This window comes from Rhodovulum sp. BSW8 (genome assembly GCF_003314725.1).
Classification (GTDB): Bacteria; Pseudomonadota; Alphaproteobacteria; order Rhodobacterales; family Rhodobacteraceae; genus Rhodovulum; species Rhodovulum visakhapatnamense.
The window spans coordinates 111,001-166,279 of record NZ_QNVX01000036.1; the positions used below are offsets into that span (position 1 = coordinate 111,001).

Below are 55,279 nucleotides of genomic sequence, written 5' to 3' on the forward strand. Positions count from 1 at the left end.
GATCGCCTCGTCGAGGTCGTGCTTTTCGGCGGTGAGGCTGTCATGTTCTTCCTGCACCGCGCGGGCATCCTCCTCGGCGCGCAGGTTGACCGCGCCCAGCGCCTCGCGCTGGCGCTTGAGCCGGGTCACCTCATGCTCGATCGCTTCGGCCGACGCCATCCGGTCGGGGTCGTCGCCGAGCTTGTCCAGCAGGTCGGCGGGCGTCGTATCCAGCTCTTCGGCGATGCGGGCGCTGGCCTGGGCCACGGTTTCGCGCGCGGCCTCGGCGCGGGCTTCGGTGGCGGCGCGGGCCTCGCGGGCCTCGCCCGCCCGGCGCTCGGCCTCGCGGGCGGCATGGTCGGCCTCGCGGGCCCGGGTCTCGGCCGCGGCCAGCGCTTCGGCGGCGGCGGCGCGCCGGGTTTCGGCGGTCTCGATCTGCCCGGCCAGATCCTCGCGGCGTTCGGCGATTTCCTCGGGCAGGGCGGCGGCGCGGTCGAGCTCCTCTTCGGACGCGGCCTTGCGGCTTTCCAGCTCGGCGACGCGGGTTCCTGCGGTGTCGAGCCGCTGGCGCCAGGTCTGGGCCTCGCGGACGATCTGGGCCAGCCGCTTGGTGCGTGCCTCGCCGTCGCGTTTCAGCTCGTCATGGGCGGCGCGGCGGGCGATCATCGTCATCCGCGCGGCCTCGACCGTGGTGCGCACGTCCTCAAGCCGTGCCCGCGCCGCGTCGAGATCGCCCAGCGAGGACAGTTGCCCCTCGGCCTCGCTCAGCCGAAGACGCGCGCCGGTCGCCTCGTCCTCGTGGCGCAGCACCGCCATCCGCGCGGTTTCAAGCCGGCTCTCGGCCATCTGGCGGTCGGCCTCTGCCCGCGACAGGGCGCGGCCCAGATCGGCCAGCGCACGGTCGGCCTCGCGCCTCGCCTCGCGGGCGGCACGATCGGCCTCGGTCGCGGCCTGCAGCTCGCGCGACAGCGCCTCATGCGCCTCGGACGCGGTCCCGGCCCGGATCTCGGCCTCGTCCAGATCGCGGCGCAGATCGGCCAGCCGGTTCAGCTGTTGCAACCGGAGCGCTGCGGCGCTGGGCGCATCGGCGGCAGCGGCGCGGAACCCGTCCCAGCGCCAGAGATCGCCCGCCGGGCTGACCAGCCGCTGGCCGGGGCCGAGCGCCGGTTGCAACCGCGCCCCGGTCTCGGCATCGGGCACCAGCCCGATCTGGCCGATCCGGCGGATCAGCGCCTCGGGCACCGCGACATGGGCCGACAGCGGCGCGGTGCCTTCGGGCAGCGGCGGTTCCGACGGGTAGGGCGGCAGCGCGAGCCAGCCCGAAGCCGCGCCGTCTTGCACCACCGGCGCGCGCAGATCGTCGGCCAGCGCCGCGCCCAGCGCCTTTTCATAGCCCTTGTCGACGCCCAGCAGGTCGAGGATCTGGCCGCCCTCGGCGGTGTCGCGCTCGACCAGCCGCGCCAGCGCCGCGACCTCGGCCCTCAGCGCCCCGGCCTCGCCTTCGCCCGAGGATTTCTGCGCCCGCGCCTCGGCCTCGCGGGACTGGATCTCGGCCCGGGCCTCGTCGGTCGCGATCAGTCGCGCCTCGGCCTCTTCGGCCCTGTCCTGGGCCGCGTCCTGCCGGGCGGCGGCCTCGTCCATCGCGGCACGGGCGGCGGCAAGGTTCGCCTCGGCGGCAGTGACGGTCGCGCGCGCCTTGGCGGCCTCGTCCTCGTTGCGTTGCAGCGTGCGGGCCGCGTCCTCGCGCAGGCGCTGGGCCGACTGATGACGCGCGACCAGCCGGGCCATGTCCTCGGTCATCTGGCTTTGCGCCTCTTCGCGGTCGCGCAGGACCTCGGCGGCGGCATGGGCGGCCTCGGCGGCCTCGTCGAGCGCGGCGTCATGGCCCTCATGCTCGGCCGACAGTTCGGCGGCCTCGGTCTCGAGCCGCTCCAGCGTCTCCCCCGCGTCGCGGTTCAGCGCTGCCTCGCGCTCGATGTCGCGGGTCATCTGGTCGATCCGGCCAGTCAGGGTCTGGATCGCCTGGCGCGCGCGCTCGTCCTCCTGCACCAGCGCGTCGCGCTGGACGCTCAGGCGCTGCAGCACGGCGGCGGCAATGGCCTCTTCCTCGCGAAGCGCGGGCAGGGCGGTGTCGGCCTCGGCACGCAGCCGGTCGGCCTCGCGCGCGGCGGTCTCGGCGCGCCCGGCCTCGCGGGTGCGTTCGGTCAGCGCGGCTTCGGCGGCGGCGCGGGCGGTATCGGCCTCCTGCCAGCGGCGGAACAGCAGCGTCCCCTCGGCCCGGCGCAGCTCTTCGGCGATGGCGCGGTAGCGCGCGGCCTGTTTCGCCTGCCGCGCCAGCTGCGCCAGCTGCTGGGCCAGCTGTTCCAGCACGTCGTCGACCCGGGCAAGGTTCTGTTCGGCCGCGTTCAGCCGCAGTTCCGCCTCGTGGCGGCGCTGGTACAGCCCGGCGATCCCGGCCGCGTCCTCGAGGATGCGGCGCCGGGCGCGCGGCTTGGCGTTGATCAGTTCGGAAATCTGGCCTTGCCGCACAAGCGCGGGCGAGGTCGCGCCGGTCGAAGCATCGGCGAACAGCATCTGCACGTCGCGCGCGCGCACATCCTTGCCGTTCAGCTTGTAGGCCGAGCCCGCGTCGCGGGTGATTCGGCGGATCACGTCCAGCATGTCGCTGTCGTTGAAACCCGCGGGCGCCAGCCGGTCGGCATTGTCGATCTGCAGGCTGACCTCGGCGAAGTTGCGCGCCGAGCGGGTCGAGGTGCCCGCGAAGATCACGTCTTCCATGCCGCCGCCGCGCATCGCGGTCGGACGGTTCTCGCCCATCACCCAGCGCAGCGCCTCAAGCAGGTTCGACTTGCCGCAGCCGTTCGGCCCGACGACGCCGGTCAGGCCGTCGGCGATCACCAGATCGGTCGGATCGACGAAGCTCTTGAAGCCGTTCAGCCTGAGCCGGGTGAAACGCAAACGGGGTCTCCTGATTCCGTGTGGTTCTGCGATCCTTCGGGCAAGGCCCGGACCTGTCAAGCGCGGCGCCCTTCATATCGGTGCGATGCCGGGGTTTTCCACAAGATATTGCGCAAACGGGTCCGCGTGCGGTGCCCGCGCCAACCTGCTCTGGTCCCCGGGGTGGCGTGAATATCCCTTTCCGGAGCGCCCGTCCGGTCCTAGAACGGATCCATGCCGGTTTCGCTTGTTTCTCTCACCGATCTTGCGGCGCTCGATTTCGACGAGATCCTCGACGTGCGCTCGCCGGCCGAATATGCCGAGGACCACATTCCCGGCGCGATTTCCCTGCCGGTCCTGTCGAACGAGGAACGCGCGCGGGTCGGCACGATCTACACGAGGCAAAGCCCGTTTCTGGCCCGCAAGATCGGCGCCGCCATCGTCGCGCGGAACGCCGCGATGCATATCGAGACCGCGCTGGCCGACAAGCCCAAAGGGTATCGCCCGCTGGTCTATTGCTGGCGCGGCGGGCAGAGGTCGGGAGCTTTCGCGCTGATCCTCAGCCAGATCGGCTGGCGCGCCGAGACCATCGAGGGCGGCTGGCGCAGCTATCGCCGTCTGGTGCAGGAGGCGCTTTACGGCAGCCCCTGGCCTGCGCCGGTGGTGCTGCTCGACGGCAATACCGGCACCGCCAAGACCGAAATCCTGGGCCTGCTCAGGGCGGCCGGGGGGCAGGTGCTGGATCTGGAGGGGCTCGCCAACCATCGCGGCTCGCTCTTCGGGGCGATGCCGGGCGGGCAACCCGCGCAGAAGGGGTTCGAGACGGCGCTGGCGATGGCCCGCGCCGCGCTCGATCCGCTGCGCCCCGTGGTGATCGAGGCGGAATCGAGCAGGATCGGCCATCTCAACCTGCCCCGGGGATTGTGGGAGGCGATGAAGGCCGCGCCCCGGCTGGAACTGTCGGTGCCGCTGGCGGCGCGCGCGGCCTATCTGGCGCGGCGCTATCGCGATGTGACCGACGACCCGGCGCGGCTTCTGGCCACCATCGACGGGCTGGCGCCCCAGCATCCGCGCGCCCGGATCGAGGCCTGGCGCGCGCTGGCCGCCGAGGGCGCGTTCGAGGCATTGGCGGCCGGGCTGATGGCCGACCATTACGACCCGCGCTATGGCCGCCAGCGGGCGCGGTTCGAGGACAGGCCGACCCGCCGCGTGACGCTGGACGGGCTCGATCCGGGCGCGCTGGCGTCGTCGCTGCCCGGGCTGATGGCCGAAATCGATGCGCTGGCGCGGCTTTAGGCGTCAGGCTCCCGGCAGGTCGTGGAACTGCGCCATGAACCTGCGGTCGATGCGGTCCTTCCAGCGCCAGACCCAGCGTCCCTCGATGCGCACCGGCCAGCGGTCGGCGGCCGCGCGTTTCTCGCCCATCGAGATGAGTTTCAGATAGTCCTTTTGCGGGCGATAGGCGCTCAGCGACCGCCCCGTCAGCACGGCGATCAGGTTTTCGCGCAGCACCGGCGCCTCGCGCACCGCGAAGACGCCAGCCTTGGGCCGGGGCGCGTGGGACAGATGCGCGCAGTCGCCGGCCGCGAAAACGGCCGGGTCCGAAACCGCGCGCAGGGTCTCGTCGACCGTCACGAAGCCGTCGGTCAGGTGCAGCCCGGTGCCCGCCAGCCAGCCCTGCGGGCGCGTGCCCGCCGCGCCGATCACAAGGGCGGCCGGGATCGTCTCGCCGCTGTCCAGCACCACGCCCGCAGCCTCGATCCGGGCGATCCGGACGCCGGTGCGCAGGGCAATCCCCAGCTGCGGGATCCGGTCGGTCAGCGCCGCGCGCGCGCCCTTTCGCACGTCGCGCAGGATCTCGCGGCCCGCGTCCAGCAGCGCGATCTCGGGGGCGCACCCGGCCCGGGCCAGCCGGTGCTGCGCGGCCAGCGCCAGTTCGACCCCGGCGACGCCCGCGCCGATCACGGCGATGCGGGGCGCGGCCCGGCCGCTGGCGGCCTCGGTGGCGAAGGTCTGCCACCGTGCGGCGAAGGCGGTCAGCGGCTTGGCGGGCACCGCATTGGCGGCAAATCCCGGCAGGCCGGGCAGGTCCGAGGCGATGCCGATATCGAGCGAGGCGATGTCATAGGGGATCGGCGCCTGCCCCGCGACATGGACCCGCCGCGCCGCCCGGTCGAGCCCTTCGGCGCGGCCCCGGATCAGCCTGGCGCCCGCCGCGCGCGCCAGCCGCGCAAGGTCGATCTGCAACTGGTCGAGCCGGTAATGGCCCGCGACGAAGCCCGGCAACATGCCTGAATAGGCCGCCCTCGGCTCGGGGTCGATCAGCGTCAGCCGGAGGCCCGTCGCCGGGCGGTCCGCCAGCGCGCGCAGCACCAGCGCATGGGTGTGGCCGCCGCCGATCAGGACGAGATGCGGGTTCATTCCCTAGTAGCCTGTCATTTCCAGATATCCCGCGCCCGGATGGCTGCCGGTCGCGGTGACGGGCCCTTCCCAATAGGGCACGCGGGTGTCGTTCCAGGCCTGCGGCTGCAGCGCGGCAATCGCGATGTCCAGATCGCGGGCGGGCAGGCGGACGCGCCACGCGGTCGGGATCTCGCGCCCCGCAACGCGGGTGGTGGCGCCGGGGATCATCTCGACCCCGCCCGGGGGCAGTGGCGTGGGCGTGCCGTCCGGGGCGATCCAGGTGCCTGTGCTGTAGTCGCCCTGCGCGCTCCTGAGCCGGAAGACCATCAGCCTGGCGCCGCCGTCGAGATGCAGCGACAGCCAGTCCCAGCCGGTCTGATCCCCGGCCAGCGGCTGGCTGGACCATTCCCGGTCGAGCCAGGCCTGGCCTTCCACCGCCACGCTATGATCGGGAAAGACCAGCGTTCCCTTGGCCTTGTAGAAGGGCTGCGAATAGTAATGGCTGGCCTGCCCGTCCTTGGACTTGACCGAATAGCCCTGCTCGCCCTGCAGGACCAGCGGTCCGGTGGCCACGAGCGCGAGGTCATAGGCGAAGTCGGTGCCGGTCGCGGTGAGGCTGAGCGCGGAAAGCGGATCGGCGCCGGGGGCGGCGGTGCTGGCCATCTGCCAGTCGTCGATCTGGGCCCGGAACGGGGCGAGCGTGACGCCTGCCTGCCCGATCCCGCCGCGCGCCAGCCGTTCGGCGGTGCGGTGGCCCCGGGCCGAGGTCAGGGCGGCATGGGCCATCCAGGCGGTCCGGGTCTGCCAGCCTTGCCCCGGATCGCCCGGTTCCAGCGCATTGCGGAAAAGCGTCCACTGGATGCCGTAATCCTGCCCGTCCGCGCCCTTGAGGTTTGCGGTCACATACCACCATTCGATCCGGAACCCGGGATGGGCGCCGTGATCGACAGGGAACTGCAGCCGGGTGTCGCGGCTGGGCAGCGCGAAGCCGTCCTCGGATGTGCCGAGCCCGGCAAAGCCCTGGGCGAGGGCGGGCAGCGGCAGCAGCAGCAGCGCAAGGAAAAGGGCCTTAACGTTCATCGGCGAAGACCTTCAGCAGATGGACCGGCGCGAGGCGCGACAGCCGCCAGGCGGGCCAGGCGGCGGCCAGCGCCGCCGCGACCAGCGCCAGCGCCCCGAGCCACAGCCAGTCCTTCGGGAACAGATGCATGGGCAGGCGCCAGCCGAAAGCCTCGACATTGATGACGGCCAGCAGCACCCAGGCCAGCAAGAGCCCCACCGGCACCGCCAGCACCATGGTCAGCGCGGCCAGCAAGAGCGCGCGCAACAGTTCGAGCCGCGCCAGCCGCCCCCGGGTCAGCCCCAGCGCCCAGACCGGGGCCAGCTGCGGCAGCCGCATCGTGGACAGCGTCAGCAGGCTCATGAACATGGCAAAGCCAGCGACGCCCATGGTCAGCACGTTCAGCGCGGCGGTGACGGCGAAGGTCCGTTCGAACACCATCAGCGAGATCGTCTTGACCTCCTGCTGCGAGATCATGTGGTCCTGCGGCAGGCGGAATGCGTCCTCGATGGCGTCGCGCAGCGCAGGCACCTTGGCCGGGTCGGTGCGGATCGCATAGCGCAGCCGGTCGATATCGGGATAAAGCGCGACCAGATCGGCGACGCCCAGGATGACCTGACCCCTGGTGTTGCCGTAATCGGCATAGACCCCCACCAAAGGTCGTGTCGCGCCCCCCGGCAGCGGCACCGGATCGCCCAGATGCAGGCCCGCCCGGCGCCAGAGCTGTTCGTTGACGATGGCGCCCTCGCCGCGGGCCAGGGTCTGCCAGACGGTCTGGTCGCCCAACAGCATCGGCCAGTGATCGGGATAGGTGCGGTGATCGGCGACGCCATAGACCTCGCCCGGGCGGCCGAGGATGGTGCCGTCGATCTTCCAGATCGGCAGCAGTGCATCGCTGCGGGGGGCGAGCCAGTCGGCCAGCCGCCGGGCCTCGTCCTCGGTGCGGGCGGTGACGTAAAGCTCGGACGGCAGGCGCTGATCGAGCCAGGCGGTGAAGGCCAGCCGGAAGCTCGACACCATGGTGCCGACCCCGATATTGGCCGACAGCGCCAGCAGCAGCGCCATCAGTGCCAGCGACAGGCCCGGCAATTGCTGGCGGGTGTCGGCCCAGAACCACTGCGCGATGATGCCCTTGGACAGCCGCTCGCCGAGGGCCAGTGCCATGGCCAGCGCTCCGGGCAGCACCAGCGCCGCCGACAGCAGCAGCGCACCCAGCAGAACGAAGCCAGCGACCAGCCCCTCGCCCCACAGCGCGGCGGCCAGGGCGATCAGTGCCAGAAGTCCCGCCAGCCCGGTCTGCCAGCCAAGGCTGCGGGCCGAGGCGCGGGTCCAGGCGCGGGGCTGGGCCGGGGCCAGCACCGGCATCCGCGCCAGGCGCCACAGGCTTTGCGCGGCCGCCGCGCCCGCGCCCGCCAGCGCCATGCCCAGCCCCGCCAGCGCCCATTCCGGGCGCAGCGACAGGCCGCCCGAGACGGTCGCGCCGTAAAGACCGCGCAACGTCGCCGCCACGTTCGGCAACAGCCCCGCCGCGATGCCATAGCCAAGCGCGATGCCTGCGATCCCGGCTACGAGGGCGAACCCCATGATCTCGGCCGCCAGAAGGCCAACGAGGGTTCGCAGCGGCAGCCCGAGCGCGCGCAGCGTGCGGAAGATCGGGCGGCGCTGTTCGAAGGCGAGCCCGATGGCGGAATGCACGATGAACAGCCCCACCGCGAAGGACAGGAAGCCGAAGGCTGTCAGGTTCAGATGAAAGCTGCCGGTCAGCGCGCCCATGTCGGCCTGCTCCACCGGGGTCTGGCGCACGAGGGTTGGCGCGACCTCTGAAAGGGGCCGCTGGCGCAGCGGCTGGTCGGGCGCGACCAGCAGGCGGGTGATCTGGCCCTCGGCGCGCAGCAGGCGCTGGGCCACGCCGATATCGACAAAGAGGATGCCGGGCGCCATGCCCTCGGCCGCAACCAGCGGCGGCAGGCCCTCGGCGCCGATCGGGGTCAGTTCGTCGACTGTCTGGGGGGCGGCGAAGGCCAGTCCCTCGGCCGAGAGGAAATCCGTCGCGCGGTCCTGTCCGGTGACGGCGTCGGGCAGGCTTCCGCTGGGCAGGGTGAAGGGATCGACCCCGAGAATGCGCACCGGCACGCCGCGATGGGACCAGCGGCCTTCCAGCACCGGCGAGACCAGCCAGCCCGCGCGGCGCAGGTCCAGAAACACCTTCTGGTCGAAATTCTGACCGTTGCCCGCGGCGAGACTGTCCAGCCGGTCCTGCGACAGCACCGCCGCCGCCCGGTCATAGCTTTGCCGCGCCTCGGCATTGATCGCCTGCACCCCCGACCAGAGCGCGGTGGCCAGCGCGAGCCCGAGGAAAAGGCCCGCCAGTTGCAACGGATGGCGCCGCCAATGCGACAGAAGCGCGGTGAAGGCTGCGCGGATCATGCCGCGAGCCGCCCGCCCGCAAGATGCACCCGGCGGCCGAGCCTTGCCGCGAGCCGGGGCGAATGGGTCACCATCAGAAGTCCCGCGCCCGCCTCGGTCCCCAGTTCCAGCATCAGGTCCATGACCGCGTCGCCCGTGGCCTCGTCGAGATTGCCGGTGGGCTCGTCAGCCAGCAGGAGCGCGGGCCGGATCGCCAGTGCCCGGCCGATGGCCACGCGCTGCTGCTGGCCGCCCGAAAGCTGTTCGGGATAGCGCGACATCAGCGCCGACAGCCCCAGCCGGCCGGCCAGCGCCGCGATCCAGTCCGGGTCGTGGCGTCCCGCAAGCCGGGCCTGGAAGGCAAGGTTCGCCGCCACGTCGAGCGAGGGGATCAGGTTGAACTGCTGGAAGACCAGCCCCACCGTCTGGCGCCGGAGTGCCGCAAGACGCGGGTCGGGAGCGCCGGTCAGATCCTGCCCCGCGACCTCGATCCGGCCGCTGTCGGCGCGGTCGAGCCCGGCGCACAGGTGCAGAAGCGTGCTTTTGCCGGACCCGGATTCGCCGGTCAGCGCGACCGTCTCGCCGGGGCCTATCGCCAGATCGACGCCGCGCAGCACCTCGACCCGGGTGCCGCCGGTCTCGTAGGCCTTGCCGACGTCGGTAAGTGACAAGATCATGGGCCGCCTCCCGTCTGCTGCGCCTATCTAGCGCGACCGGCGGCCGGGCACACCCCCGTCGGGGCCGGCGGGGTGCCGCACCTGCGGTCTAGTCGAAGACGGTGCCGGGCCGGATGCCGAACCGCTTGAACAGCATCGCGGCCGGGCAGAAGCCGGTGACCGAGGCCTGCATCATGTTCAGCCCGACAAAGGCGGTCAGCAGATACCACCAGGGCGAGGCCCAGGTGCCGAGGGCAAGCGACAGAAGGATCATGAGGCCCGCGAACATCATCACGGCGCGGTCGAGTGTCATTGGCTGGTCTCCCGGATTGGGCCGGAGCCGTTTCGGCCCGAACAGGGAAAGGATACTCTCGCTGGCAAACAAATTCAATAAATAGAATTTGAAATCGACGACCTCAGGCGGGGATTGATCCGGCAGCGGCCGTTTGATAGGGGTACCCCCTATACCTATAAGGACGATCCGATGTCCCATCTTTCCAAGGACAAGCCCAAATTGCTGGCGCGGGTGCGCCGCTTGAAAGGGCAGATCGAGGCCATCGAGCGGGCCATCGAGGCCGAGAAGGACTGCGGCGCGATCCTGCAGCTGGTGGCCTCGGTCCGGGGCGCCACGGCGGGGCTGACCCAGGAACTGATCGAGGACCATCTTCGCCACCATGTCATCCTGATCGAGGACGAGACCGACCGCGAAAAGGGCGGCGCAGAGCTTGCCTCGGTCCTGCGCACCTATCTGAAATAGGCCAGATCATGCACGATCATCCGCACGACCATCACCACGATCACGATCACCATCATGGGCACGGCCACGCTCACGGCTCGGACGCCGGTCTTTGCCATCCGCGCGGTCCGGGCGGGCCGGATCACGTGTTCCTCGGCGCCGACCATGACCGGAACGCGCGGCGCACCTGGCTGGTGATCGGCATCACCGCGACGATGATGGTGATCGAGATCGCGGCGGGCGCGGTCTTCGGGTCGATGGCGCTGCTGGCCGATGGCTGGCACATGGCGACCCATGCCGCGGCGCTGTCGATTGCCGCGGTGTCCTACATGATCGCGCGCCGTCACGCCCATGACCCGCGCTTCACCTTCGGCACCGGCAAGCTGGGCGATCTGGCGGCATTCGGCAGCGCGGTGGTGCTGGGCGTCGTCGCGCTGTTGATCGGCTGGGAAAGCCTGATGCGGCTGGTGAACCCGGTCGGCATTCATTTCGGCGAGGCCATCGCCGTCGCCGTGATCGGGCTGGCGGTCAATGTGGGCAGCGCGGTGCTGCTGCATCAGGGGCCGCACGATCATGGACACGGGCACAGTCACGATCATGGGCACGGCCATGCCCATGAGGTCGATCACAACCTGCGCGCGGCCTATCTGCATGTGCTGGCCGATGCGCTGACCTCGGTGCTGGCCATCGCGGCGCTGGTCGCGGGGCGGGCCTTCGGCTGGGCCTGGCTCGACCCGATCATCGGCATGCTGGGGGCGATCCTGATCGCGCGCTGGTCCTACGGGCTGATGCGCGATGCGGGCGGGGTGCTGGTCGATTTCGTGCCGAGCTCCGAGACCCTGCCCGAGCGGATTCGCGCCGCCATCGAAACCGACGGCGCCCGGGTGGTCGACCTGCATGTCTGGCAGCTTGGCCCGGGGCACCGCGCGGCCATCGTGGCAATTGCCGATGACGCCCCACGTCCGGCCTCGGACTATCGCAAGCGGCTGGCCCATCTGCCGCGCCTGTCGCATGTGACCATCGAGGTCGAGACGGCCTGAGCCGCCTCGGCCCCGCTCAGAACGGGAAGAACACAGGGATCACCCCGACTGCCACGACCGCGAAGAGGATGTTCAGCGGCAACCCCACCTTCAGGAAGTCGCGGAAGCGGTAGCCGCCCGCGCCATAGACGAAGGTGTTGGTCTGATAGCCGATGGGGGTGGCGAAACTGGCCGAGGCCGCGAACATCACCGCCATGATGAAGGGCCGCGGATCGACGCCCAGCTGGGTTGCAAGCCCGATCACGATGGGTCCGACCAGCACGGCAACGGCGTTGTTGCTGATCATCTCGGTCAGGGCGCTGGTCAGCACATAGACGGCCGCCAGGATCGCCAGCGGCCCGAATCCGCCCATCAAGCCCACGACCCAATCGACGATCAGCTTGGCGGCGCCGGTCTCTTCCATCCCCTGGCTCAGTCCCAGCATGCCGAAGATCAGGAACAGGATGCGCCAGTCGATGGCGCTGAACGCCTCTTCGGGATCGACGCAGCGGGTCAGCATCACGACGACCGCGCCGATCACCGCAAGCCCGGCGATGGGCATCACCTCGAAAGCTGCCAGCCCGACGACAGCCGCCATCGTGGCGATGGCGATGGGCGCCCTGGCGCGCCGCATCGGCCGTTCGGAGGGGGCCGAGAGGTTGATCACCCCGCCATCCTCGACCAGCCGGCGCAACCCTTCTGGCGGGCCCTCCAGCAGCAGCGTGTCGGCGAATTGCAGGCGGATGTCGTCGATCCGGTCCGACAGGTTCCGGTCGGCGCGATGCACCGCCATCACATAGACGCCATAGCGCCGCCGCAGCCGCACTTCGGCCAGCGAACGCCCGCGCAGGGTCGAATTCGGGCCGATGCTGGCCTCGAGCGTGACGGTCTGGTCGGCGGTCACCGGCTCGACCCCCCGGTCCGACAGGTCGCGGAACGCCACCTGGCCATTTTCCTTCAGCCCGAGGATCTCGCCGGTTCCGGTCTTCAGGACCAGCCGGTCGCCGGGCTCCAGGATCAGGCCGTCAAGGCTGCGCCGCATCGAGACCTCGCCCCGGATCACGTCGAGGATACGGGTCTCGGCGGTATTGAACGGCAGCTCGTCGAGCCGCTTGCCGACATAGCGCGAGCCGGCCGGGATCAGCAGCCGGGCCAGGAACCGGCGCCGGGTCTCGCGCCCCATCAGATGCGCCAGCGACTGCCGGTCGGGCAGCAGGAAGCGCCCGGCGAAGGTCATGTAGGCCATGCCGACCAGCACGAAGACGAGCCCGGGCAGGGTCATCTCGAACATCGAGATCGGCGGCTGGCCCGCGTCGCGGGCAACGCCGCTCATCAGGATGTTGGTCGAGGTGCCGACAAGGGTCAGGGTGCCGCCGAAGATCGCCGCGAAGGACAGCGGCATCAGCAGCCGCGACGGCGAGACGCCGACGCTGGAGGCGACCGAGATCATCACCGGCGCCAGCAGGATCACCACGGGCGTGTTGTTCATGAAGGCCGAGGCCAGCACCGTCACGGTCATCGTGATCAGAAGCGCGCGCAGGTAGGACCCCCCGGCCCGCGCGGTCATGAACTCGCCCAGCGCGGCCAGCACGCCGGTGCGTTCCAGGGCGGCCGAGATGATGAACATCATCGCAATGGTGATCGGCGCACTGGACCCGAACACCGTCAGAAAGTCGCCGGTCTGGATGATTCCGGTGGCCAGAAGCGCCGCCGAGGCCGCCAGCGCGGTCACCTCGGGCGGGTATATCTCCTTTACGAAACTGAGAAAGACGATGACGAGCAGGGCAAGAACCAGGATCTGGTCAAGCGACATCCGGAGGAACCTTCCGATGGGCGCATCTATTTGTTGAAAATACGATAGGCGAAATCGGGTTTTTGCGGAAGCGGTTCGTTTGATGACGCGGCGGATGAGACGGCGAATTTTCCGGCAAGGCTCTTCCCATGCGGCCCGCTCCTGCCTATAGTGTGACCGAACGGTCGATCAATTTGCGGAAGCGAGTCGGCCGGGGGACAGACGTCTGGGAGGACCGAATGGCCGAAGCCTTCATCTGCGATGCGCTGCGCACGCCCGTCGGGCGCTATGGCGGAGCGTTGTCGGGACTGCGCGCCGACGATCTGGCGGCGGTGCCGATCGCGGCGCTGATGGCGCGGCATCCCGATGTCGACTGGGCCTCGGTCGAGGATGTGATCCTCGGCTGTGCCAACCAGGCGGGCGAGGACAACCGCAATGTGGCGCGGATGGCGGCACTTCTGGCCGGGTTGCCGGTCGAGGTGCCGGGCACCACCGTCAACCGGCTCTGCGGGTCCGGGATGGATGCGGTCGGGCTTGCGGCGCGGACGATCCGCGCGGGCGATGCCGATCTGATGATCGCGGGCGGGGTCGAAAGCATGAGCCGCGCGCCCTTCGTGATGGCCAAGGCCGACACCGCCTTCTCGCGCCGGGCCGAGATCCACGACACCACCATCGGCTGGCGCTTCGTCAACCCGCGCATGGCAGAGGCGCATGGCACCCATTCGATGCCCGAGACCGCCGACAACGTGGCCGCCGACTTCGCCATCTCGCGTGAGGATCAGGACCGTTTCGCCGCCGAAAGCCAGGCGCGCTGGGCGGCGGCGCAGGCGGCGGGCGTCTTCGCCGGGGAAATCGTGCCGGTCGAGCTGCCGCAGCGCAAGGGGCCGCCGCTGCGGGTCGAGATCGACGAACATCCGCGCCCCGGCACCAGCGCCGAAAAGCTCGCGGGGCTGAAAGGGGTCAACGGACCCGGGCTGACGGTCACCGCGGGCAATGCCTCGGGCGTCAATGACGGCGCCGCCGCGCTGATCGTCGCGTCAGAGGCCGCGGCCGTGGCGCAGGGCCTTGCCCCCCGGGCGCGCATCGTCGCCATGGCCGCGGCGGGCGTGCCGCCCCGGATCATGGGCATGGGGCCGGTGCCTGCGACCCGGCGCGTTCTGGAAAAGGCGGGGCTTTCCCTTGCGCAGATGGATGTGATCGAGCTGAACGAAGCCTTTGCCGCGCAGGCGCTGGCGGTGCTGCGGGCGCTTGGCCTGCCCGACGACGCGCCCCATGTGAACCCGAATGGCGGGGCCATCGCCATCGGTCACCCGCTGGGCATGAGCGGCGCGCGGCTGGTCGCGACCGCGGCCAACCAGCTGGCGCGCAGCGGCGGACGTTACGCGCTTTGCACGATGTGCGTTGGTGTGGGCCAGGGCATTGCCCTTATCCTCGAACGCGTCTGATCAGGGAGGACTGCGACGATGTATGCACAGATGGTGACATCCGAGGGCGGCAAGGCCCGGGACGAGATGACCCCCGAGGAACGCGCCTTTCAGGACCGGATCGACCGGGGCGAGCGGATCGAGCCCAAGGACTGGATGCCCGAGGGCTATCGCAAGACGCTGATCCGCCAGATCGGCCAGCACGCCCATTCCGAGGTGGTGGGCCAGCTGCCCGAGGGCAACTGGATCACCCGCGCGCCGACGCTGGAACGCAAGCAGATCCTGCTGGCCAAGGTGCAGGACGAGGCCGGGCACGGGCTTTACCTTTATTCCGCCGCCGAGACGCTGGGGGTCAGCCGGGACGAGCTGACCGGGATGCTTCTGGCCGGGAAGATGAAATATTCCTCGATCTTCAACTATCCGACGCTGACCTGGGCCGATATCGGCGCGGTCGGCTGGCTGGTCGACGGCGCCGCGATCATGAACCAGGTGCCGCTGCAGCGCACCTCCTACGGGCCCTATGCCCGGGCCATGGTGCGGATCTGCAAGGAAGAGAGCTTTCACCAGCGCCAGGGCTATTCGATCATGATGACGATGGCGCGGGGCACGCCCGACCAGAAGGCGATGGCGCAGGATGCGCTGAACCGGTTCTGGTATCCCTCGCTGATGATGTTCGGCCCCTCGGACAAGGACTCGGTCCATTCCGCGCAGTCGATGGCCTGGAAGATCAAGATCAACACCAATGACGAGCTGCGCCAGAAATTCGTCGACCAGACCGTGCCGCAGGCCCGGTTTCTCGGGCTCGAGATCCCCGATCCGGGGCTCGCCTGGAACGAGGAGAAGGGCGGTCACGACTTTTCGCAGCCCGACTGGTCCGAATTCTACGAGGTGCTGAAGGGTAACGGCCCCTGCAATGCCGAACGGATGGAGGCGCGGATCGAGGCCTGGGAGGACGGCGCCTGGGTCCGCGAGGGGCTGATGGCCCATGCCGAAAAGCGCGCTGCCGCCCACGCGGCCGAGTAACCGTTTTCAAGGGAGGAGAACATGTCCAGCGAATGGCCCCTCTGGGAGGTCTTCATCCGCGGTCAGCACGGGCTGAACCACCGCCATGTCGGCAGCCTGCATGCGCCGAGCGCCGAAATGGCGATCCAGAACGCCCGCGACGTCTATACCCGGCGCAACGAGGGCGTGTCGATCTGGGTGGTGCGCTCGAACGACATCGCCGCCTCGGCGCCCTCGGACAAGGGGCCGCTGTTCGAGCCCTCGAACGCCAAGGTCTACCGGCACCCGACCTTCTTCGATATCCCCGACGATGTGGGGCATATGTGATGCCCGCGTTGCCAGAGACGACGATACCGGCCGATGCGGTTCTGTTCGAAACGTTGCTGCGGGTCGGGGACAGTGCGCTGATCCTCGGTCACCGGGTGTCGGAATGGTGCGGCCATGCGCCGACGCTGGAAGAGGACATCGCGCTGGCCAATGTCGCGCTCGACCTGATCGGGCAGGCGAGTTTGTGGCTGGGGCTTGCCGCCGAGATCGAGGGCGCGGGGCGCGACGCCGATGCGCTGGCCTTCCGCCGCGACGCGGGCGGGTTTCGCAACCTGCTGCTGGCCGAACAGCCGAACCGCGACTTCGCCGTCACCGTGATGCGCCAGTTCCTGTTCGATGCCTGGCATGCCGAAATGCTGGCCGGGCTTGCGGTGTCAACCGACCCGCGCGTGGCCGAGATTGCCGCCAAGGCGCAGAAAGAGGTGGCCTATCACCTCGAGCGGTCCGAAACGCTGGTGATCGGGCTTGGCGACGGCACGCCCGAAAGCCATGCCCGGATGCAGGCCGCGCTGACCCGGCTCTGGCCCTTCACCGGCGAGCCGTTCCGGGGCGACGCGACCGATGCCGCCGCCGCGGAGGCCGGGATCGCGCCCGATCCGGCGGCGCTGGAACCGGGCTGGTCGGCGCGGGTCGAGGCGGTGCTGGCCGAGGCGACGCTGACCCTGCCCGACACGGCGCGCTTTCGAAGCGGCGGGCGCAGCGGCGTGCATGGCGAGGCGCTGGGCCTTCTGCTGGCCGAGATGCAGTTCCTGCAACGGGCCTATCCCGATGCCCGCTGGTGACACCGTGGACCGGCCCGCGACCGACCGGGTCTGGGCGTGGCTGGCCGAGCTGCCGGACCCCGAGATCCCGGTCATCAGCCTGACCGATCTGGGCATCGTGCGCGACGTTGCCTGGCAGGGCGACACGCTGGTGGTGACGGTCACGCCGACCTATTCGGGCTGCCCCGCGACCGGGATCATCAGTCTCGACATCGAACGCGCCCTGCGGGAGCGCGGCATCGGCAAGCTGCGGATCGACCGGCAGCTGTCGCCGCCCTGGACGTCGGACTGGCTGGGCCCCGAGGCGCGCGAAAAGCTCAGGACCTTCGGCATCGCGCCGCCGGTGCCGGGCAGCGCCGCAACGCCGGGGGCCGCCCGCGCGCGCAGCCTTGCGGAGGGGCTTTCCGTCGCCTGCCCGCGCTGCGGCTCGGACCGGACCGAACGGCTGAGCCAGTTCGGCTCGACCCCCTGCAAGGCCGCCTGGCGCTGCCGCGACTGCCTTGAACCCTTCGACTATTTCAAATGTATCTGAGAGGGGCGGCCATGGCCCGTTTTCACCCGCTGACCGTTACCGATATCCGCCGCGACACCCGCGATGCCGTGGTCCTGACGCTGGACCCGGCCGAGGCCGACCGCGCCGCCTTTGCCTTCACCCAGGGCCAGTACCTGACCTTCCGCCGGGCCTTCGACGGGGAAGAGCTGCGCCGCTGCTATTCGATCTGTTCGGGGCTCGACGACGGCTGCCTCAGGGTCGGGATCAAGCGGGTCGCGGGCGGCGCCTTCTCGACCTGGGCGAACGAGGCGCTGAAACCCGGCGACGTGCTTGAGGCGATGCCGCCGATGGGCAAGTTCCACGCGCCGCTCGACCCGACTGCCGCGCGCCATTACCTGGCCTTCGCCGCCGGATCGGGCATCACGCCGGTTCTGTCGATCCTTCGCACCGTGCTGAGCCGCGAGCCGGGCGCGCGGGTCACGCTGGTCTATGCCAACCGGCAGGTCAGCTCGATCATGTTCCGCGAAGAGCTGGAGGATCTGAAGAACACCCATCTCGGGCGGCTCGCGGTGATCCATGTGCTGGGCTCGGAAACCCAGGAGATCGACCTGTTCACCGGCCGGATCGACGCGCAGAAGATCGACCGGCTGTTCGCCGGCTGGATCGACGCGGCCTCGGTCGATCTGGCCTTCATCTGCGGCCCGCAGGCGATGATGCTGACGGTGGCCGACGGGCTGCGCCGCCACGGTCTGACCGACGACCGGATCAGGTTCGAGCTGTTCCTGTCGACCCAGCCCGGCCGCGCCCGGCGCCGGGCGGTCTCGGTCGTGCAGGCCGACAGCGCCAATGCGACCGAGACCAGCGTCACGCTGGACGGCACCACCCGCAGCTTCCGCATGCCGAAAACCGGGCAAAGCCTGCTGGAGGCCGCCATCGCCGCCGATCTCGACGCGCCGTTTTCCTGCAAGGCCGGGGTCTGTTCGACCTGCCGGGCCAAGGTTCTGGAGGGCGAGGTCGAGATGCTGACCAACCATGCGCTGGAAGATTACGAGGTCCGCGCGGGCTATGTGCTGACCTGCCAGTGCTACCCGCTGAGCGACCGTCTGGTGGTCAGCTATGACGAGTGAGGACGCCATGACCGAGATCAGCCTCGACGACTACCTCGCCCGGGGCGGCAAGCTGACCGCGCCGACCAACGTGCCCGCGCGCTATCGGGGCGAGCTGTTGCGGCTGATGTCGTCCTTCGTCGACAGCGAACTGGCGGGCTCGGCGGGCTTTGCCGATGCGATCAACCGGGCGCCCGGCATCAGGGAACGGATCGCGGCCAGCCGGATCGTTCTGGAAAAGGCCGATCATGCCGAACGGGTGCTGGACCTGATGTCGGCCTTCGGCACCGACAAGACCCGCTACGAGCAGGCCCATGACTGGGCCGCGCGCGGTCCCCGCGAGGCCCAGATCGGCGCGCACCGGCAGGGCGCCGACATGCGCCTGTCGGTCTTCCATTATCCGCTGCAAGGCTGGGTCGACGCGGTCGCGATGAACGTGCTGATGGGGCTTGCGACCGGGGTGCAGCTGGCCGAACTGGCCCGCGCCTCGTACACGCCCTTCGCCGAGGCGATCCGCGAGATCGCCCCGCGCGAGGCCCGCCATGCCGAGCTTGGCCTTGAGGGGCTGGCGAAACTTGTGGCCGGTCCCGCCGGCCGGGCCGAGGCGCAAGACGCCATCGCCTACTGGATGCCGCGCGTCGCCGCCACCTTCGGGCAGGCGGACTCGCCCCGGTTCGAGACCTTGCGGCGGATGGGGCTGAGACACCGGACGAACGAGGCGCTGCTGGCCGAGTGGCGGGCGCTGGCCGAGGCGGAGCTGTCCCGCCTGAACCTGAACTGACGAAGGAGCACCCCATGGACGGATCGGCGACCATTCCCCGCCGCCTCGAAAGCTATCTCTCGGGCCATTGGCAAGCGGGGGCGGGCGAGGGCGCGACCCTTCTCGACGCCGCAACCGGCCGTCCGGTGGCGCGGATCGGGTCCGAGGGGCTCGATTTCGGCGCGGCGCTGGACTGGGGGCGGCGGACGGGCGGTGCCGCGCTGCGGGCGATGACGATCCACGAACGGGCGCTGATGCTGAAGGCGCTGGGCCTTCGGCTGATGGAGCTGAAGGAAGAGTTCTACGCCGAAAGCCTGCATACCGGCGCCACCCGCGCCGATGGCTGGATCGACATCGAGGGCGGCATCGGCACGCTGCTGACGCTGGCCTCGAAGGCGCGGCGCGAGCTGCCCAATACCCGGGTGCTGACCGAAGGCCCGGTCGAGCCGCTGTCGCGCGACGGCAGCTTTGCGGGCCAGCACATCCTGACCCCGCTGACCGGTATCTCGATCCATATCAACGCCTACAACTTCCCGGTCTGGGGGATGCTGGAAAAGATCGCGCCCTCGCTGATCGCGGGCGTGCCCTGCCTCGTGAAACCCGCCAGCCAGACCGCCTACCTGACCGAACTGGTGGTGCGCCGGATCGTCGAGACCGGGATCCTGCCCGCGGGCGCGCTGCAGCTTGTCGCGGGCTCGGCCGGGGATCTTCTGGACCATGTGACCGGCCAGGATGCGGTGACCTTCACCGGCTCGGCCGCGACCGGGCAGATGCTGAGGCGCCATCCCGCGCTGGTGGCGCAGGCGACCCGATTCACGATGGAGGCCGACAGCCTCAACGCCTCGGTGCTGGGTGCCGATGCGGTGCCGGGCACGCCCGAGTTCGATCTGTTCCTCCGCGAGGTGGCGCGCGAGATGACCGCCAAGGCCGGGCAGAAATGCACCGCCATCCGCCGCGTCCTGGTGCCCGCGGGGCTGGAAGACGCGGTGATCGAGGGGCTGGCCGCGCGCTTTGCCAAAACGCCGGTCGGGCTTCCGGGCGATGCCGAGGTGCGGATGGGGCCGCTGGCCAGCCTCGATCAGCGCGCCGAGGTGCGCGCGCGCATCGCCGAACTGGCCGCCGAGGCCAGAATCGTCTGCGGCGACGCGGAGGCGGTTTCGGTCGTCTCGGGCGATGCCGGGGCCGGGGCCTTCCTCAACCCGGTGCTGCTGCATTGCGCCGACCCGTTCGCGGCCAAGGCCGTTCACGATGTCGAGGCGTTCGGGCCGGTCGCGACGGTGATGCCCTATGGCGATGCCGCCGAGGCGGTGGCGCTTGCGCGGCGCGGCAAGGGATCGCTGGTCGCCTCGGTCTTCACCGACGACCCGGATCTTGCCGCCGAGATGGTGATCGGCATGGCGCCGTTCCACGGCCGGGTGATGATCGGCAACCGGGCCTCGGCCAAAAGCTCGACCGGGCATGGTTCGCCCCTGGCGCCCCTGGTCCATGGCGGACCCGGCCGGGCCGGCGGCGGCGAGGAACTGGGCGGCATGCGCGCGGTCCGGCATTACATGCAGCGGACGGCGGTGCAGGGCGCGCCACGGCTTCTGTCTGCCGTCACCGGCCGCTGGATCGAGGGCGCCGCCGCGCGAACCGGGGCGCATCCGTTCCGCAAGTCGCTGGCCGAACTGCAGATCGGCGATCGGGTCACGACCGCGTCCCGCGAGGTCACGAAGGCCGACGTCGAGCATTTCGCCGAGTTCACCGGCGACACCTTCTACGCCCATATGGACAGCGAGGCCGCCCGCGCGAACCCGTTCTTCGAGGATCGCGTCGCCCATGGCTATCTGATCGCCTCCTTCGCGGCGGGGCTTTTCGTCGACCCCGCGCCGGGGCCGGTCCTGGCCAATTACGGGGTCGACAACCTGCGGTTCCTGACGCCGGTCTATTTCGGCGACAGCCTGAGCGTCTGTCTTACCTGCAAGGAGATCAACCCGCGCGAGACCGCCGAGTATGGCGAGGTCCGCTGGGATTGTCGGGTGACGAACCAGAAGGACGAAACGGTCGCGCTTTACGATGTCCTGACGCTGGTCGCGAACACCTGGCCGCAGGCGGGGGAATGAGGCAGGGGTCGATATTCGAGGTCAAAGAGGGTCATCGAGGCCCTTTGGCACGGTCGAACGTTCGGCCTGAACCCGCCTCTCGACCGCCGCTGCGTCCATAGGGGCAGGACGGTCGGCTTGCGCCAAGGTGGCATTCGCGCATGGCCATAGGAAGACGGGCATCCGCAGCCAGAAGCTTCGGATGCCCGCGGTCGAGGCGTCAACGCGCAACGTGCCGGACAGGCTGCGCAACGGGTGGCGGCGGCCGCCGGTTCACCTGCTTCGCCCGAAGCCGACGCAGGAGCCAAAGGGGGCGTGGTGGATATCGAGGGCCGCTTCCTCCTGTAACGCGCGATCTCTTCCGGGGAGCGCGCCGAAAGTCCCGGTTCGGTCGGCGGCGGCATCGCCTGACAGGGCCGCATCGCCGTCGCCGCGAACGGTCGCACCAAGATGTCCGGCCCAAGGCCACCGCAGGCGAGATGCGGAATGTATCCGACCGGATGGTCCGGACCCCAGGCGGCCTCAGGCCCGACGGGACTTCGCGGGCGATGAGACCGGTCGCGTCCCTGCACGTGTGCCCTATGAGTGGCGATGACGGAGAGTCCCCCGCAAGGTCGCCGTCAGCGCTCCAGCGCGTCGCGCAGGCGGTACCAGGCGATCGCGGCCGCCCCGTAGCTGCGGTGAAACCGGTGAAACGGCAGCGGGTCGATCTTGCGCGAGGGAAGCGGCAATGGGGTACCTCTGGCAAGGTGATCGGCCAGCGCCTTGCCCATTGCGGTGCCAAGGGCCACGCCGCGCCCGTTATAGCCCATCGCCACGATCATGCCCGTGTCCGGCTCGAACAGGCGAACGCGATGGTCGGCGGTCATCCCGACCCGGCCCGACCAGCGATACTCGACCCCGAGACGGGCGGCCTCGGGGAAGAAGGCCCGCAATTCCCGTTCGATAATGCCATAATCCGCCGGGGTCCCCCCATGCGAAAAGCGCCCGCGCCCGCCGATCATCAGGCGGTTGCCGGGACCGATGCGGAAATAGGTGCCGACACGGCGGCTTTCGGACAGGACAGAGCGCCCGGGCAGGATACGCTTGAGCAGATCGGGCGGAAGGGGAGGGGTCGCAATCTGGATGCTGTTGGCTGCAACCAGCGTCGTCTCGATGCGCCGATAGAGGTTCGGCGGCGTATAGGCATTGGTCACCAGAACGACCCGGTCGGCCGTGACCGTCGCGCCCGATTGCGTGCGGGCCTGCCAGCCCGCGTCGGTGCGGCGGATCTCGACGACGCGGCTGTGCGCGAAAAGATCGGCGCCGGTCCGCCGGGCCGCGGCCGCAAGCCCCTGGACATAGTTCAGCGGGTGCACCCGACCCGCCCGCAGGTCGCGCCAGCCGCCGCGGAACCGACGGGTTCCGGTGGCCTCTGCGATGGCCTGCGCATCCAGCCACTCGACCGGGGCGCCGCGCACCTGCCATTGGGCCATCCGGCGTTCCAGCGCAGGCAGGTGACTGTCCTTGAGGCTGGCCTGGATCCAGCCGTCGCGGCTTGCGTCGCAGTCGATGCCGTGGCGGGCGACCAGATCGAAGAGGATATCGGCCGTGCCGCCCGCGAAGGCGGTGGCCGCCGGGCCGAAAAGCGCGTCCAGACCGTCGGGATCGTCCTTCAGGCCCGGAATGACCTGCCCGCCATTGCGCCCCGAGCCGCCATGGCCGGGGGTTTCGGCCTCCAGCAGGGTCACGGCGACGCCCGCCTCGGCCAGATGCAGCGCGGTCGAAAGCCCGGTGAACCCGCCGCCGATGACCAGAACGTCGGTCCGGCGGCTTTCGGCAAGCGCGGACAGGTCGGGGCCGGGGCGGGCCGTCGCGGCCCAGAGCGATTGCGGCTTGTCGGTCATCGGATCACACCGGATGGGTGACGCGCCGCAGGAAATCCTGCGTCCGCGGATGCTGCGGAGAGGTCAGCACATCTGCGGCGGGACCCTGTTCGACGATGCACCCGCCATCGAGAAACAGCACCCGGTCGGCGGCCTCGCGGGCGAACTGGATTTCATGGGTCACGACCAGCATCGTCATGTGTTCATGGGCAAGGTCTGCCATCACCGACAGCACGTCGCCGACCGTTTCGGGATCGAGCGCCGAGGTGGGTTCATCCATCAGGATCGCCCGCGGCCGCATCGCAAGGGCGCGGGCGATGGCCACGCGCTGTTGCTGGCCGCCCGACAGCGAGGCGGGATAGGCGTTCATCTTGTCGGCCAGCCCGACGCGTCTCAGGTGATCCTCGGCCCGGTCGCGGACCTCGGCCTTCGGTTCGCCAAGGACATGCAGGGGCCCCTCCATCACGTTTTCCAGCGCGGTGCGGTGCGGAAACAGGTTGAAGCGCTGAAACACCATCGCCACCTGGGTCCGGATCTGGTGGATCGACGGCGCGTGGGCATCGACCCGGGCGCCTTCGATGGCAATCTCGCCCTGCTGGTAATCCTCAAGCCCGTTCACGCAGCGCAAAAGCGTGGACTTCCCGGACCCCGACGGCCCGATCAGGCAGACGGTTTCGCCCTTGGCCACCTCGGCATCGATCCCCTTCAACACCTCGAGCGAGCCGAAGGACTTGTGCACATCGGTAAAACGGATCATCGGGCCGCTCCCATCCGGCGTTCGACCTGCCGCATCACCATGTTCAGCGGGATCGTCAGGCAGAGATAAAGAGCCGCAACCAGGGTGAAGACGGTCATGTTGTCGAAGGTGGACGAGGCCAGCATCTTGCCCTGCATGGTCAGTTCGGCCACCGAGATCACCGAAACCTGCGAGCTGTCCTTGAGCAGCATCACCATGTTGTTGCCATAGGGCGGCAGGGCGATCCGGATCGCCTGCGGCAGCACCACGCGGCGCATCATCTTGCCGTGGCGCATGCCGATGGACTTCGCGGCCTCGGTCTGGCCCCGGTCCACCGCCTCGATCCCGCCGCGGAAGGTTTCCCCGATATAGCAGGAATAGATCAGCGCCAGACCGATCACCCCGGCCTGAAAGGCGGTCAGATCGATCCCCAGCTCTGGCAGCACGAAGTAGATGTAGAACAGCATCACGAGAATCGGGATGCCGCGCAGGAACTCGACCACGAAGCGCGCGGGTCCCGAGAGATAGCGTCGGCCCGAGGTCCGCAGAATCGCCCAGACCAGCCCCAGCGCCGATGCCAGCACCAGCGCCAGGATCGTGACCGCAACGGTCAGCCAGAGGCCCTGGGTCAGAAGCGGCAGGTAGTCCTGCACCCGGTCAAGAAGTGGCGCCATTCATCTTTCCGTTCGTCTTTCCGTTCAGGGGGGCGGTCTCAGGGGGGGGCTCAGGGGAGGCTCAGGGGGGGGCGGCCCGGACGCGACCGCAGGCGCCCGGGCCGCGCGCCCGTCAGAGGCCGTATTTCGCGAAGATCTCGTCCAGCTTGCCGCTGGCCTGCATCCCGGCAATGGCGGCGTCGACGGCTTTCAGCAGATCGGGATTGTCCTTCGACACGGCCAGCGCCACGTCGCCCTTGCCCATCGGCGTGTAGCCCTCGACCAGATGCACACCAAGACCCGGGTTCTGCGAGACCTGGTAGGCGATGATCGGTTCGTCGCCCACCCCCGCCTTGATCCGGCCCAGCTTCACGTCGCGCATGATGTCGACGAGGCTGTCGTAAAGCTTGACCTCCTTGAAGATCCCCAGCGCCTGCAGCTTGTCGGCGAAGGTCGTGCCGATCTGGGCGCCGATCACCTCGCCCTTCAGATCGTCAAGTTCGTAGGCCGTGCCGTCGCCCGCGGCCACGAACAGCGCGTCGCCATAGCTGTAGACCGGGGTCGAGAAAACGACGACCTCCCGGCGCTTGTCGGTGGCGTACATGCCGGCCGAAATCACGTCGATCTTGCCCGTGGTCAGGGCCGGGATCAGGGCCGAGAACTGGGTGATCTCGAATGCCGCGTTGGCGTTCATTTCCTCGGCGATGGCTTGGGCCAGGTCGACCATCGCCCCGGTCGGCTGTTGCGTCGCGGTGTCGACGAAGGTGAACGGAATGCCTGTCGTGGTCACGCCGACTTTCAGACTGTCGGCTGCCTGCGCGAGGGTTGCGACCATCGCAGCCGCGGCGGCGAGCATCGGAACTTTCAGTTTCATGAACGGATCTCCTGTTGGCGGGCGTCGATGCGCAGCAGATCCGGGCAGGGTGCCCTGCATATCCGTCGCGTCCCGATCTGTTATAATTTCACGCTAGTGAACATTTTCCCCTTTGCAAGAGAAATTTCCGCATGTCTTCACCTGGGCGAAAATGCCGGGCCTTCCCCTGTCTTTTCGCTTGCGGCAGGCAGCATCGAATGCGTAGTTTTGGGTTCACCTGCGTGAAAAAGAAGCGATGACTCGATCCGACCCCAACTTGCCCGACACCGATCCCGCCGGGACCGTCGAAGCGGACCTGTCGCTGGGGCAGGCCGTGCGGCGCGCCCGTCAGGGGCGGGACATGTCGCTGAAGCAGGTCGCGGACGGTGCGGGCATCTCTGTCGGCCTTATGAGCCAGATCGAGCGCGGCATCTCTTCGCCATCGATCCGGGTCCTGCGGGCAATCTGCGGCGTGCTCGACATTCCGGTCCTGTCGCTTTTCGTCTGGGACGACCGCCCGTCCGAGCGCGAGGCCCGAATGATCGTGCGCGCCGACCGTCGTCGCAGCGTCGATTTCGGCGATCGCGGCATGGTGAAATCCTTCCTGACCGCGCACGATTCGGGGGCGCTGCAGGTGATGGATATCGTCCTTCAGCCGGGCGGCGGGTCGGGCGAGGACGCCTATCGTCATGTCGGCGAGGAATGCGGACTCGTTCTTGTCGGAAGTCTGGAGATCTGGATCGACGGCCACGCCTTCCACCTGAACGAAGGCGATTCCTTCCATTTCGAAAGCGTGTTGCCGCACAAGTTCCGCAATCTGTCCGACGGTCGCACGCGCGTGCTCTGGATCACAACGCCGCCCGTCTGGTAGCGCGGCCGCCTCCGGCGTCTGCGGGCAGACGAATGTCATGGTCTGCCCGCCAGATCGCCCGCGCGCGTGCCACATGACCGATCGTCCATCCTGCCTCGGCCGGATGACGGGCCGATGAGCGCCGCTTTTCGGGGCATTCACCGGCAGGATCGCGCGATGCCCTGTCCGCCCCGACATCGGCTCATCGCGTCGGCTCCGATCCTCTGGAGGACCTCAATGGGCCGACGTGCCTGCGGGAACCAGATGCCAGTCCTTGGCCCGCATCTGCGCCTCCCACATGCGGCGGTAGCGGCCCGGGCAGGCCAGAAGCTCGGCATGGCGACCCTGCGCCGTCAGGCGGCCTTCCTCCAGCACCAGAAGCCGATCCGCCCCGGCCACCGTCGACAGCCGGTGCGCGATGACCAGCACCGTCTTGTCGCGGACCAGAGCGTCGATGGCGCGCTGCACCGACAGCTCGCTTTCGGTGTCGAGCGCCGCGGTGGGCTCGTCGAGGATCACGATCGGCGCATCCTTCAGCAGCGCCCGCGCGATCGAGATCCGCTGCCGTTCGCCGCCCGACAGCCGCCCGCCGATATCGCCGAGCGGCGTGTCCCAGCCCTTTGGCAGCCGCTCGATGAACTCGAGGCAATGGGCGGCCTCGGCGGCGGCGCGCAGCTCGGCCTCGGTGGCGTCGGGGCGGGCCATGCGGATATTGGCCGCGACCGTGTCATTGAAGAGATAGACGTCCTGGAACACCACCGAGATCAGACCGGCCAGCCGGTCGGCCGGGATCCGGCGCAGATCGACGCCGCCGATCCGGATCGCGCCCTCTTGCGGGTCGGACTGGCGCATCAGCAGCTTGGTCAGTGTGGTCTTGCCGGACCCCGAGGGTCCCACCAGAGCGGTCAGGCTGCGCGCGGGCAGGCGCAGGCTGATGCCCTTCAGGGCGGGGTCCGGGGCCTGCGCATAGCGGAAGGTGACGGCGTCGAACTCGATATCGAACCGGTCGGGCACTGCGGCGGGGTCGTCCTGGGGCAAGGGCTCGATCCGCATCAGCGCGGCGATCCGGTCCAGGGCGGATTCGATCAGTTCGACCATGGCGGTGTAGAGGATGAAGGTCGACAGCGGTTCCGACAGCCGCGCCACGATCACCAGAAGCCCCGCCAGCGCCGCCAGATCCAGCGCGCCGAAGGCCACCAGCCCGGCACCAAGCGCCAGCACCAGCACCAGCCCCAACTCGACCACCGAGGCGACGAGGATGTTGGGTTTCTCGCCCTTGCGGTGGCCGTAGGCCTGGATCGCCTCGAGCTTTTCGAAGGTCTTGGCCAGCCGCTCGGCCTTCGATCCGGCCTGACGCGCGGCGCGCAGCACCGGCAGGCCCTGGGCGTATTCCAGGACGTCGGCATTGGCCTCCTGATGGGCCTGGGCAAGGATGCGCTTGCCGCGCCCCATCGCCGGGCGGCGCCAGCGGTAAAGCGGCAGGATCGCCGGGAAGACCGTAAGGAAGGCCAGCGCCATGCGCCAGTCGACGGCAAACAGCGCAATCCCGGTGGCAAAGGGGGTCACCACCGCGATGAAGATCAGGTTGAGGATCGTCAGCGTGGTCTGCAGCGTCTCGTCGACCGAGTTCAGCACCATCGAGTTCAGCTCGCCGGTGCGGCTTTCCTGCAGGGTTTCCAGGGGCATCCGGCGAAGCTGGGCGCCGAGCCTGAGGCGCAGGCGGTTGGTCGCGGCCGACATCTGCCCGTCATAGTCGAAGCCCTGGGCGCGCCAGCGCAGGACCGAACTGGCCACCGTCAGCGCGGTGAAGACGGCAAGCCAGACCAGCCCGTCGGTCAGGTCGCGGCGGGAAAAGAGCGCGGTGAAGACCGGCACGATCGCGGCCAGCGCCAGCCCCTGCAGGATCGCGGCGGCCAGAAGGCCCAGGATCGCGCGGCGCAGCCCGGGCGCGGCCTCGGGGCCGACGCCCTCCATCAGCCGCTGCCAGGTGGCAAGCCAGGGGGTCGGGCCTTTTCGGGGGGCGGTGGACGGCGCGCTCATGCCGGGACCTCCTGCGGGGCGCGCTGGCCCAGCGACCAGTGCTGCGCGCGTTCGTAATTGCTCCAGAGCCTTGCATAGAGGCCGCCCCCGGCCACCAGATCGTCATGGCGGCCCTGTTCGGTCAGGCGGCCCCGGTCGAAGACCAGGATCCGGTCGGCATCGCGGATCGTCGGCAGCCGGTGGGCCACCATCAGCACCGTCTTGCCGCGCATCAGCCTGGCCAGCGCGGCGACCAGCGCGGCCTCGTTTTCCGGGTCGGCGAAGGCGGTGGCCTCGTCCAGCACCAGGATGGGGCGGTCCTGCAGGATCGCCCGGGCGATGGTGATCCGCTGGCGCTGGCCGCCCGACAGGAAGCTGCCGCGCTCGCCCGCGGGGGTGTCGTAGCCCTGTGGCAGGTCCATGATGAAGTCGTGCGCCTGGGCGGCGGTCGCGGCGGCGATCACGTCCTCCATCGAGGCCTCGGGCGAGCCCAGCCGGATATTGGCAGCGATGCTGTCGGAAAACAGGAACGTGTCCTGGAAGACGAAGGCCACCTGCCCCATCAGCGTGTCGGCGGTCATCTCGCGCACATCGGCGCCGCCGATCAGAACCCGGCCCGAATTCGCGTCCCAGAACCGCGGGATCAGCCGGGCGACGGTGCTTTTGCCCGCGCCCGAGGGGCCGACCAGGGCGGTGACGGTGCCGGGCGCGGCCTCGAAGGTCACGTCGGTCAGGGCGTCGGACTCGCCCGCGCCATAGCGGAAGGTCACGTTTTCGAAGCGCACGCTGGCGTCCTGCGGGCGGGCCTCGGCCCCGGGGGCGGGCTCGGGCAGGACCGGGGCGGCCATCACCTCGTGGATCCGGGCGATGGACAGCTTCACCTTCTCGTTCATGTGGCGCAGCATCATCATCGGCATCACCGCCTCGGCCATCCCGGTGCACAGAAGCAGCACCGCCAGCCAGCGCAGCGGGTCCAGATCGCCTGCCCAGACCAGCCCGCCGCCCAGCCACAGCACCACCGCCAGCGTCGGCATCGGCGCCAGCACCACCCAGGAGAACCGCGCCGCGAAGCCCGATTCCCGATACCAGCGGGCCAGCACCTGCGCATAGGCGTCGAGCGCGCGCTGATAGCGGCCGAAGATGCCGTGGCCCGCGTCGAAGGTGCGCACCACCGGCATCGCCTGGACGAATTCCACCACCGCCGCGCTGACCCGTTCGCGCGCGTCGTTATAGGCGCGGGCCATCTCGCCCCGGCGCCGCTGGGCCCAGGTCAGCACCCCCATCCCCAGCGCCAGTACCGCCAGCGCCGCCAGCGCCAGCCGCCAGTCAAGCCAGAGCAGCAGCGCGAAGGTCACGAAGGGCGTCACATAGGCGCGGGCGTAAAGCGGCGTGCTGTCGGCGACGAAGACATGCAACGCCTTGACGTCGTCATGGATCACCTTGGTCAGCCCGCCCGCGCCCTCGGTTTCGACATAGCCCAGCGAGACCTGCGCCAGCCGCTGGGCCAGCCCCGTGCGCAGCAGCCGTTCCAGCCGGAAGGCCGCGTAATGGGACTGGTTGAAGGCCCCGAGGCGGCCAAGATAGCCGCCCAGCGTGCAAAGGAATGCCGCCGCCATGAAGCCGCAGGCCAGGGCGCCTTGACCTGCCATCAGCGCCTGCACGGTCAGCGCCAGAAAGCCCAGCGTCGCCAGGCCGAAAAGCGCGGACAGCACCGCCAGCGCCATTCCTGCGCGGATCTGGCCGCGCACCGGGGCCATGATCGCCCAGGCGCCGGGCAGTTTCGGCCCGGGGCGGGCGGTCTTCGGTCCGGTCTTCGGATCAGTCATGGCGCTTTCTCCGTCGGGCAGGCGCGGGCTCCCGTGCCGCGTGCCTGAGGCACCGTGCATGGGGTCTGGCAGAAATTCTGGCGGGATCGGCTGGCGGGCGGGCGCGGCGCGGATCCAGGCGCCGTCTCAGCCCGGTGCTGGCGTGACGATGGGCCGGATCGTGACAGGCTGCGGCGCCGGTTTCAAGCGACAGCGGCACGACTTGATCGCTGCCGCGCCGCCCTGCGGGTGCAGATTGCCGCGGTGCACGGTTCTTCACGCCGTTGTGTTGCCATTTCCTACGCTTTCGGTAAGGTATGGTCGAGTCCGGACCGACCAAGGCGCGTCCGGCCCCGTCCGGTCCGCGCGTCGTCCGGCCGTCGGGATCGAGTGACATTGTTTTTCGATAGCGAGCGGTCTTCGGCCAGCCAGCGAGTCGTTTGGTGAGGACGAAAGATGAGACCGACCCCGTTCGCGGCCCTGTTGGGCCGCACGAGCCCCCTCGCGCTGGCTTGCGCGCTGGCTTTTCCCGCCCAGGCCCAGCAGGTCCCTGGCCTTGAAGGCAGCTATCAGCTGGACCCGATCATCCTGAGCGGCGAAAAGATCGACCGCAGCATCGAGGAAACGGCCTCGTCGGTCAGCGTGCTCACCTCGGCGGATATCGACGACAAGACCGACGCGGCCTCGGTGCAGGATGCGATTTCCGACGTCCCCAACGTCTTTTACACCGCCTCGGGCGGTGCGCCGGTTATCCGCGGTCAGGATGCCCAGGGGCCATCGAACGGCGCGACCACGTTCTTCGGCGGGACCACGCCGCGCGCCTCGATCAATGTCGACGGCCATTACCTCAGCTACAACGAACTGGTCTATGGCATGGCCTCGATCTGGGACGTGGACAGCATCGAGGTGTTCCGAGGTCCGCAGACCTCGTCCCAGGGCGCCAACAGCATCGCGGGTGCAGTCATCGTCAACACCAAGGACCCGACCTTCACCCCCGAAGGCGCGTTCCAGTTGCAATATGGCACCAACAACATGAAACGCGCCTCGGCCGTGGTGTCGGGGCCTCTGTCGGATCAGGTCGCGGCGCGGCTGTCGCTGGATTATTACGGGCGTGACACCTTCATCGACTTCGTCAACCCGGCCTATGACAATGGCGGCAACGACGAGGACATCGAATACAAGAACGCCCGGTTCAAGCTCTTGTGGGCGCCAGCCGAGATCCCGGGCCTCGAGGCCAAGCTGACCTTCTCGCATACCGAAAACTCCGCCCCCACCTGGGAGGCGGCGACCCAGGGCGAGTATGACGATCTGGAAAACAACTGGACCTCGATGCCGACCTGGGAACAGCAGGTCAACACCTGGATCGGCGACATGAGCTATGATTTCGGCAACGGGATCGAGCTGTCGAACCAGCTGCAATATTCCAACATCGATGTCGACCGGCTGTACAATCCGCCTGCCAACGGGTCGGCGTCGATCGACCAGGAAAGCTACACCAACGAAACCCGGCTGACCTTCGGCGACGCGGCCTCGGGCACCAGCGGGGTCTTTGGCCTGTTTCTGGCGCGGACCACCTCGGACGATGTGCTGCACCAGGGCGGTACCTCGATCTTCGACGACGAAAAAACCCAGCTGGGGATCTATGGCGAGGTCAGTCACGACCTGACAGACCGTTGGACCGTGACCGGCGGGCTGCGCTTCCAGCGCGACCACATCACCCGCAGCGGCGTACCGGGGTCTGTCTTTCAGATGCGGGGTCTGGGCGATCTCGACTATGACGAGACCTTCGAGGAGATCCTGCCGAAACTGTCGCTGGCCTACAAGCTGACGCCCGATGTCACCGTCGGTGCGCTGGTGAACAAGGGCTACAACCCCGGCGGCGTCAATCTCAGCATGACGCTGTTCGACTATGTCGAGTTCGAGAAGGAGACCGTCTGGAATTACGAACTTTTCGCCCGGGCGAACCTGCTGGGCGACCGGCTGCTGCTGACCGCGAACCTGTTCTATTCCGATTTCGACAATTCCCAGCGGCTGCTGCCGGACGACTCGCTGGGCGTCGCCAGTTCGGCGGCCATCGTGGTCAATGCCGACGAGGCCCAGTCCTACGGTCTGGAACTGGGGGCCGACTTCAGGGCGACGGACACCCTGCGGCTGAAAGGCGGACTTGGCCTGATGCAAAGCGAGATCGGCGATTTTTCCGGCCCGGGCGGAACGCTTTATACCGACAGCGATTTCAGCTATGCGCCGGGCTACATGGTGACGCTGGGCGCCGACTGGGATTTCGCACCGCGCTGGACGCTTGGGGGCGATGTCCGCTTCATCGACGGTTATTACTCGAACGATGCGGGCGATCCGAACTACAAGGTCGACGACTATGCCGTGGCCAATGCCAGGCTGACCTACCGGATGCGCGAGAATATCGAGCTTCAGGCCTTCGTCACCAACCTCTTCGACGAAAGGACGCCGACCTATCTTTATGCCGACCGGTCCAATGCGGGCGAGATCGCGGCCGCCATGCTGGAGCCCCGCGAATTCGGCATCGGGCTTAGGGTCAGGTTCTGAGCCCGGGGCCGATCCACGGGCTTGCCGCCGGATCCGGTCATGGGAGTCTGGATCCTCGCGGCGGGGCGGGCAGTCCGGCCCGCCCCTTTTTTTCCCGGGGTGTGCCCCGGCCGCGCTTGGCGGGGGCTGAGGCTCAGCGGCCTTGGGCCCAGGTTTCGACCGCATCCAGCATGTGCTCGGCGCTGGCGACGGTGGGGGTCGTCACCTTGGCGGAATCGAGAAACAGGATCCGGCCCTCGCGGGCGGGCTTCAGAAAGCGGTCCCAGCCCGGCAGGATGCGGTCCAGCGCCGCGCGGATCCCGGCCTCGTCCCGGCCCGCGCCGAGATAGCTGTTCATCACCAGCAGAAGATCGGGATCGAGCCGCCCCACCACCTCGGCGCTGAGCGGCACCAGCAGGGTCGAGCCCATCCCGGCCCGGTCGCCCCCGGTGCCGAGATCGAGCCGCTCATAGCCCAGATCCTCGATCGCCTGCACAGCGCCCGACATCTCGCCCACGGCATTGATCTGGTCGGTCAGAAACAGCGCCAGATAGGTGCCCGGCGCGTCGGGCAGCGCCGCGCGCACCGCCTCCACCCGGCCCAGATAGGCGTCCTTGCGCGCCGCGAAGACGTCCTCGCGGCCCAGAAGGCGGGCCAGCGCGGCCTCGGTCCCGAAGCCCCGGACCTTCCCGGTCGAGGCGTTCTGCAGATAGACCGGCGCCACCGAAGACAGCTGGTCGGCCTTGTCGATGTCATGCTCGGTGCCGAGGATCAGATCCGGGTGCAGCATCCGCAGCCGTTCCAGATCGAGATTGCCGAGCGCGCCGACCCCGGGCGGGCGCGGCGCGTCATTTCCCAGCACCTCGCGGTAGAAATCGACCGACATCAGCGTCCCGCCCCCGGCGTCGCGGCCATAGCTGCCCACCGGCGCCACACCGAGATCGGCAATCGGCACGCCCAGCAGCGGCTCGTGCAGCACCACCACCCGTTCGGGGCTGTCGGGGACGGCCACGGAGCGCCCGGTATCGTCGGTCACCATGCGGTCGGCGAGGGCGGCGGCGGGCAGCAGGGCCGCCAGGGTCAGGGCAAGCACGGTACGCATGGCAAGGGCCTTTCGGGTCAGTCGGTGCGCATCGCGGCCAGCAGCCGCAGGCGCAGGGTGAGGATGAAGAGGGGCACACCGATCATGGTCAGGCTCAGCCCGATGGGCAGGGCGATGCCGCCGCCCACGCCGCGGCTGAGCGTGTCGGCAGCGACCACCAGCAGCCCGCCCATCAGCCCCGACAGCACCAGCCGGGCGCGGCCGGTGGACCGGGTCAGCGCCCCCGCCAGATGCGGCGCCATCACGCCGAGGAAGGACAAGGGGCCCACCGCGGTCACCGCGGCCGAGGTCAGCACCACGGCCGCCAGCAGGATCGCCGGGCGCGAGCGCAGCACCGGATCGCCGAGCGACATCGCCATCTCGTCGCCCAGATCCAGCACCCTCAGCGGCCGGCCGAGGATCGCGATGGCGGGCAGGCTCAGCGCGACCCAGGGCCCGAGCGCGGCAATGGCGCCCCAGCTGGCCTGGAACAGCGATCCCGCCAGCCAGTCCGACAGCGCGTAGGAGGTCTCGGGCGGGGCGTAGAGGATCAGGATCGCGGTCAGCGAGGACAGCACCGTCTCGACCGCGATGCCCATCAGGAGGATCGCCATGCCCCCGGCCCGGGCGCCGCCGACCAGCGCGATCAGAAGCCCCGCCACCGCCAGCCCGCCGCCGATCGCGGCTAAGGGGATCAGGCCCAGGGGGGCCGCGGGCAGGAATACCAGCATCAGCACGATCGCCGCCATCGACCCCTGGCTGAGCCCCAGCAGTCCCGGATCGGCCAGCGGGTTGCGGGCAAGCGATTGCAGCGCGGCGCCGACCAGTGCCACGCACCAGCCCGCCAGGAAACCCAGCGCGATCCGCGGCAGCCGGACCTCGAGGATGGCGAAGGCGCCGTCTCCCGAGCCGGTGCCCAGCAAGGTGCCGATCAGCTCGGCCGGGCCGGTGCGGGTGGCGCCCACCCCCAGCGAGATCAGCCCCAGCGCCAGCACCGCCAGCACCAGGCCCAGACCGGCCAGCAAGTTGCCGCGCCGGATCTCCAGACCCGAGGCCAGCCGCAACACCGGGCGCCCGTCGGCGGCGCGCGCGGGTCTCATCGCGCGGCTCCCGCCGGGGCCAGGTAGACCCGCCGGACGATGACCGCGAAGACCAGCCCGCCGACCACGTCGAGGATCAGCCCGGTATGAACGACATGGGGCGCGAAAGCCGTGCGCGCGACCAGATCCGCCCAAAGGCACAGCGCCGCCCCGGTCAGCGCCGCCGCCGGTAACGCGCGCGCCAGCCCCGCGCCCGCGAAGGGGCGCACCATATGCGGCACCACCAGCCCGATGAAGGCCACGGGTCCGCAGACCGCCACCGCCGAACTCGCCCCCAACACGACCGCCGCCAGCGCCAGTCCGCGCACCCGGGGCACGTTGACCCCGGCCGAGGCCGCCTTTTCCCGCCCCAGCGCAATCAGCGTCAGCGGGCGCGCCAGCGCCATCAGCAGTCCGAAGGATGCGGCCCCGATCCACCAGAAATCATAAAGCCGTTCGGCATAGACATGGTTGATGTTGCCGGTGACCCAGCCCAGGAAATCGGTCCGCCGCACCGGGTCGGCCAGCAGGAAGGCATTGGCCATCCCGGTCAGGAACATCGAGACCAGCGCGCCCGCGAGGATCAGCGAAAGCCCTCTGGGATCGCGCGAGAGCCCGGCCAGCCGCGCCACCCACAGCACCGCCAGGAACCCTGCGGTCCCGCCCGCCAGCGCCGCGATTCCCTGGGTCTCGATGCCCAGATCCAGCAGATAGGCCCCGGCCAGCACCGCCAGCGCGGCGCCGGAATTGATCCCCAGCGTCGCGGGCGAGGCCAGCGGGTTGCGCATCAGCGCCTGCAGCACCGTGCCCGAGACCGCCATCACCGCGCCCATATAGATCGCGATCACCGCGCGCGGCAGGCGCTGGAAGGCCACCACCGCGTGGTCGTAGCTTTCCGGGTCGAACCGGATCAGCGCCTCCCAGACCGCCCCCGGCCCGATTCCGCCGGGCCCGGCCGAGAGATTGGCGATGAGGCTCAGCCCCAGGCCCAGCGCCGCCACGGCGAGGACGGGCACGCGCAGGCTCATGCGGTCCGCGCCCGGACCTCGGGCAGGCGCGTCCCGGTGCCCGCCAGACGCGGCAGGCAGACCAGGCGGCCGTCGCGGACGAAGATGTCGGCCTCCAGATCGAAGGTGCGCGAAACGCTGTCGGCATCGACCGTCTGCGCCACCGGGCCTGCCGCCACGACCCGGCCGCCGCGCAGCATCACCACATCGTCGGCATAGGCAGAGGTCAGGTTCATGTCGTGCAGCACCGCGATCACGGTGCGGCCATGGTCGCGGGTCAGGCTGCGGACCAGATCCATCACCGCGTACTGGTATTTGACGTCCAGATGGTTGACCGGCTCGTCCATCAGCACGATTTCGGCATCCTGGGCCAGCACCATCGCGATCCAGGCCCGCTGTTTCTGGCCGCCCGACAGCGCGTTGACCGGGCGGTGGGCCATGTCCGCCAGCCCGACGGTTTCCAGCGCATCGCGAAACAGCGCCCGGTCCCGGTCGGACGGTCCCCCCATCAGAGAATAACGGGCATATCCCGCCAGTTCGACCAGTTCGCCGAGGGTCATGTAATCCGGGCAGCGGTTCTCTTGCGGCAGATAGGCGACACGGCGCGCCAGAGCGCGGCGGGCGAGCGTCCGGATCGGGCGGCCATCCAGCGTGATGGTGCCGCTCTGGACCGGAAGAAATCCCATCACCGCCTTCAGCAGGGTCGATTTCCCGCTGCCATTGGGCCCCACCAACGCCGTGAGACGCCCCGGTGCGAACCGCACGGACAGATCCGCCAGGACCGGGGCCTTGCCATAGGAGACCGCCACTTGATCGAGTTCCAACACCGCCGCGTCGCTCCGTAAGTCGTCCGGGCGACCCTATTTCATAGTAAAACAGTCATCAATTCGAAATGCTGGTCGGGCGGGGCTGTCGACACGGGGCGTTGCCGGGCCAGACGCCGCGAGCGGCGCGACATTCCGGATGATGGGACGGCCGTCCTGTTGATGCCGCAACGGGCATCGGAAAATGGGTCAACGCCGTATTCTTGTGCATTCCGCGGCACGGACGGCGCGATATGGCGACGCGGCGGGTCCGGGCCTTGTCAAATCCGACAATTTCAATCAGCTTTATTTTCGAGGCGGCGTGGGTGGCCAGACCATGAAAGCCGGACCATGAAACCGGAGGAAACCGATGATGACAGACAGAACCGCTAGCCATGGGCCCGCGACCTCGCTCCACCCGGACGATGGGTCCCGGACCGGAGGAGTGTCGGCATGAGCGGCCCGCATTGCGCCCACCAAGGCACGGCGAAGGACGTTCCCGTGGTCCGCGCAGGGTTCGACCGGCTCGAGGAGGGCATGCTGACCGTGGCGCGCCATTTCTTCCAGAGCTTCGCCAAGCCCCAGTCCGAGGGATGGATCCGGGCGCTTGCCGCTGCCGAACAGCGGTTCCGGCCCGGCATGCACGCGGCCAGTGCAGCGGACATGGCGGTGCGCCTGCTGGCCGCCCTGCAAGAGCTTCGCGCCGCGCGCACATCGGGATTTCGCTTTTCCAACCCGGATTGCCCGGGTTGTGCCGCGCGGCTGACCGAGCAGGAACGTCAGTTCATGGACGTGCTCATCGCGCTGCGCCGGGGCAAGCGCAGCAAGGCCCATGCCGCGGCGATGATGCTGTGCGAGGGCAATCCGACCGACAGCTTCCTGCGCGCAATGGCGGATCTTGCCGCCTTGACGATCGTCCGCGCTCCGGCGTGACAGACCGAACCGGGGCGCCCGCCGGTCCGGGCGCCGCAGGATGTGTCCGGTGTCGCGCGGCCCGCAGGACCGGCCGCGTCGGCCGGGGCGCAGTTTCCTTCATTTCGTCAGGATCAGCTTTCCGGTGCGCGTGATACGCAAGCTGTAGGGCATGCCGTCAAGCAGGATGACCGCGGTCGTGCCGCCGCCGGTCAGAAGGCGCGCGTCGTGGACGCGGCCCGTCCGCGCCTCCGCACCGGTGTCGTCGCCCGCCATCTGCTTGCCGACCCGGGGCTCGCGATCCCCTCCGTCACCGGAAGTCCCGACCTCGAATGGCGATGGGGTGTCTCTGCCATCGCAGGGAGCCCCGGTAGATCTATGCGTCACGCCTTGCGCTCCCCTTCCTGTCGCCAGTCCCGTCCGCCGGGGCGCCGGACGCGATGTCACGGGTAAGCCACGGCAGGGTCGGCATGCGGGACTCAGGGGGCCTGGCGGGGGCTGGGGCCTGATTTGGTCTTTCGTTTCCGGGACGGAGTCGCTCCGCGCCCAATCCTTACAAATTCTATCGGTCTTTATGCGGCGCTGAAAGGCGACAATCGGTCCGGTTTCAGAAGGCATGTGCGGGCCTCGGCCCGGCCTTGGTCATGCATTCCCGATCTCTCCATCCTCCAGGTTTTCAAGGAGGTCTTTGCATGGGCGGACCTGACCATGCCGCAAGGTCGAAATCCGACTGAAACGGTCGCCGATCCATTGCTGACCATAATGGTCAACTATTTGTTTTCATTGTATTTTCCTTGACGCGAGGCAGGCTTTTTGCTATGATCCCTGCATGCGCTGCGGCTGGGCGGCGCAGCACCTACGAGACCGAAGGAGATTTCCCATGGCGACCAATACCTGCAGCAGCTGTGCGTTCTTCGAGGACCACATGGCCAATACCGGCGAGACCAAGAAGGACGCGGGCCTGTGCCGCTTCAATCCGCCGATCTCGCAGCCCGAGGCCGATGCCCGGGGGCTGTGGCCGATCGTGCAGATCAACGACTGGTGCGGCCACTTCGAAAAAGAAGACGCCTGATCCGGTTGCCAGCCAGGTCCGCTTGTCGCCAGCCGCGCATCGCGCCGCCAGACAGACAGGCCTCCCAGCCAGCTTGAAGACGGTCCGAACGAAATAGGGGGCGGTGCAGGGCACCGCCCCCGTTTCATGCGATCGAGTCCCGCGCTGTCGCGGATGCGCGTTCGGCAAGGGCGTATTGCCGGATACGTCAGAAGTGCGAGACCTGTGCCCCCGTCAGACGGCCAGGGCGCGAAGAGAGCCCGGTCTCAATGCAGCATGCCCGCGGGCGCAACCCTCTGCCGGGCACGGACAAGGCCAAGCAGCGCAAGACCCAGGTCCTCGGCCAAACGGACCGCCTGGAAGGCCGCGTGAGGTCCCAGGAGCCCCAGGGCAAAGACCAGCGCATCGTCGCGCTCGCCCCCGACGGCGGCTGCGATCATCTCGGCCAAGGTGTTCTCGTCCCCCGTGACCTCGGGGTGATCGAGGGCATTGAAGGTCAACGGGCGGCGCGCCTGCATCAGGGCGGTTTCCATCAGCAGATCGAGGATCTCTTCCTGCATCTCGGCGGCCGGGCCGAAGACCCGCGCGAGATTGCGGCGTATACGGGCACGCGGTGCGGGACCGGCGCGCCAGCCGCGCAGGCAGCGGATCGCCGCGCGCTCGACGGGGGCAAGCGTGCAGAGATGGGCGACGGGCGCGGCGCCGCGGTTGCGGATCTGTGCGGTCATTTCGTCAGGATCAGCTTGCCCGCGCGGGTGATGCGCAGGATGTAGGCCGCGCCGTCCAGAACGATCGCCGTCGTGGTCGCGCCGCCGGTCAGAAGGCGCGCGTCATGGACGGGCGCGGCGCTGGACCCGTGGACAGTCGCGCCTCTCGGTCCGCGTCCGTCCGGTCCCCGATCCCGTGCGACCCATGCGCGGGCTCCGGCCCCGAACCGCCGACCTCGGCCCCCCCGCCCCTCGGGACCCGATGGCGAAACGCCGCCATCCGGTCCGCATGCGGGGTCGAACGCGGCCTCGCGGCCTCGCTCCGGAAGGGCGCGGTCGGCGCAGCGCGCCCCGAGGTCCTCGCGGCGCTTCTGGTCACATCGCATGGGCAGGCTCCTTCTTCGTTGAGTCTTCGGCGAGGATGGCGGCAAGCCCCTCGCGGTAACCTGGATAGAGCAGGGCAAAGCCCGGCAAAGCCTTCAGCCGGTCGTTGCAAAGCCGCCGGTTCTCGGCCCAGAACGCTCCGGCCATCGGAGGCAGATCGGCCTGGTCGAAGGGCAGTCGCGGCAGTCTGGGCAGCCCCAGAAGGTCGGCGGCATGGTCGAGCACGTCGGCGCTGGCCGCCGGCCGGTCGTCGGCGAGGTTCAGAAGCCGGGTGCCCCTGGGGTGGCTCATCGCCGCGACGATGGCACCGGCAATGTCGTCGACATGGATCCGGTTGAACACCTGGCCGGGCTTGTCGATGGCCCGCGCCCGGCCCGACCGCATCTGTGCCAGCGCGTTGCGCGGGCCAGGCCCATAGATCCCCGCGATCCGCAGGATGTCGAGCGCGGCCCCCTTGCGATCGGCAAGCGCTTGCCACCCCTGTTCGGCCCCGATGCGCCCTTTCGCATCCAGGGTGGCAGGCGCGGGAGTGCGCGTCTCGTCGATCCAGGCGCCGCCGCAATCGCCATAGACGCCGGTCGAGGACAGGTAGCCGATCCAGCACAGATCCGGCACTTCGGCGCCCGAGGCCACAAGCGCGGCAAGCGCGGGACAGGCCGTTTCTGGCGCGGCCGCGCCGTCCGGCGGTATCGACACCAGGATGTCCGTCACCCCGTTCAGCCAGTCGCGCAGACTGTCGGCGGCGGCTGGCCGGTCCGCATCGAAAAGATGCACGCGCAGCCCGGCCAGGGTCAGATCCGCCGCACGCACCGGATCGCGCGTGGTGACCGAGACCTGCGCGCCTGCCGCCCGGACCCGCGCTGCGGTCCGGCCCGCCGCATAGCCCGCGCCAAACACGAAAAGATGCCGTCCCGCCAGCGCCCCGGTCATGCCATCACCTCAGGGGCAAGCCGCGCGCGCAGGGCGTCGAAGGCGGTCATCTGGGCCGGGATCAGCGCGCGTGCCGCGTCGCGCCCGAGATAGACCTTGAACAGGACGCCGCCGCGCGCATCGAGAAACTGCACCGACCGTGTGTCCATTCCGAAAAGCGAGCGCGCCACGAAGGCGACCTGCGCACAGGCGCCCGACCGGATATGCCCGCCGATGGGACGCCCTTGCAGGTTGAAGAACCCCTGCGCCACGCGCCCCTCGGGGAGCGGGCCCTTCGCCTCGAGGATCACGTCGCCGGTGTTCATCACCAGGGTGATCTCGCCCCAGCGCGCGATCTCGGCCATGACCTCTTCGAAGGCCGCGCCGGGTGCAAGCACCGCTTCGCCCGCGGGCAGGCAGGCCAGAACCTCTGCGACGCTTGTCTCCGTGCGGACGGCGACGTCTTCGAGCGCGGCGCCGGGATGGTCCGCAAGATCGGCACGGATTGCGGCGGCAGTGTCGGGGGACGGTGTCATCATGCGGTCTCCTTGAAGGGGTGAGCATCAGAAACGCATCGGTCCGGCGCGCGGTTCGGGCGGCCTGGCGGACTCCCCCGACCGAAGTCAGAGCGCGCGCCGCCAGCGGACCGGCCCCCGCAGGCCTGGAATTGGCGGCGCGCCTCGGGCGCGGCTGCGACCGGATCGGCCCGGTTGCCCGCGATCCGGGGCGGCGCCCAGGGGCTTTGTGCTGCGTCTGTTCTCGGACCGTTCATTCGCACCTCGGCCAAGCGATAAGCGCAGGGGACCGGGCGGAACGCTGGGACCTGACATGCGGAATTCACGTAAGGCACCGGTCGCGTGATGAACCGGCACCTTACCTGACTGTTTTTATCAGGAACTGGGGGCGATGGAAAGCCCCTGAATGCGGCGGGGCAGCAGAGGCCGCCGTATGCCGTCCCCAAGGTCCGGCCGCAGCCTCCCGGGTTGATTCATCGAGTTGGATTCAAGGGCCCGGCCAGCGTCCTTCCCCCGGCACGGGCCAGGCTCTGTGCTTGTCGCAGCGCAGCGGCTGAGGATGCCAGGCCTCGGATGTCGCCAGGTCGCCGAATCGCGACCCGACGCCCCCGCTTGTTCGACGGGTCGTCCAGTTCCGGAAAGGAGATCTTGCCCGAAGCCCCGACTTCCCGCCAATCCAGAGTCGCCGGGGCCGCTCGGGCGGCCCGTTCCCGTCGCGCCTCCGATGCCTTCGCCGATGCGGCCCGGAGGCGATGCGCAAGAGGCGCCTTCCGGCATGGCTTACCCAAGCGCGGTTCCGCCGCCATGGCCGGCCACCGCGAGCGGCCAGGCCTCGGCCGCCCGGCAGACATCGGGATGAGGGATTCCGATAGGGTCCCCCGCACGTGACGAGCACAGCGGCTCGACCGGGGCCGGTCGAACGATCCGTCCCGTTCGACCCGATCAAACCGACTCGCAATCCGTGTGGCCTGCGGTCGGCTTGAGAGGCCGGGGCACCGCAGATCCGGGCGGGAAGATCGCGGCGCCCGACGTCACCGAGGGTCTGGATGCGGCGATCCGGCAAGTCCTTGCCGACTTTCCCGGGGCTCCAGGCCATCCGGGTGGGTCTTCACACCGCCCTGGCCCTTGTCCAGAAGGCCGCAACCACCAGAACGCTTTCCTCCCGCCATGAACCGCGCCCCGACGGGTGCGGACGCGCTGCAAGCCTTTGGTTTCCCGCTCGCTCTCCGGCGTCTTCCGATGCCGGGTGTCGCGTGACGGCCGGTCGGACGACGTTGACCCCGGGACAGACAGGACCGGTGCTTCGGCCCGGGCCTCAGCTCTTCAGCAGCGCGAGCGCCTCGGCGAGGTCGATGGCACCGTCGTAAAGCGCGCGGCCCGAAATCGCGCCCGCGATCGCGCCGGTCGCCTGCAGCGCCGTCAGATCGGCCAGCGACGACACGCCGCCCGAGGCGATCACCGGGATCGAGACCGCGCGGGCCAGCGCCTCGGTCGCGGCCACGTTCGGGCCCGCCATCGCGCCGTCGCGGTCGATATCGGTATAGATGATCGCCGACACCCCGGCATCCTCGAAGGATTTCGCCAGATCGGTCGCCGTCACGTCGGTTTCCTCGGCCCAGCCCTTGGTCGCGACCCGCCCCTTGCGGGCGTCGATGCCGACCGCGATCCGGCCCGGGAAGGCGCGGGCCGCCTCGCGCACCAGATCGGGGTTCTCGACCGCGACCGTCCCGAGGATCACCCGGGCCAGCCCCTTGCCCAGCCACATCTCGATGGTGGCCATGTCGCGGATGCCGCCGCCCAGCTGGGCCGGCACCTCGGTCGCGGCCAGGATCGCCTCGACCGCCGCGGCATTGACCGGCGCGCCCGCGAAGGCGCCGTTCAGATCGACCAGATGCAGCCAGTCGCAGCCCGCCTTCTGGAAGGCGAGCGCCTGCGCCGCCGGGTCCTCGCCGAACACGGTCGCCTTGTCCATGTCGCCCCTCAGCAACCGCACGCATTGGCCGTCCTTCAGGTCGATGGCGGGGTAGAGGATCATGGCGCTGTCCTTCCGGGTCCGAGTCGGGGCTCTGTCGCAGGAACCGCCCCGGAATGCAACGGGACCGAGCGCGCGCGGGGAGGGGGCTCGCCTCACGTCACCCTTGCCCGAAAGGGGCCGCCGCGCCAGACTTTGCCCGCATGCTTTGGGAGGAGCACGATGCGCATCACCGTTCTGATCGCGGCCCTGACGCTGGCCGCCACCGCCGCCCATGCCGACCCGGTCGAGGGGGTCTGGCAGACGCCGCTCGACGATAACGGCAATTTCGGGCATATCCGGATCGCGCCTTGCGGCGCCGCGCTGTGCGGTACGCTGATCCGGGCCTATGACGGCACCGGACACCAGATCGACAGCGACAATGTCGGCAAGCAGATCGTCTGGGACATGAAACCCCAGGGCGACGGCCGCTATGGCCAGGGCAAGGTCTGGGCACCCGACCGCGACAAGACCTACAATTCCAAGATGGCGCTGGAGGGCGAGTTCCTGTCGGTCTCGGGCTGCGTCATCGGCATCTGCCGCGACGGCGGGCGCTGGAAGCGGGTACAATAGACACGAAGGCGCGCCGCGCCCGTCTCAGTGGCGGATCTCGACGGTCTGGCGCAGCGCGCCGGTCGCGGCGTCATAGATCAGGATGCGGTCGTCTTCGGTGACCACCGCCACCCAGTCGCGGCCGCGCGTCACCGCCTCGGCCTTGGCGCCGACGGGCAGGGTCAGCGCCTCGGGCAGCGGCAGGGCGCCGCTTTGCCCCGGCATGCGGATGACAAAGAGCGCGACGATCACTAGAAAGCCCGCAATCATCGTCACCATCAGCAGGGTGACCAGCATCCGCAGCAGTTTCAGATCGGGGGGCAGCGCCTCCGGTTCGGGTTTGTCGTCCATGTCCTCGCCGCTCTCCTCGCCTCGCCGCATTGCCGTCCTGATCGGACCGGCCCCGCCCGGCCGCCTTGATAAGGCGCTTGCCCGCGATGTGCCAGAGGAGGCCGGGCTGACCCGCTCGCGCCTGGCCAAGCTGATTGCGGCGGGCGCGGTATGGCGGAACGGCGCGGCCCTGACCGATGCCCGGGCGAAGGTGGCCGAGGGCGAGGAAATCGAGATCGAGCTGGCCGAGCCCGTCGAGATCCGCACCGCGCCCGAAGACATCCCGCTGAGCGTGGTCTACGAGGACGACGCCCTGATCGTGATCGACAAGCCTGCGGGGCTGGTGGTCCATCCCGCGCCGGGCAGCCCGTCGGGGACGCTGGTGAACGCGCTTCTGGCCCATTGCGGCGACAGCCTCGCGGGCATCGGCGGCGAGCGGCGGCCGGGCATCGTGCACCGGATCGACAAGGACACGAGCGGGCTTCTGGTGGCGGCAAAGACCGACAAGGCCCATGCGGGGCTGGCGGCCCAGTTCGCCGCGCATACGGTCGAACGCCAGTATAAGGCGCTGGTCCATGGCGTCCCGGATGCCGCCGACCCGCGGCTGAACGGGCTGGCCGGGGCCAGCTTCGAGACCGGCGGCGTGCTGCGGATCGCGACCCGGATCGGGCGGCACCGCACCGACCGGCAGCGTCAGGCGGTGCTGGCGGCAGACGGGCGGCACGCGGTGACCCGGGTCCGGGTGGTCGCGCCCTTCGGCACGCCGCCCGCGGCGGCCCTGGTCGCCTGCTGGCTGGAAACCGGCCGCACCCACCAGATCCGCGTGCATATGGCCCATGTCGGCCATGCCCTGATCGGCGATCCGGTCTATGGCGGGCGACGGCGGCTTTCGGAAAAGGCGCTGGGGCCCGCGGCGACCGCCGCTGCCGCCGCCTTTCCGCGTCAGGCGCTGCATGCCGCGACGCTTGGCTTCGTCCATCCCGAGACCGGCGAGACCCTGCGCTTTGCCGCGCCGCTGCCCGCCGACATGCAGGAACTTGCCCGCATGCTCGGGGGTTGACACAACCAAGCACGCCTTCGTGAGCGTTTGCAGCATTCACGGTTATTCGACGGAAACCCGCACATGGTCCGTGCGATGAAGGGACCGGGCAGAGCTTGAACCGACCGGTTCGATCATTACCTGCCTAACAAGTGACGCAGGAGCAAAAGGGACCCGCATGAGCAACTATGCCAACCTTCCCGCCCCGTCTCCGGAACAGGGGCTGAACCGGTACCTGCAGGAGATCCGCAAGTTTCCGCTGCTTGAGCCGGAAGAAGAATACATGCTGGCCAAAAGCTGGGTGGACCATCACGACACCGATGCCGCGCACCGGCTGGTGACCTCGCATCTGCGGCTCGCGGCCAAGATCGCCATGGGCTACCGCGGCTACGGACTGCCCCAGGCCGAGGTGATTTCCGAGGCCAATGTCGGGCTGATGCAGGCGGTCAAGCGCTTCGATCCGGAAAAGGGCTTCCGGCTGGCGACCTATGCGATGTGGTGGATCCGCGCCGCGATCCAGGAATACATCCTGCGGTCCTGGAGCCTGGTGAAGCTGGGGACCACCTCGGCGCAGAAGAAACTGTTCTTCAACCTCCGCAAGGCCAAGGCCCGGATCGGCGCGCTGGAAGACGGCGACCTGCGCCCCGAGAACGTGCAGCGCATCGCCCATGACCTGAACGTGACCGAGGACGAGGTCATCGCCATGAACCGCCGTTTGTCGGGGGGAGACGCCTCGCTGAACGCCATGGTGGGCGGCAGCGACGGCGACACCACCACCGAATGGCAGGAATGGCTGGAGGACGAAGACGCCAACCAGGCCGAGGCCTATGCCGAGAAGGACGAACTGGAAAGCCGCCGCGCGCTTCTGGCCCAAGCGATGGACGTGCTGAACGACCGCGAGAAGGACATCCTGATGCAGCGCCGCCTGCAGGATCAGCCGGTGACGCTGGAGGATCTGTCGGCGGTCTACAATGTCAGCCGCGAACGGATCCGGCAGATCGAGGTGCGGGCCTTCGAGAAGCTGCAGAAGCGAATGAAGGATCTCGCGACACAGAAGGGACTGCTTGCTCAGGTCTGAATTCGGGACGAGTTGCCTAAAATTTGTCTCACCTGTTCAGCAAAATCGCCCCATTCCACAACTATCCCGAGCATTGGGGGCTAATTCCCTTTGTTTTTTGGTGTGTGGATATGGGTTTGGATCTTAAAGAGTACCTCGATCGGCTCGCTGAGGCCGCCGGGACCGCCGATATAGACCGTTTCGAGACCATTGCGGACGAGTTGCGGTCCAGGGCTGTGGCCAACGGTTGGCTGCGACCTGAAATCGTCCGCGAGATCGCGGTTCAACGGTCGAGGCTTGCCGGAAGCCAGGCCTTCCGGGAACGGAACGCGCGGCTCAGGACCGCTCATGCCGAGGCAGAAAGCAACGGCGATACCTGCCGCGCCGAGGCGCTGTCCGAGGCGTTGCGGCGCCAGAGCGCGGTGTTGCTGGCCGCGATGCGCACCCCCGAGGCGCGGTTCGAATTGCTGCCCGAGCCCGGACAGGCGCTGTTCGACGCCATCGCGACGGGCGATCTTGCCCGGCTGGAAGAGGCGCTGGCGGGCAGCGACCCGAATGCCCGCTATGGCGCCCGGTCCGAGACCGCGCTGGGCCGGGCTCTGGCGGTGGAACGCCGGTCGCCCGCGGTGCTGCGCTATCTGATCGCGGCCGGGGCCGACCCGAATGCCGGGTTCGCGAAGGGCGTCACGCCGCTGCATGAACTCGGGGTCTATCCCCGCCCATGGGAACCGGCCGAGACCACCGCCACGCTGGCCCGGCTTCTGGTCGAGGCGGGCGCCGATCTCGAGGCGGAAGCCGGGACCTATCGCTGGACGCCGCTGCACCGCGCGCTGCTGGAAGGCACGCCGCAGGTTCTGGACGCGCTGCTGCGCCTTGGGGCGGACCCCAACCGGCCCTTCGCGGACAGCTCCGAGCCCTGGTTCTCGCCCGGCCGGTTGCCCTTGCAGATGGCCGGCGCCTGCCGCGCGATGGCGGAAAGCCTGCTGTCCCACGGGGCCGATCCGCGTGCGCTCGATGCCCGCGGCGAGGGGGTGCTGCCCTATCTCGAACGCCAGCTCGACCGGCATCTCGCCCTCGGCGCCGTTGGCGATCTCTACCGGACCGAACTGGAGGCCGTGATCGAAATGGTCCGGTCCTGGCCGTCCCGCTGCTGACCCGGTGCGATGGCCCGCGACCGCGGGCCCTCCGCCCGTCAGGGCAGCAGCGCCAGCCAGACCCAGACGGTCAGGATCGAGCCCAGCGTGCCGATCAGCACCGCCGAGGCGGCGACCCGCCGGGCCGCGCCGTACATGTTGGCAAAGATGTAGGTGTTGACCCCCGGCGCCATTGCCGCGGTCAGCACGGCCGAGCGGAACTGCCCGGTCGACAGCCCCAGCGCCGTGCCCATGCCCCAGACCACGGCCGGATGCAGCACCAGCGACAGGCCGCAGGCAAACAGCACCGTGCGCAGATCACCCTCGGGGCGGTAGCGCGACAGCACGCCGCCAAGCCCGAACAACGCCGCCGGAAGCGCGGCCCTGACCATCAGGTCCAGCGCGTCCTGCACGACCACCGGCACGCTCAGCCCGCCCAGATTGACCACCAGCCCCAGCGCGATGCCGATCACCAGCGCATTGCGGAACATCGAGCGCAGGATCGCCCCCGAGGTCCGCACGAGTCCCGCGCCGCGGTTGCGGACGATCTCCATCGCGGTCAGCCCGACGCCGTAGCAGATCGGCGAATGCACCGCGATGATGGCATAGTTCGCCTGCAGCGCATCGGCCCCGAAGGCCCGTTCGGTGATCGGCACGCCCAGAAGCAGCGAGTTCGAGAAGAGCCCGATGAAACCGATGGCGACGCTGTCCTCCCAGGTGCGGCCGAACAGGAGCCGTGCCCCGAACGTTCCCACCGCAAAGCCGGTCAGCGCGCCGGAATAGAAGCTGACCAGCAGCCGCCAGTCGAAATTCTGCCCCAGATCCAGCGTCGAGACGGCACGGAACAGCAGGCAGGGGATGGCGAAGTTCTGGGTGAACTTCATCAGCCCATCGACGCCCGCATCCGAGAAAAGCCCGCGCCAGACCGCGACATAGCCGAAACCGAGGACCAGAAAGACCGGAAGGATGACCTCGATCAGCGCTTCCATCAGTCGGCGAGGCTCAGCACCATCCCGTCATAGGCGGGGGTGACGGTCTCGGGGGTTTCGGCGTCGAGCCGGGCATAATCGAGGTCGATATGCATGTTGGTCAGCACCGCGCGGCGGGGCCGGGCGCGGTCGATATAGGCCAGGGCCTCCTCGACGTTCAGATGGGTCGGATGGGGCGTATAGCGCAGCGCGTCCAGCACGAGGATCTCGAGCCCTTCGAGCATCGGCCAGCTTTCCTCGTAAAGCTCGGCCACGTCCGGCAGATAGGCCAGCCCCTGGATCCGGAAACCGAGCGCGTCGATGGACCCGTGCCGGGCGCGGAACGGCACCAGCGTGACCGGACCGCCCGCCCCCAGAACGGTCACCGGCCCGTCGATCGGATGCAGATCGAGGATCGGCGGATAGGGCGAGCCCTCGGGCTGGATGAAGGCATAGCCGAAGCGTGCGATCAGCGCGTCCTGGGTCGGCCCGTCGGCCCAGACCGGCAGCCGCTTGCGCAGGTTGAAGACGATCTGGCGCAGATCGTCGATGCCATGGACATGATCGGCGTGGGAATGGGTGTAGACGACGGCATCAAGCTCGCCCACGCCGGCCTGCAACAGCTGCGTGCGCAAATCGGGCGAGGTGTCGATCAGCACCCGCGTCGTGCCCTCCGGCGCGATGCGCTCGACCAGCATCGAACAGCGCTGGCGGCGGTTCTTCGGATTGTCCGGATCGCAGGCGCCCCAATGCCCCCCGATCCGCGGCACGCCGCCGGACGACCCGCAGCCGAGGATGGTGAAGCGCAGTTCGGCTTTCACGCGGCGGCCCGCCAGCTGGCGGCCTTGGCGAAGAGCCGGTCGAAATTGGCCTGGGTCCGCGCCGCGAAGTCGGCATAGTCGAGCCCGAAGACCTCGGCCCCGACCCGCGCGGTATGGGCCGTGTAGGCCGGTTCGTTGCGCTTGCCGCGATGGGGCGGCGGCGCGAGATAGGGGGCGTCGGTCTCGACCAGTACCCGGTCGAGCGGGGCCGCCGCGAAGATCTCGCGGATCTCCTTGGATTTCGGGAAGGTCGCGATGCCCGACATCGACAGGTAGAAGCCCAGATCGAGCGCGGCGCGTGCCAGTTCGGGCGACGAGCTGAAACAATGCATCACGCAGCCAAAGGCGCCGTTGCGGTATTCCTCGGCGAGGATCCGCGCCATGTCGTCATCGGCAGCCCGCGAATGGATGATCAGCGGCAGCCCGGTCTCGCGCGCGGCGGCGATATGGATGCGCAGGCTGTCCTGCTGCACCCGGGCCGTGTCGGCAGTGTAGTGATAATCAAGCCCGGTCTCGCCGATGCCCACGAATTTCGGATGGCTCGCCAGCGCCAGCAGTTCGTCGACCGTGGCCATCGGCTCTTCGGCCGCGCTCATCGGATGGGTGCCGGCGGCGTAGAAGACGGAGGCATGGGTCTCAGCGATCTCGCGCACCTGCGGTTCCTGACGAAGCCGGGTGCAGATCGTCACCATCCGCGTCACGCCCGCGGCCTCGGCCCGGGCCAGCACCTGGTCCAGTTCGTTCGCGAAGTCGGGGAAGTCGAGGTGACAGTGGCTGTCGGTGATTTCGGGGGTCTCGGTGTCGCTCATCTCGCCTCAGGCGGCCAGCCGGCCGGCGGTCTCGTCCAGTCTGAGAACCGTATCGAGGATGAGGGAAGCCGGGTCAAGGTTCACCGCCCGGCCCTGGCGCGCCCGCGCGGTCAGGTCCTGCGCGGCCTCGGCCCAGGCGCGGGCGGCAGTGGCATCGGGCGCAAGCCGGGTCATCAGCGCGGCCTCGCCCGGCGCCGCCTCGGGCGGGGGCGCGCCGGTCGCCCCGGTCCGGGCCAGCCGGGCCAGCACCAGTTCGATCAGCCTCAGCACCAGATCGAACCGCGCCTCGGCCCCCCGTCCGGCGGTGCTTTCGGCCAGTTTCAGAAGTCGCGACCGGTCCAGCCGAGGATGCCCGGCCAGAAGCCCGACCAGATCGGCGTAAAGCGCCAGACCGTCCAGCCGGGCCAGCCGGATCGCCTCGCCCACCGATCCGCCCGAAAGCTGGGCCAGCGCCGCGCTGTCGCCCGCCTCGTGGCCCGCCTGCGCAAGCGCCCGGGCCATGTCGGCGGACCCGAGCGGCCCCAGCCTCAATTCGCGACAGCGCGAGCGGATGGTCGGCAGAAGCCGCGCGGGAGAATGGCTGACCAGCAGCAGGGTGGCATTCGCGGGCGGTTCCTCCAGCAGCTTCAGCAGCGCATTGGCCGCGCTCACGTTCAGCTCGTCGGCGGAATCGACGATCACCACCCGGCGTCCGCCCTCGGCCGACGAGAGCCCGAAGAAGGATTTCAGCCGCCGCACATCGTCGACCCGGATCTCGGCCGACAGCGCATTGCCCTTGTCGTTCGGCCCGCGCCTGAGAACGAACAGCCCCGGCTCGGATTGCGCCGCCATCCGGCGTGCGACCGGGTGATCGGCGGGCACGGCAAGGCTGTCGGGCGCGGCCTCGGCCCCGAACAGCCCTGCGCCGCCCGCCACCGCGGGTCGGGTCAGCAGAAACCGCGCTACCGACCAGGCCAGCGTCGCCTTGCCGACCCCGCGCGGCCCGCTGAGAAGCCAGCCGTGATGCATCCGCCCGCCGGAAAAGGCATCGAGAAACGCGGCCTGGGCCGCCTCCTGCCCGATCAGGCAGAGGGTGTCGCGGGGATGCGGGGCGCCCTCGACGCGGTCGGGTTCGGGAAGCTCGGCCTCGCTCATGCCAGCGCCGCCTCGGCCAGCCGCGCGATGTCGCGGGCGACCTCGTCCGGCGCGCGATCGGCATCGACCACGCGGCAGCGGCCGGGAAACTCGGTGGCGAGATCGAGGAAGCCCTGGCGGCTTCGGGCCTGCAGCGCCTCGCCGAAATCCTCGAACCGTTCCTCGGACCCGTTGCGCCCCCTGGCGCGCGCCAGCCCGGTCGCGGGCGCCATGTCGAGGATGACCGTCAGGTCGGGCTCGCGACCGATCATCAGGTCGTGCAGCCGGTCGACCGTGGCCCGCAGATCGCCCCGGGTGATGCCCTGATAGACCCGGGTGGAATCGGCGAAGCGGTCGCAGATCACCACCGCGCCGCGATCGAGCGCCGGGCCGATCGTCCGCTCCAGATGGTCCCGCCGCGCCGCGGTGAACAGCAGCAGTTCGGTCTCGGGCGACCAGCGGTCGGGGTCGCCCTCCAGCACCAGCCGCCGGATGTCCTCGGCGCCGGGGCTGCCGCCCGGCTCGCGCGTCAGCACGACCTCATGCCCGCCCGCGCGCAGCCGTTCCGCCAGGGCGCGCGCCTGGGTCGACTTGCCCGAGCCGTCAATGCCCTCGAAGGTGATGAACCGCGCGCGCCCGGCCATGTCAGAGGTCGGCGGCCTTCTTCTCGGCCCAGCGCAGGAAGACCTCGGTCGCGGTCCGCAGACGCGGCACGAAGCCGCCACGCGCCACCTCGCGTTCGGCCACCAGCGGCACCCGCAGCGGCTCCATGTCGGGGCGCTGGATCACCAGTTCACCCAGCTCCTGCCCGGCCTCGATCGGCGCCAGCACCGGATCGTGGAAATGCACCTCGGCCTCGACCGTGTCGCGCACCACCGCCGGCAGGAGAACATCGAGATCGTCCTTCGCGACCAGCCCGACCTTCTCGATCTCGCCCATCCAGACATCGGTTTCGGCCAGACGTTCGCCCCGGCGCAGCACGCCGCGCTGCACGAACTGACGGAAGGCCCAGTTGATGATCCGCTCGCCCTCCTCGGCGCGCTGCTCGGTGCTTTCGAGCCCCGAGATCACGAAGGTGACCCGTCGCCCGTTCTGCAGGGCCGAGCCGACAAGGCCGTAGCCTGCCTCCTGGGTATGGCCGGTCTTCAGCCCGTCGGCGCCGATCCCCAGTTTCAGAAGCGGGTTGCGGTTGAACCGGTTCTGCGGGGCGCGGCCGTCATAGTCGTATTCGCGCTCGCCGAAGAAGCCGTAATATTCGGGGAACTCGTCGATCAGACGCGTCGCGAGGATGCCCAGATCGTGCATGCTCATCCGCTGATTCGGGTGCGGCCAGCCGCTGGCATTGGCGAAGGTCGAATTGGTCATGCCCAGCGCATGGGCGCGCTCGGTCATCAGCCGGGCAAAGGCTTCTTCGGTGCCCGCCAGCCCCTCGGCCACCACCACGCAGGCATCGTTGCCCGACTGCACGATGATGCCCTGAATCAGATCCTCGACGGTCGGCCGGTCGCGTTCATTCAGGAACATCGTCGAGCCGCCCATCGACATCGCCCTGGCCGAGACCGAGAACTGGGTCTCGAGCGTCACCCGCCCGTCGCGCAGCGCCTCGAACAGCATGTTCAGGGTCATCAGCTTGGACATCGAGGCGGGCGGCACCGGCTGGTCGGCATTCTTCGACAACAAGACGGTCCCGGTGGTCTGGTCCACCACATAGGCCGCGCCTGCCCGGGTCTCGAAGCTGGCCTCTGCGGGGACGGACAGCGCCATCAGCGCCAGGGCCCCGGCAAGGGCGGACAGGAAGGTCGGTCGCATGGTCACCTCTCGCATTGGGTCCGGCGTCGCGCGGACAGGTCAGCGGGTCACGGCATAGGCATCCTTGAAGCCCAGCCCGCGCACCGCCTCGATCAGCGCCGCCCGGTCGTCCTCGGTCTTAACGGGGCCGGAGACGACACGCCAGAGCGCCCGCCCGCCCGGGTCCGGCGCGCGGATTTCGGCCGAAAGCCCGGCCCTGGTCAGGCGCGCCGCCGTCTGCTTGGCGCCGTCCGCGCTGTCGACCGTGGCGACCTGCACGAAGCGCCGGGTCAGCGCCGTCAGCGCGGCCTCGGCGTCGTCGTCCTGCGCGGTCGCGGCGGGCTGCGGGTCGGGGGGCCGACGCAGCGCCGTGACGCTAAGCTCGGTCGGCTGCCCGGCCAGAAGCCCGATCTGCGCCGCCGCGTCCGATGACACCTGAAAGCGCGGCCCCGGGCTCTCGCGTTCGCGGCGGAACAGCGCGCCGACAACCGACTGGCCGGTTGCGGTATTGCGAATGATCACGCGCTCGGGGTCGGTCACGTCGGGATGCGCGATCCAGATCCCGCCCAGCGAGGGACGTCCGTCCCAGAGCCCGGTCTCTTCGGCATGAAACACCTCGGGCGCCTCGACATCCTCGCCCGCATCGCGTGCCTCGCGCGGCAAAGTCTGCGGCCCGGCTACATCGGCGCCGCCCTTGCTGCCGAAAAGCCCCGCGCCCGCGCCGCCCTGACAGCCGGCCAGGACGCCCGTCATCGCCAGCAGGATCGGCATCCGCGCGATCCGGTATCCCTGCATGCATCGCCCCTGTTTCGCGCACGTTTGCCGTGCGGCGTCGTCGTCCTCTGCGCCCGGCCGACTCCGGCCAAATGCTGGCCGACCGGTGCAAGATCCGCGCGAATCATATCGTCAGAGGTGATGCAAGGAAAGGCTTGCCCCGACGGGCGCCGCATTTGCCCGCCCCGCCGGCCTGCGCGGTCGCGCCCGGGGCACAAGCCTGTTGTCGCGCCCGGCGGTTCCGGCTAAGCCTGACGAGGTTTGCGCGGCCCCCGGTTTCCCTGGGAACCGGGGGCCGACAACCACGAAACCGTGGCTGAAGGCTCCAGTCGTGAGAACCAACGACGGAAGGGTGGCAGAGAGGTCTATTGCAGCGGTCTTGAAAACCGCCGATGTGCAAGCATCCGTGGGTTCGAATCCCACCCCTTCCGCCACTCTGCGAAAGATCCGTATCGTGTTGATTTAAAACGTGAATTTTTGGCGGAGAGATTTTAAACCGCACACGTCTACCACACACGCCCCTTTCTAGAAGGATCTCCCCGCCCCTCAGCCCCCCATTTAAGTCAGCCTTCACGACCTACTGGCAAGTGATCCGGTAGGCCGACCTTTCCGAGATACCGAGGTTCCGTGCGATCCGCCGTTTGCCGACCCCCTGCCCCAGCAATGCCAGGGCATCCGCCTTCTTCATCCGGGCGCTGGGTTTCCGACCCTTGTACTTCCCGTCAGCCTTCGCCTTGGCGATCCCCTCCCGTTGCCGTTCAAGCATCATCTCTCGCTCGAACTGAGCGACTGTCCGCCGCTTGCGTATCCGCGGCCCCTGCCCGGACCGTCTCCGGCACGAGACGGCTCGATCAGTCGAGGTTTCCGAGACCGCCCAGCATCAATCTGGTGGCGAGATCGGCATAGTCGTCGCGGCTGATCGGGCCGCCTTCCTTGAACCACATGTAGACCCAGTTCATCATCCCGAAGAGCGACATCGTCACCGGCATCAGCATCGTGCCCGGGCCTTTCAATTCTGGCCGGATCTCGGTCAAGACCGCCGAGAAGCGGCGTACGATCCGGCGCTCGATCTCGGTCAGACATGCGCGCTGGTCGGGCGACAGCGCTGCGGCGGCGTTCAGCTGCACCTTGTGCTGATCGTCCGCGCCCCGGTACTTTTCCAGCACCGTGCGCACCAGCAGGCGCAGCCGGTCCTCGGGGGCTGCGTCCGGTCTGTCGGCCTCGGCCAGCGCATCGTCAAGCTCGGTCAGGTGGGTTTCGATGATCGAGAAGATCAGCGCGTCCTTGCTGGGATAATAGTGATAAAGCAAGGACTTCGAGACCCCGGCCTCGGCCGCGATCTGGGCCATCGAGGCCTTTTCCATGCCCTGTTCGGCAAAGACGCGCGCCGCGTCCAGAAGAAGGTTGCGCTGTTTCCGTTCGAAATCCTCGGCCCGCGTCCGTGCCATCCGGTCCTGCTTTCTCAAGTTCGGGGGCGGGGTCCGGCCCCGCCCGTCCTGTTCAATCCTTCGGCCGGCGGTCGACGACGCGCCGGGCCTTGCCCGCCGAGCGCTCGACGCCTTCGGGGTCGTGCACCTCGATCCGGGTGCTGACCCCTATCACCGACTTGATGTGATGGGCCAGTTCGCCCGCCGAGGCGTGCCGGGCCTCGGCGGCGCCGTGGCTGGCATGGCATTCGACATGCACGGTCATCGCGTCCATGCGGCCCTGCCGGGTCAGCTCGATCTGGAAATGGGGCGCGAGCCCGGGGCATTTCAGGATCTGCTCCTCGATCTGGGTCGGGAAGACGTTGACGCCCCGCAGGATGATCATGTCGTCGGTGCGCCCGGTGATCTTTTCCATCCGCCGCATCGAGCGCACCGAGCCCGGCAGAAGCCGGGTCAGGTCGCGGGTGCGGTAGCGCACCATGGGCAGGCCTTCCTTGGTCAGCGTGGTGAAGACCAGCTCGCCCATCTCGCCATCGGGCAGCACGGCGCCGGTCTCGGGGTCGATGATCTCGGGGTAGAAGTGATCTTCCCAGATATGCAGCCCGTCCTTCGATTCCACGCATTCGCAGGCGACGCCCGGCCCCATCACCTCGGACAGGCCGTAGATGTCGACCGCATGCATGTCGAAGGCCTCCTCGATCTCGCGGCGCATGGCGTTGGTCCAGGGCTCGGCGCCGAAGATGCC

Annotated in this window: 51 protein-coding genes, 1 tRNA gene and 2 pseudogenes (2 of these 54 running past the window's edge); 20 read left to right on the top strand and 34 right to left on the bottom strand. The window is 69.2% G+C overall.

Annotated features, from left to right (window positions below):
* Window positions 1–2,937, bottom strand: partial view of an AAA family ATPase gene (locus DSD19_RS14705; RefSeq protein WP_113670126.1) — the 5' portion only. 522 nt of this gene lie to the left of the window's left edge; the window shows 2,937 of its 3,459 coding nt (coding positions 1–2,937); it begins with the start codon at window positions 2,935–2,937; the stop codon falls past the left edge of the window.
* A gap of 213 nt (window positions 2,938–3,150) precedes the next feature.
* Between DSD19_RS14705 and mnmH the strand changes: the two genes are divergently transcribed.
* Window positions 3,151–4,212, top strand: coding sequence for a tRNA 2-selenouridine(34) synthase MnmH (gene mnmH, locus DSD19_RS14710; RefSeq protein WP_113670127.1), 1,062 nt, complete (start codon window positions 3,151–3,153; stop codon window positions 4,210–4,212).
* A 3-nt stretch (window positions 4,213–4,215) separates the two neighbouring features.
* Here the strand turns inward: mnmH and DSD19_RS14715 are convergent, their stop codons facing one another.
* From DSD19_RS14715 to DSD19_RS14735, 5 genes are all read right to left on the bottom strand, one after another.
* Window positions 4,216–5,337 (bottom strand): FAD-dependent oxidoreductase, encoded by a 1,122-nt coding sequence (locus DSD19_RS14715; protein WP_113670128.1) that lies wholly within the window; start codon window positions 5,335–5,337, stop codon window positions 4,216–4,218.
* Window positions 5,338–5,340: 3 nt separating this feature from the next.
* The gene (locus DSD19_RS14720) at window positions 5,341–6,399 is read right to left on the bottom strand and encodes a lipocalin-like domain-containing protein (protein ID WP_113670129.1); all 1,059 of its coding nucleotides are present in this window, start codon (window positions 6,397–6,399) and stop codon (window positions 5,341–5,343) included.
* Window positions 6,389–8,806 (bottom strand): FtsX-like permease family protein, encoded by a 2,418-nt coding sequence (locus DSD19_RS14725; protein ID WP_113670130.1) that lies wholly within the window; start codon window positions 8,804–8,806, stop codon window positions 6,389–6,391. The genes DSD19_RS14720 and DSD19_RS14725 overlap by 11 nt, the downstream gene beginning before the upstream one ends.
* A complete protein-coding gene (locus DSD19_RS14730) occupies window positions 8,803–9,462 on the bottom strand; it encodes an ABC transporter ATP-binding protein (protein ID WP_113670131.1) in 660 nt (219 codons plus the stop codon). The genes DSD19_RS14725 and DSD19_RS14730 overlap by 4 nt, the downstream gene beginning before the upstream one ends.
* 88 nt (window positions 9,463–9,550) lie before the next feature.
* Complete coding sequence (locus DSD19_RS14735) at window positions 9,551–9,754, bottom strand: DUF2892 domain-containing protein (protein WP_075784326.1); 204 nt, start codon at window positions 9,752–9,754, stop codon at window positions 9,551–9,553.
* Window positions 9,755–9,925: 171 nt separating this feature from the next.
* Here DSD19_RS14735 and DSD19_RS14740 point away from each other — a divergent pair, with 171 nt between their 5' ends.
* Together DSD19_RS14740 and dmeF are read left to right on the top strand one after the other, a co-directional pair.
* Window positions 9,926–10,198 (top strand): metal/formaldehyde-sensitive transcriptional repressor, encoded by a 273-nt coding sequence (locus DSD19_RS14740; protein ID WP_113670132.1) that lies wholly within the window; start codon window positions 9,926–9,928, stop codon window positions 10,196–10,198.
* Between the two features lie 125 nt (window positions 10,199–10,323).
* Window positions 10,324–11,217: a CDF family Co(II)/Ni(II) efflux transporter DmeF gene (dmeF, locus tag DSD19_RS14745; protein ID WP_243628017.1), complete on the top strand. Its 894-nt coding sequence runs from the start codon at window positions 10,324–10,326 to the stop codon at window positions 11,215–11,217.
* Between the two features lie 16 nt (window positions 11,218–11,233).
* On the opposite strand, the gene DSD19_RS14750 is transcribed toward dmeF, so the two are convergent.
* Window positions 11,234–13,009 (bottom strand): SLC13 family permease, encoded by a 1,776-nt coding sequence (locus DSD19_RS14750; RefSeq protein ID WP_113670134.1) that lies wholly within the window; start codon window positions 13,007–13,009, stop codon window positions 11,234–11,236.
* 218 nt (window positions 13,010–13,227) lie between these two features.
* Between DSD19_RS14750 and pcaF the strand changes: the two genes are divergently transcribed.
* The 8 genes from pcaF to paaZ are packed head-to-tail and all read left to right on the top strand — an operon-like array spanning window position 13,228 to window position 20,963.
* A complete protein-coding gene (pcaF, locus tag DSD19_RS14755; RefSeq protein WP_113670135.1) occupies window positions 13,228–14,433 on the top strand; it encodes a 3-oxoadipyl-CoA thiolase in 1,206 nt (401 codons plus the stop codon).
* Between the two features lie 18 nt (window positions 14,434–14,451).
* Window positions 14,452–15,435, top strand: coding sequence for a 1,2-phenylacetyl-CoA epoxidase subunit PaaA (paaA, locus tag DSD19_RS14760; protein WP_113670136.1), 984 nt, complete (start codon window positions 14,452–14,454; stop codon window positions 15,433–15,435).
* Window positions 15,436–15,456: 21 nt separating this feature from the next.
* Window positions 15,457–15,741 (top strand): 1,2-phenylacetyl-CoA epoxidase subunit PaaB, encoded by a 285-nt coding sequence (gene paaB / locus DSD19_RS14765; protein WP_075784332.1) that lies wholly within the window; start codon window positions 15,457–15,459, stop codon window positions 15,739–15,741.
* Complete coding sequence (paaC, locus tag DSD19_RS14770) at window positions 15,741–16,523, top strand: 1,2-phenylacetyl-CoA epoxidase subunit PaaC (RefSeq protein WP_113670137.1); 783 nt, start codon at window positions 15,741–15,743, stop codon at window positions 16,521–16,523. Before paaB ends, paaC begins: the two co-directional genes overlap by 1 nt.
* Window positions 16,510–17,034, top strand: coding sequence for a 1,2-phenylacetyl-CoA epoxidase subunit PaaD (paaD, locus tag DSD19_RS14775; RefSeq protein WP_113670138.1), 525 nt, complete (start codon window positions 16,510–16,512; stop codon window positions 17,032–17,034). Before paaC ends, paaD begins: the two co-directional genes overlap by 14 nt.
* An 11-nt stretch (window positions 17,035–17,045) precedes the next feature.
* A complete protein-coding gene (gene paaE / locus DSD19_RS14780) occupies window positions 17,046–18,122 on the top strand; it encodes a 1,2-phenylacetyl-CoA epoxidase subunit PaaE (RefSeq protein ID WP_113670139.1) in 1,077 nt (358 codons plus the stop codon).
* Window positions 18,123–18,129: 7 nt separating this feature from the next.
* Window positions 18,130–18,882 (top strand): Phenylacetic acid catabolic protein, encoded by a 753-nt coding sequence (locus DSD19_RS14785; RefSeq protein ID WP_075784336.1) that lies wholly within the window; start codon window positions 18,130–18,132, stop codon window positions 18,880–18,882.
* Between the two features lie 14 nt (window positions 18,883–18,896).
* Window positions 18,897–20,963 carry a phenylacetic acid degradation bifunctional protein PaaZ gene (gene paaZ / locus DSD19_RS14790; RefSeq protein ID WP_113670140.1) on the top strand — a complete coding sequence of 689 codons (2,067 nt, stop codon included), beginning with the start codon at window positions 18,897–18,899 and terminating at the stop codon, window positions 20,961–20,963.
* Between the two features lie 599 nt (window positions 20,964–21,562).
* Here the strand turns inward: paaZ and DSD19_RS14795 are convergent.
* From DSD19_RS14795 to DSD19_RS14810, 4 genes are all read right to left on the bottom strand, one after another.
* Window positions 21,563–22,828 carry an FAD-binding oxidoreductase gene (locus DSD19_RS14795; RefSeq protein ID WP_075784338.1) on the bottom strand — a complete coding sequence of 422 codons (1,266 nt, stop codon included), beginning with the start codon at window positions 22,826–22,828 and terminating at the stop codon, window positions 21,563–21,565.
* A gap of 4 nt (window positions 22,829–22,832) precedes the next feature.
* Window positions 22,833–23,564, bottom strand: coding sequence for an amino acid ABC transporter ATP-binding protein (locus tag DSD19_RS14800; RefSeq protein WP_113670141.1), 732 nt, complete (start codon window positions 23,562–23,564; stop codon window positions 22,833–22,835).
* Window positions 23,561–24,217: an amino acid ABC transporter permease gene (locus tag DSD19_RS14805; protein ID WP_075784340.1), complete on the bottom strand. Its 657-nt coding sequence runs from the start codon at window positions 24,215–24,217 to the stop codon at window positions 23,561–23,563. Before DSD19_RS14805 ends, DSD19_RS14800 begins: the two co-directional genes overlap by 4 nt.
* 112 nt (window positions 24,218–24,329) lie before the next feature.
* Window positions 24,330–25,070: an ABC transporter substrate-binding protein gene (locus DSD19_RS14810; RefSeq protein WP_113670142.1), complete on the bottom strand. Its 741-nt coding sequence runs from the start codon at window positions 25,068–25,070 to the stop codon at window positions 24,330–24,332.
* Between the two features lie 235 nt (window positions 25,071–25,305).
* Here DSD19_RS14810 and DSD19_RS14815 point away from each other — a divergent pair, with 235 nt between their 5' ends.
* A complete protein-coding gene (locus DSD19_RS14815; RefSeq protein ID WP_075784342.1) occupies window positions 25,306–25,920 on the top strand; it encodes a cupin domain-containing protein in 615 nt (204 codons plus the stop codon).
* A gap of 213 nt (window positions 25,921–26,133) precedes the next feature.
* Here DSD19_RS14815 and DSD19_RS14820 read toward each other — a convergent pair whose 3' ends face one another.
* Together DSD19_RS14820 and DSD19_RS14825 are read right to left on the bottom strand one after the other, a co-directional pair.
* Entirely contained in the window at window positions 26,134–27,939 is a 1,806-nt protein-coding gene (locus DSD19_RS14820; protein WP_113670143.1) for an ABC transporter ATP-binding protein, read from the bottom strand.
* Entirely contained in the window at window positions 27,936–29,744 is a 1,809-nt protein-coding gene (locus tag DSD19_RS14825; protein ID WP_207802474.1) for an ABC transporter ATP-binding protein, read from the bottom strand. The genes DSD19_RS14820 and DSD19_RS14825 overlap by 4 nt, the downstream gene beginning before the upstream one ends.
* Window positions 29,745–30,179: 435 nt before the next feature.
* Here DSD19_RS14825 and DSD19_RS14830 point away from each other — a divergent pair, with 435 nt between their 5' ends.
* Window positions 30,180–32,285, top strand: coding sequence for a TonB-dependent receptor (locus tag DSD19_RS14830; RefSeq protein WP_113670144.1), 2,106 nt, complete (start codon window positions 30,180–30,182; stop codon window positions 32,283–32,285).
* Between the two features lie 133 nt (window positions 32,286–32,418).
* On the opposite strand, the gene DSD19_RS14835 is transcribed toward DSD19_RS14830, so the two are convergent.
* Genes DSD19_RS14835 through DSD19_RS14850 form a run of 4 tightly spaced genes read right to left on the bottom strand, consistent with a single transcriptional unit; the run spans window position 32,419 to window position 36,258 of the window.
* Window positions 32,419–33,366 (bottom strand): ABC transporter substrate-binding protein, encoded by a 948-nt coding sequence (locus DSD19_RS14835; RefSeq protein ID WP_113670145.1) that lies wholly within the window; start codon window positions 33,364–33,366, stop codon window positions 32,419–32,421.
* Window positions 33,367–33,383: 17 nt separating this feature from the next.
* Window positions 33,384–34,445, bottom strand: coding sequence for an iron ABC transporter permease (locus tag DSD19_RS14840; protein ID WP_113670146.1), 1,062 nt, complete (start codon window positions 34,443–34,445; stop codon window positions 33,384–33,386).
* Window positions 34,442–35,452, bottom strand: coding sequence for an iron ABC transporter permease (locus DSD19_RS14845; protein WP_113670147.1), 1,011 nt, complete (start codon window positions 35,450–35,452; stop codon window positions 34,442–34,444). Before DSD19_RS14845 ends, DSD19_RS14840 begins: the two co-directional genes overlap by 4 nt.
* Entirely contained in the window at window positions 35,449–36,258 is an 810-nt protein-coding gene (locus DSD19_RS14850) for an ABC transporter ATP-binding protein (protein ID WP_075784348.1), read from the bottom strand. Before DSD19_RS14850 ends, DSD19_RS14845 begins: the two co-directional genes overlap by 4 nt.
* A gap of 429 nt (window positions 36,259–36,687) precedes the next feature.
* Between DSD19_RS14850 and DSD19_RS14855 the strand changes: the two genes are divergently transcribed.
* Window positions 36,688–37,167: a hypothetical protein gene (locus DSD19_RS14855; protein ID WP_237399844.1), complete on the top strand. Its 480-nt coding sequence runs from the start codon at window positions 36,688–36,690 to the stop codon at window positions 37,165–37,167.
* 99 nt (window positions 37,168–37,266) lie between these two features.
* On the opposite strand, the gene hemP (DSD19_RS14860) is transcribed toward DSD19_RS14855, so the two are convergent.
* The gene (gene hemP / locus DSD19_RS14860; RefSeq protein WP_075784349.1) at window positions 37,267–37,422 is read right to left on the bottom strand and encodes a hemin uptake protein HemP; all 156 of its coding nucleotides are present in this window, start codon (window positions 37,420–37,422) and stop codon (window positions 37,267–37,269) included.
* Window positions 37,423–38,026: 604 nt separating this feature from the next.
* Between hemP (DSD19_RS14860) and DSD19_RS14865 the strand changes: the two genes are divergently transcribed.
* Window positions 38,027–38,218, top strand: a complete 192-nt coding sequence (locus DSD19_RS14865) for a hypothetical protein (RefSeq protein ID WP_075784350.1) — start codon at window positions 38,027–38,029, stop codon at window positions 38,216–38,218.
* Between the two features lie 245 nt (window positions 38,219–38,463).
* On the opposite strand, the gene DSD19_RS14870 is transcribed toward DSD19_RS14865, so the two are convergent.
* The 5 genes and pseudogenes from DSD19_RS14870 to hisA form a co-directional block, all read right to left on the bottom strand.
* Entirely contained in the window at window positions 38,464–38,925 is a 462-nt protein-coding gene (locus DSD19_RS14870; RefSeq protein ID WP_113670148.1) for a hypothetical protein, read from the bottom strand.
* Window positions 38,922–39,038, bottom strand: a pseudogene (gene hemP, locus DSD19_RS22405) (hemin uptake protein HemP); the annotation flags it as partial. The pseudogene hemP (DSD19_RS22405) and the gene DSD19_RS14870, both read right to left, overlap by 4 nt.
* Window positions 39,039–39,279: 241 nt before the next feature.
* Window positions 39,280–40,218 carry an NAD(P)-dependent oxidoreductase gene (locus DSD19_RS14880; protein WP_243628022.1) on the bottom strand — a complete coding sequence of 313 codons (939 nt, stop codon included), beginning with the start codon at window positions 40,216–40,218 and terminating at the stop codon, window positions 39,280–39,282.
* On the bottom strand, window positions 40,215–40,733 hold the full coding sequence (gene hutX / locus DSD19_RS14885) for a heme utilization cystosolic carrier protein HutX (protein ID WP_113670234.1): 519 nt from the start codon (window positions 40,731–40,733) through the stop codon (window positions 40,215–40,217). Before hutX ends, DSD19_RS14880 begins: the two co-directional genes overlap by 4 nt.
* Window positions 40,734–42,027: 1,294 nt before the next feature.
* Window positions 42,028–42,747: a 1-(5-phosphoribosyl)-5-[(5-phosphoribosylamino)methylideneamino]imidazole-4-carboxamide isomerase gene (gene hisA, locus DSD19_RS14890; protein WP_075784353.1), complete on the bottom strand. Its 720-nt coding sequence runs from the start codon at window positions 42,745–42,747 to the stop codon at window positions 42,028–42,030.
* 159 nt (window positions 42,748–42,906) lie between these two features.
* On the opposite strand from hisA, the gene DSD19_RS14895 reads away from it, so the two are divergent.
* Window positions 42,907–43,296: a DUF2147 domain-containing protein gene (locus DSD19_RS14895; protein ID WP_113670150.1), complete on the top strand. Its 390-nt coding sequence runs from the start codon at window positions 42,907–42,909 to the stop codon at window positions 43,294–43,296.
* A 24-nt stretch (window positions 43,297–43,320) separates the two neighbouring features.
* On the opposite strand, the gene DSD19_RS14900 is transcribed toward DSD19_RS14895, so the two are convergent.
* Window positions 43,321–43,626 carry a DUF6476 family protein gene (locus tag DSD19_RS14900; RefSeq protein ID WP_113670235.1) on the bottom strand — a complete coding sequence of 102 codons (306 nt, stop codon included), beginning with the start codon at window positions 43,624–43,626 and terminating at the stop codon, window positions 43,321–43,323.
* Between DSD19_RS14900 and DSD19_RS14905 the strand changes: the two genes are divergently transcribed.
* The 3 genes from DSD19_RS14905 (at window position 43,625) to DSD19_RS14915 (ending at window position 46,855) form a co-directional block, all read left to right on the top strand.
* Window positions 43,625–44,665 carry an RluA family pseudouridine synthase gene (locus DSD19_RS14905; protein WP_113670151.1) on the top strand — a complete coding sequence of 347 codons (1,041 nt, stop codon included), beginning with the start codon at window positions 43,625–43,627 and terminating at the stop codon, window positions 44,663–44,665. The two genes, DSD19_RS14900 and DSD19_RS14905, sit on opposite strands and share 2 nt — an antisense overlap.
* 157 nt (window positions 44,666–44,822) lie before the next feature.
* Window positions 44,823–45,722 (top strand): RNA polymerase sigma factor RpoH, encoded by a 900-nt coding sequence (gene rpoH, locus DSD19_RS14910; RefSeq protein ID WP_113670152.1) that lies wholly within the window; start codon window positions 44,823–44,825, stop codon window positions 45,720–45,722.
* A 215-nt stretch (window positions 45,723–45,937) separates the two neighbouring features.
* Complete coding sequence (locus DSD19_RS14915; protein ID WP_165828149.1) at window positions 45,938–46,855, top strand: ankyrin repeat domain-containing protein; 918 nt, start codon at window positions 45,938–45,940, stop codon at window positions 46,853–46,855.
* Between the two features lie 38 nt (window positions 46,856–46,893).
* On the opposite strand, the gene DSD19_RS14920 is transcribed toward DSD19_RS14915, so the two are convergent.
* The 7 genes from DSD19_RS14920 to DSD19_RS14950 are packed head-to-tail and all read right to left on the bottom strand — an operon-like array spanning window position 46,894 to window position 53,128.
* A complete protein-coding gene (locus DSD19_RS14920) occupies window positions 46,894–47,823 on the bottom strand; it encodes an AEC family transporter (protein WP_113670154.1) in 930 nt (309 codons plus the stop codon).
* The gene (locus tag DSD19_RS14925) at window positions 47,823–48,623 is read right to left on the bottom strand and encodes an MBL fold metallo-hydrolase (protein WP_113670155.1); all 801 of its coding nucleotides are present in this window, start codon (window positions 48,621–48,623) and stop codon (window positions 47,823–47,825) included. The genes DSD19_RS14920 and DSD19_RS14925 overlap by 1 nt, the downstream gene beginning before the upstream one ends.
* The gene (locus tag DSD19_RS14930) at window positions 48,620–49,432 is read right to left on the bottom strand and encodes a TatD family hydrolase (RefSeq protein WP_113670156.1); all 813 of its coding nucleotides are present in this window, start codon (window positions 49,430–49,432) and stop codon (window positions 48,620–48,622) included. The genes DSD19_RS14925 and DSD19_RS14930 overlap by 4 nt, the downstream gene beginning before the upstream one ends.
* Before the next feature lie 6 nt (window positions 49,433–49,438).
* Complete coding sequence (locus tag DSD19_RS14935) at window positions 49,439–50,566, bottom strand: DNA polymerase III subunit delta' (RefSeq protein WP_113670157.1); 1,128 nt, start codon at window positions 50,564–50,566, stop codon at window positions 49,439–49,441.
* Window positions 50,563–51,189 (bottom strand): dTMP kinase, encoded by a 627-nt coding sequence (tmk, locus tag DSD19_RS14940; RefSeq protein ID WP_075784362.1) that lies wholly within the window; start codon window positions 51,187–51,189, stop codon window positions 50,563–50,565. The genes DSD19_RS14935 and tmk overlap by 4 nt, the downstream gene beginning before the upstream one ends.
* Window position 51,190: 1 nt before the next feature.
* Window positions 51,191–52,354 (bottom strand): D-alanyl-D-alanine carboxypeptidase family protein, encoded by a 1,164-nt coding sequence (locus DSD19_RS14945; protein WP_113670236.1) that lies wholly within the window; start codon window positions 52,352–52,354, stop codon window positions 51,191–51,193.
* Window positions 52,355–52,393: 39 nt separating this feature from the next.
* The gene (locus DSD19_RS14950; RefSeq protein WP_113670158.1) at window positions 52,394–53,128 is read right to left on the bottom strand and encodes an SPOR domain-containing protein; all 735 of its coding nucleotides are present in this window, start codon (window positions 53,126–53,128) and stop codon (window positions 52,394–52,396) included.
* A 325-nt stretch (window positions 53,129–53,453) separates the two neighbouring features.
* Between DSD19_RS14950 and DSD19_RS14955 the strand changes: the two genes are divergently transcribed.
* Window positions 53,454–53,541, top strand: a tRNA-Ser gene (locus DSD19_RS14955).
* 143 nt (window positions 53,542–53,684) lie between these two features.
* Here DSD19_RS14955 and DSD19_RS22410 read toward each other — a convergent pair.
* From DSD19_RS22410 to paaK, 3 genes and pseudogenes are all read right to left on the bottom strand, one after another.
* A pseudogene (locus tag DSD19_RS22410) lies at window positions 53,685–53,897 on the bottom strand (recombinase family protein); the annotation flags it as partial.
* A gap of 61 nt (window positions 53,898–53,958) precedes the next feature.
* Window positions 53,959–54,555, bottom strand: coding sequence for a TetR/AcrR family transcriptional regulator (locus tag DSD19_RS14965; RefSeq protein WP_075784722.1), 597 nt, complete (start codon window positions 54,553–54,555; stop codon window positions 53,959–53,961).
* Window positions 54,556–54,607: 52 nt separating this feature from the next.
* On the bottom strand, window positions 54,608–55,279 hold the 3' portion of the coding sequence (gene paaK / locus DSD19_RS14970; RefSeq protein WP_113670159.1) for a phenylacetate--CoA ligase PaaK. 639 nt of this gene lie beyond the right edge of the window; 672 of the gene's 1,311 nt are visible here — the last part of the coding sequence; the start codon falls outside the window, past its right edge; the stop codon is at window positions 54,608–54,610.

Excerpts from the sequence above, each read along its gene's own strand:
- mnmH (WP_113670127.1), top strand. The coding sequence starts at position 3,151 with ATGCCGGTTTCGCTTGTTTCTCTCACCGATCTTGCGGCGCTCGATTTC.
- DSD19_RS14715 (WP_113670128.1), bottom strand. The coding sequence starts at position 5,337 with ATGAACCCGCATCTCGTCCTGATCGGCGGCGGCCACACCCATGCGCTG.
- DSD19_RS14720 (WP_113670129.1), bottom strand. The coding sequence starts at position 6,399 with ATGAACGTTAAGGCCCTTTTCCTTGCGCTGCTGCTGCTGCCGCTGCCC.
- DSD19_RS14725 (WP_113670130.1), bottom strand. The coding sequence starts at position 8,806 with ATGATCCGCGCAGCCTTCACCGCGCTTCTGTCGCATTGGCGGCGCCAT.
- DSD19_RS14730 (WP_113670131.1), bottom strand. The coding sequence starts at position 9,462 with ATGATCTTGTCACTTACCGACGTCGGCAAGGCCTACGAGACCGGCGGC.
- DSD19_RS14735 (WP_075784326.1), bottom strand. The coding sequence starts at position 9,754 with ATGACACTCGACCGCGCCGTGATGATGTTCGCGGGCCTCATGATCCTT.
- DSD19_RS14740 (WP_113670132.1), top strand. The coding sequence starts at position 9,926 with ATGTCCCATCTTTCCAAGGACAAGCCCAAATTGCTGGCGCGGGTGCGC.
- DSD19_RS14750 (WP_113670134.1), bottom strand. The coding sequence starts at position 13,009 with ATGTCGCTTGACCAGATCCTGGTTCTTGCCCTGCTCGTCATCGTCTTT.
- pcaF (WP_113670135.1), top strand. The coding sequence starts at position 13,228 with ATGGCCGAAGCCTTCATCTGCGATGCGCTGCGCACGCCCGTCGGGCGC.
- paaA (WP_113670136.1), top strand. The coding sequence starts at position 14,452 with ATGTATGCACAGATGGTGACATCCGAGGGCGGCAAGGCCCGGGACGAG.
- paaB (WP_075784332.1), top strand. The coding sequence starts at position 15,457 with ATGTCCAGCGAATGGCCCCTCTGGGAGGTCTTCATCCGCGGTCAGCAC.
- paaC (WP_113670137.1), top strand. The coding sequence starts at position 15,741 with ATGCCCGCGTTGCCAGAGACGACGATACCGGCCGATGCGGTTCTGTTC.
- paaD (WP_113670138.1), top strand. The coding sequence starts at position 16,510 with ATGCCCGCTGGTGACACCGTGGACCGGCCCGCGACCGACCGGGTCTGG.
- paaE (WP_113670139.1), top strand. The coding sequence starts at position 17,046 with ATGGCCCGTTTTCACCCGCTGACCGTTACCGATATCCGCCGCGACACC.
- DSD19_RS14785 (WP_075784336.1), top strand. The coding sequence starts at position 18,130 with ATGACCGAGATCAGCCTCGACGACTACCTCGCCCGGGGCGGCAAGCTG.
- paaZ (WP_113670140.1), top strand. The coding sequence starts at position 18,897 with ATGGACGGATCGGCGACCATTCCCCGCCGCCTCGAAAGCTATCTCTCG.
- DSD19_RS14795 (WP_075784338.1), bottom strand. The coding sequence starts at position 22,828 with ATGACCGACAAGCCGCAATCGCTCTGGGCCGCGACGGCCCGCCCCGGC.
- DSD19_RS14800 (WP_113670141.1), bottom strand. The coding sequence starts at position 23,564 with ATGATCCGTTTTACCGATGTGCACAAGTCCTTCGGCTCGCTCGAGGTG.
- DSD19_RS14805 (WP_075784340.1), bottom strand. The coding sequence starts at position 24,217 with ATGGCGCCACTTCTTGACCGGGTGCAGGACTACCTGCCGCTTCTGACC.
- DSD19_RS14810 (WP_113670142.1), bottom strand. The coding sequence starts at position 25,070 with ATGAAACTGAAAGTTCCGATGCTCGCCGCCGCGGCTGCGATGGTCGCA.
- DSD19_RS14815 (WP_075784342.1), top strand. The coding sequence starts at position 25,306 with ATGACTCGATCCGACCCCAACTTGCCCGACACCGATCCCGCCGGGACC.
- DSD19_RS14820 (WP_113670143.1), bottom strand. The coding sequence starts at position 27,939 with ATGAGCGCGCCGTCCACCGCCCCCCGAAAAGGCCCGACCCCCTGGCTT.
- DSD19_RS14825 (WP_207802474.1), bottom strand. The coding sequence starts at position 29,744 with ATGACTGATCCGAAGACCGGACCGAAGACCGCCCGCCCCGGGCCGAAA.
- DSD19_RS14830 (WP_113670144.1), top strand. The coding sequence starts at position 30,180 with ATGAGACCGACCCCGTTCGCGGCCCTGTTGGGCCGCACGAGCCCCCTC.
- DSD19_RS14835 (WP_113670145.1), bottom strand. The coding sequence starts at position 33,366 with ATGCGTACCGTGCTTGCCCTGACCCTGGCGGCCCTGCTGCCCGCCGCC.
- DSD19_RS14840 (WP_113670146.1), bottom strand. The coding sequence starts at position 34,445 with ATGAGACCCGCGCGCGCCGCCGACGGGCGCCCGGTGTTGCGGCTGGCC.
- DSD19_RS14845 (WP_113670147.1), bottom strand. The coding sequence starts at position 35,452 with ATGAGCCTGCGCGTGCCCGTCCTCGCCGTGGCGGCGCTGGGCCTGGGG.
- DSD19_RS14855 (WP_237399844.1), top strand. The coding sequence starts at position 36,688 with ATGAGCGGCCCGCATTGCGCCCACCAAGGCACGGCGAAGGACGTTCCC.
- hemP (WP_075784349.1), bottom strand. The coding sequence starts at position 37,422 with ATGGCGGGCGACGACACCGGTGCGGAGGCGCGGACGGGCCGCGTCCAC.
- DSD19_RS14865 (WP_075784350.1), top strand. The coding sequence starts at position 38,027 with ATGGCGACCAATACCTGCAGCAGCTGTGCGTTCTTCGAGGACCACATG.
- DSD19_RS14870 (WP_113670148.1), bottom strand. The coding sequence starts at position 38,925 with ATGACCGCACAGATCCGCAACCGCGGCGCCGCGCCCGTCGCCCATCTC.
- DSD19_RS14880 (WP_243628022.1), bottom strand. The coding sequence starts at position 40,218 with ATGACCGGGGCGCTGGCGGGACGGCATCTTTTCGTGTTTGGCGCGGGC.
- hutX (WP_113670234.1), bottom strand. The coding sequence starts at position 40,733 with ATGACACCGTCCCCCGACACTGCCGCCGCAATCCGTGCCGATCTTGCG.
- hisA (WP_075784353.1), bottom strand. The coding sequence starts at position 42,747 with ATGATCCTCTACCCCGCCATCGACCTGAAGGACGGCCAATGCGTGCGG.
- DSD19_RS14895 (WP_113670150.1), top strand. The coding sequence starts at position 42,907 with ATGCGCATCACCGTTCTGATCGCGGCCCTGACGCTGGCCGCCACCGCC.
- DSD19_RS14905 (WP_113670151.1), top strand. The coding sequence starts at position 43,625 with ATGTCCTCGCCGCTCTCCTCGCCTCGCCGCATTGCCGTCCTGATCGGA.
- DSD19_RS14900 (WP_113670235.1), bottom strand. The coding sequence starts at position 43,626 with ATGGACGACAAACCCGAACCGGAGGCGCTGCCCCCCGATCTGAAACTG.
- rpoH (WP_113670152.1), top strand. The coding sequence starts at position 44,823 with ATGAGCAACTATGCCAACCTTCCCGCCCCGTCTCCGGAACAGGGGCTG.
- DSD19_RS14920 (WP_113670154.1), bottom strand. The coding sequence starts at position 47,823 with ATGGAAGCGCTGATCGAGGTCATCCTTCCGGTCTTTCTGGTCCTCGGT.
- DSD19_RS14930 (WP_113670156.1), bottom strand. The coding sequence starts at position 49,432 with ATGAGCGACACCGAGACCCCCGAAATCACCGACAGCCACTGTCACCTC.
- DSD19_RS14935 (WP_113670157.1), bottom strand. The coding sequence starts at position 50,566 with ATGAGCGAGGCCGAGCTTCCCGAACCCGACCGCGTCGAGGGCGCCCCG.
- tmk (WP_075784362.1), bottom strand. The coding sequence starts at position 51,189 with ATGGCCGGGCGCGCGCGGTTCATCACCTTCGAGGGCATTGACGGCTCG.
- DSD19_RS14945 (WP_113670236.1), bottom strand. The coding sequence starts at position 52,354 with ATGCGACCGACCTTCCTGTCCGCCCTTGCCGGGGCCCTGGCGCTGATG.
- DSD19_RS14950 (WP_113670158.1), bottom strand. The coding sequence starts at position 53,128 with ATGCAGGGATACCGGATCGCGCGGATGCCGATCCTGCTGGCGATGACG.
- DSD19_RS14965 (WP_075784722.1), bottom strand. The coding sequence starts at position 54,555 with ATGGCACGGACGCGGGCCGAGGATTTCGAACGGAAACAGCGCAACCTT.